This is a genomic window from Enterococcus sp. DIV0176, from assembly GCF_050528535.1.
In the GTDB taxonomy this organism is placed as follows: domain Bacteria; phylum Bacillota; class Bacilli; order Lactobacillales; family Enterococcaceae; genus Enterococcus_B; species Enterococcus_B thailandicus.
Map to the genome: position 1 here is coordinate 748838 of NZ_CP172879.1, position 57671 is coordinate 806508.

Below are 57671 nucleotides of genomic sequence, written 5' to 3' on the forward strand. Positions count from 1 at the left end.
AAATGTGGAACGCTACGATAAACAAGTTGCGTAATGAAAAGTTCGACCATTACATCAGATAAAAAAGAGGCTGGGACTCATCAAGTTCCAGTCTCTTTCTAATTTCTAAAACAAGTGAAAGCCACTTGTCTTTTAGTAGCATGAAAATTTAGTTTCGTTTAGAAAAGAAATGAAGTGATTTACTGATTGTTTTAATAATAGTCAGATAAGTTTCTTTATCAAAATGCATCGCTTGATTTTGTCCATAAATAGTTTCTTCATAGTTTTTGGTTAGCTTGATTAAATGTTGGTACATTGAAATCGCCTTTTCGACACGATAACTGTAGTCCTGTAAGCTTTCTGCACGTTGTCTTGGAAATAGCTTTTCTACATGTGCTAGCAATTGTTGATAGGTTCTTTGACTATCCGAAGCGAAAAAAGCCACTTGGTAATAAAAAATGTGCCAACGAACTTTTTGACGAAAGGAAGGAATGAGTAATGGGACGAGCAAAAATATGAATAGAAAGAAAACGACGAATTTCCATAAAGACCTATCTGCGATTGTTGTATCAGAAAAAATAGGGTTATCTTCTGTTGAAGTTATTGCCTCTGAACCAGTTGTTGAGGAAACTGCTGTCGTTTCGGCTGCTGACGATTGTGACTGACTTTCTGGAACGGCTGTGGGAGTCGTTTCCTGCTCACTTTGTGCAGTTGCTGGGTTTGCAAATGCTGGTGTGGGTTCAAAAGGTAACCAGCCAAAGCCAGGAAAATAAACTTCTGGCCAAGAGTGAGCATTGCTATTTAAAATACTGTATTCCTTGAGCCCATTACTGTGGCTACCTGTTTGATAACCCATAGTAAAACCTTTTGTCCAGCGTGCAGGGATACCAAGTGTACGCAGTAAAACTACCATAGCCGAAGAAAAATTATCACAATAACCAACTTTAGAATCAAATAAAAAGTGATCGACATAGTCATGATTTGCAGGTGTGTGTGGTGTATCGACTTTTGAATAACGGAATTCGCCACTACTTTTCAAGTAATCTTGGATTGCAAGAACTTGATCGAGTAAGGTTGTTTTGGTAGTTGTTATTTCTTCAGCAAGAGAAGTTATTCGTTTTGGTAAATTTTCTGGTAGCTGAAGCTCTGTTTGATGTTCTGCTTGATCTGCACCAGTTAAAACACTATCGACTAACATCTCATAAGTATAAGAAAGATTGGCAATAGTGAATGTCGCTGTGAATGATGATGATTTATCTAAGACAAAACGTTGAGTATCTGGTAAGAAAAATAACGCACTATCCTGCATTAATGGAAATGCCGTAAGACTAGAATTTCCATAAGAGTAGGGAAGAAAAGTCTGTTCTTCTGTTGTCAACTGAAGGGTAGTTGGTTCAGCAACGATTGTTTCTGGATAATTGAGTAATTGGTGTGGCAACTCGTTTATTTTAAAAGAATCTCGACTATTTTCTGTCCAACCAGTACCAGTATAGACTCCTTTATTCTGGATTTTATAATAATGACCAGATTCTTGAACTGCCGTAAAAACGATGTCCGTTTGATCGTAGATTGGTCCCCCAAGAGTTTCATCATTTTCACTGAATCCAGTTCTTGAACGTCCTGCTTCTTGAAATGTACGAATTCTGGCATACAGTCCTTGTTTGTTGAAGAATTCTCTGACAGGAGCGCTCTTTGCTTCAATTATTTGTGTAACTTCAGGTAATCGTGTAGGAATCCAAGCACTAATGCTCAGCGAGCCAAGCAAAATAACCGTAGCAAAGAAGACGAAGAGCCATCGGTTACTCTTTTTTGGAAGTAATGATAACTGACGAATGAAAAGATAACTGAATAAAATGATAACAATAAAAATACACTCAGTTAACAAATCAAATTCGCGGAAAATACTTAACATCATGAAATAAAGCACCAGTGCTAGAAAGGGAAGCGCCCATAAGTCATAATCAATGGTTAGAGTAGCTAATAAATAAACAAGACATAACATGAGAATGAATGCTGGCAATTCAGGAAAGTAATGGAACTGATTGGTGACTAATTCGTTAAATTCGGATTGGATTTGGCTTGTCAGCTCAAAAAACCAATTACTTCTGACTGTTGCTGGAGGAAAATAAACAAACAAGCTAACCAAGATAGCAAAAAAAGCTAAAACTACTCGAATAATTTTAGAAGAAATCAGTCGGATAATCAGACAGAAGATACCAATAGTAGCAATCAACGGTAAACTTGTGGTGAGATCATTCGCAGTTAAAAAAGTTGGAGCGCCTGCACTTAATAGAAAGAAGGCGTAAAAGCTCCGCCACCATTTTTTCGCCGAAAGATTCAACTTGAGCACCTCCTAACTAAGTTTTTTTAATGGAAACTTTCGTTGACTCCCATCTTGTATAAATAGTTGATTATTTTCAAAATAAATGACGATAACGTTGATGGCTTGCTTTCTCCAAGTTGAAAGTTGTTCATGGACTGCTAGAGAGAGTTCTGGAACAAACAGAAGTATCTCCTTGAAATCACGGACACTAAGGTCTGGTTGTTGTAGGTAATCATCTAAAGCACGTAACTGCGCAAAGAAAGCAGGAGAAGGTTGTGTACCTTGGTACTTCTGTTTAGCAAAAATCAGTTGATTTGGATAAGTTTTCTGGTCATAAGAAGCTAAAAAGGAAAAATATAAATCAAGCATTTTTTCAAAATTTGTTGCCGTTCCCCAAAAGAAACAGATTAAGTCAGTTTGTTGAACAGCAGGCTCATACTCACGAGAAAGCCATTGTTGATAGTAAGCGGAACGCTTCCAATCAATTTGTTTTAACGAATCGCCTTGACGATGCTCTCGAATCCCAGCAAGATTTTGAGAAGGTAAGAAGTTGTTTTTTTGTTGTTTACGTGTCAAAAAGCGCGCTAATTTTTGTGCTTCAGGTAATGTGTTATTTGGTAAGACTAGGGGGGTGAATATTATCTGTTTTGTTTTACTTTTTCGAAATAAACCTAAATAATCATAAGCGATGAATTGGACTGAAATTGTTTCAAAAATTCCTCTTTGTTGTGGCGTCCAAATGACTGATTGTTGTTGTTCTTTTTTTGAAATCATCAAAAAAGTCTGTGCTTCTGGTATAAATTCTTCTGGAAAATGTAATGTTAGGCGTGGTAAAAAAAGTGTTGGGACTTGTGACTTAGCAATGCGAACATTGACTGTTATTGAATTGTCTCGATAAACAAGTGTAGGAACGGTGAGAACCAGCTCGATTTTTGATAGTCGTCTGCTTAAGGAAAGCCAACTGAAAGTAATGTATAAGGTAAAGAGAATGACTAAAAACCAGCCAAATTGTTGATTAAATAAAAGCGTGAAGAGTAAAAATAAAAAATATATTAAAAAAATACTGCTATTAATGAGGTAATTCCAGTACTTTTTCATAACTATTTTACCGGAATTGGGATTTGTTTGAGCATTTCTGTTAAGAGTAACTCGATTTCTTCATCGGTCAACGAACGATCATGAAATAATAGACGATGTTTAAAAACAAATGGCAAGAGAACTTGAAAATCTATTGGTGCAACATATGTCCGCCCCTTGATGACTGCGTGGGATTTAGCCGCTTGAATAAAGGCTAAACTACCACGTGGACTGATACCCAATTTAATTGCTGGATGATTGCGTGTAGCAGTGACTAATTCTAGCGCGTATCGTGCGACTGAAGGGTCAAGATACGTTGTTGAGACAATTTGCTTGATAGAAGTGAGGGTCTCTTTGGTGAAAATGACTTTTAATGTCGCTAAAGACTGTTCTTGTGTTTCCAATAATAAAGACAGTTCTTCTTCAAAAGAAGGATAACCAATGTGTAAACGGAATAAAAATCGATCAAGCTGTGCTTCTGGTAACGGATAAGTTCCTTCATATTCAATTGAGTTTTGCGTTGCTAAAACGAAAAAATGATTATCTAAAGGATAAGTTTGATTATCAATAGTAATATGTTTTTCTGCCATGGCTTCGAGTAATGCTGCTTGAGTTCGTGGAGTTGTTCGATTAATTTCATCTGCTAATAAAATAGTAGTGAAAATCGGTCCAGGACGGAATTCGAACTCCTTTGTTTTTGTATTATAAAAAGAAAAACCCAAAATATCCCCCGGTAAAAGGTCTGGCGTAAATTGAACGCGACTAAACTCACCTTGTATTGTTTTAGCCAAAGCTTTTACAAGTAATGTTTTTCCGACACCAGGAACATCTTCAAATAAAAGATGTCCACCAGAAAACAGAGCAACGAGCATTAATTCGATGATTTGTTGTTTTCCCACGATGACTTTTTGAACCTCGGCTATTAAATGATCGACTTTTTCTTTTACTTCATGTATTGTATTTTCGTTATTTTTATTCATTTTTCACATCACCTTCTCATAAAAAACTTGTTTCTTTCATTGTAAAGGAAGCCGTACATTCCTACAAGCAAAGCAGTTTTGCTTAAAATAGTATGTTTTATCGATCTAAATTAAAAAATAAATGAGTTTTTAATGAAATAAATAGAAAATAAAAAATTGTTGAAGCTTTTTGCGTAGTTTATTACGACAGGTTTCTCTTCTCAGTGATCTAATGATGTGTGCAAAAAAGGAGGCAACTGTTTTAGCCAAAAAATGATTTTCCACAAAATTTTGTGATATCCCTGCGAAAAAAGCATACAGAGAAGTAGAGGATCGTAGCTTGGCTGGACCAAAACATATGAAATGGCAAAAATTGTTATCAAAAAATTCACAAAATTTATTTTTGCTGATGAATCAAATGAAAGATCTGACTTGGAAAAAAGCAGATCTTGCAGAAAAATTAGGTGTCGATGTCAAGACAATTGATCGACATTTAAGGCGTTTAGAGGTAATTGATTTTCCTGTACAACTGATTTACCAGAAAAAGTCGGTACGGCTGATTTATAGTTTAGGATACAGTGAACCTTATCTGCTATTTGATTTTTTGATTCATTCTGCATCATTTCGATTGTTGAAAGATTTAATTTTGGAAGAAAAGTATCAAGAAAATTATGATCGACCAACACAAGAACGTTTGCGAAAATGGTTGGGAGAGTATCACCTTTCTTTCTCTTATAAAAAAGGACAGATTTTTGGTTCAGAGAGGAAAGTTCGTTACTTACTCTTTAGTTTTTTGAAAGATTTTCCACATTTTTTTGTTGATGATGGAGAAGAATCTTTTTCGGAAATTTTTATTCGTTTGTTAAAGCAACGAAAACGATTGTCTTCAGTGGAAATTTTAGGAGATAACCAAACGATGTTTTTTGAATTGTTTCCAGAACTACTTTTTCGAGAAGAACAAAAGCTATCCGTAAAAGAAAAAAACTATCTGTGTATTGTGAGATTAAGTTGTAATGTGATTACCAAAAAGCGTTGGGAACGACTAGAACAAACGAAAGACTATCGAAAGCTGACAATTGTTACCGAAAAATTAGATTCATTTTTTTGGTTAAATAGTGATTTTGAAACGTTCAACAAGCAAAGAATCACGCAAGTTCTTTATCAAGAGTGGTTGCGTTATTCAATTGGAATCCAGGAACGTTTATCGGACGAAGAAGTTCAGGAGTATCAACAAACATTGAATACTTTTCCTAATGCAAAAGAAAAACTTCATCAATTTCGATTAGCAATTCAACAAGCCTTGACGCATCCATCTGTTAGTTGGGGCCTAAATTTATTAAAAACAATGCAAGAACGCGGATACTTAGAAGTGCATCCACCCTCTGTAAAAATTGTTTTACTCTTTCGTTTTGACCATGAAGAAGCAAGACGGTTAGCTAGAATTTTGGATACCGCGCTTCGTCATCGTAAACGGACGTCTATTCATGTGTGTACGAGAAGTAAACCACCACATTATGCAGATTTGATTATTACCGATCATTTTTCACCGTTAGCTTATTCTAAAGAACAGAAAACTTATTTTTACCATTCTTCTCTTGGCGTGGAACAACTGTTAAAGGATCTTGACGAATGGATTTCGCTAAAATTATAGAATCTTCGATGAATAAAACCAAAATTTACTGTGCTATGCTATAATAACCTTGATAAAAAAGGAGGGAACTTCGTTGGAATTAAAGAAATTAGAGGTCCCAACATCTTCAATTACAGAAGTCAAACGATCCCCCATGGATGTATTTGCTCAAGCAAGAGAAGCCGGGACTGGTGTATATATTTTTAACCGAGAAAAAGTGGCAGGTGTTATGCTGACTCAAGAACAATATGAAGCATTAGTTCAAGAATTAGATGACCTACGCGAACAAAAAGTAGCAAACAAACAGCAAATGTCAGAGATGATTGCCGAGGTAAAACCATCATTTGAAACAACTGCAGCAACAACCAATGAACCACCTGTGACATCAACGGTAGCCGGAATGGAAGAGTTGGTAGAAACACTTCAAAAAGTACTCATCACAGGAATGCCAATCGTAGCAAAAAATTTAGATGAACGAATGGTTTCACTTGGCTTTATCACGAAGAAAACAGGATTTGGCGGTGTCGTTGCCATGTTGGATGAACTAAATGAAACTGGAAAAATCAGTTATCAATTACGAAAAAGACAACAGGACCAATCCGTTATTGCAGAAATTATTGGGGAACAAGAAGCAAATTCTCCTGTTTTTGATAAATTGCTAATCAAGAAAATTTATATTCATGAAGGATAAAAAATAAGAGAGTCGCAACTAATTAGTTGCAGCTCTCTTGTTTTTTTGCGGATTAAAAAGGGTGAAGATGAAAGACTATTTTTGTGAATTCTTTCTAATTGTCGAAAGTGAAATTTTCTGGTTACGACTTTGTTTCGAATATGTAAAGAGAGTTGCCCAAAAAGCGCCAAATGCTTGAGGAACTAAATAAAGAAGCCCGAAAATAAGTACAAGCTGTGTCGGTTCAAAAGGTTGATAGAAAAGTTGCCAGTCAGAAAATTTTAAAGAATATATGTAAGAAACAATAGTGGAAATGATATTTCCAACAAGTAGCAGTCGCATTTGTCCTTTGATCCTCATCAGAAATCCACCAAGGATCGCGAGAAAGATCAGAAAAATGAAGCCGGAAACCGAGTGATAATGAAAATCAAGCAATAACACAAGATACAAGTATGGAATCAGGAACAGCAGCAAAAAAATTTTTGACAGGTATTTTGTTAACATAACTAAAAACCTCCTTATACTTGTTTAAAAACCTTTAGTATAGTTATATTTTAAAAAGAAAAAAAACATTAAGCAAACCTTATCACACAATTTGTAGGTTAAATGAATAAACTCTCATTCCCTTATCTCTAAAAAAAAAGTTTTTCCCCCTAATTTTTTTAGAGAGAACATTGTATAGTGATAGGCAAGAAATTTTTATTTTGGGGAGGAAGTAAATGAGACAGAAAATCATGGGTAGACGTAGTTATTTATTTTTTTGGTTTTTTCCACTTCTTTTGCTTCCGTTTACTTGGGTGAATGCAATCGTTCAAGGAGCCGAGGTGTTAGGTTTGATTCAGGGAAGCGGATTTTTAGTAGCACGTAATTTTCCAACATTAACTATTTTTTATTTGCTAGTGAGTGTTAGTTTGTTGATACCAAGGTCTCTGATTAATAATTATAATTGGAAGCTGATTTACTTTTCTTGTATGTTGATTTTTACGTCGATGTTTGCATTATTACCAAGAATGATTATTGGGCCAACAGGACTTAGTCAAAGTGGCTTGAAAGACTTATCCGACTATTCCGCTATGTATTTTTTGACAATCCGTCCATTATTTTATTTGGCGGCTGCGTCATTTATTGTTTCAGTAATCATGTATTTGTTCGTTGAACTGAGAAGACAAGACCGCCAGAAATAGTTTCTTCTATTTAAAAAAGTATTGAAAACTGTTCTAAAAATTGGCTTTCTTTTGATCAAATAACAGTATAAATAAAGTTTAAAAGGCAATTAAAAAAGAGATGTGAGCTTTGTAGTGAACCCAAAAAGTCTAAGTTTTTGGGCGTACATTTGCTCACATCTCTTTTAACGTTGGTGACAACAAAGGATAAGTTTTATTGATTTAGCCAATATGTTTTTCCATCAGTTGTACGTTGCATAAATCCATATTCAATTAAGTAGCGGCGAGTCGAAACGAAATCTTCGACGTGTTGTTTCAAAATATCATTGATTGCACGCTCGGAATAATTTTTTTTCGGATCAAATTTTTGTGTTAAATAATTTAAGAGAATGATTTTTCTTTTTTCTTTACTTGGAAAAGTTTGAATAAAGTCATTATCATCTAAATAAGTTTGTAAGATTTTTTCCTGTTCAGCGGGCGTGATGTTGTATCGTTCATCTAGCATTCGCGCACCTGTGTGAGGTGAAATGAATGTTTGACCACTTGCTGGTAAAAGCTTCATAAGAGCAGTCAGTCGTTTGGCTTGGCGCTCTTTTTCTTTTAATTTGAATCGATGATTTCTTACCGTTGATGGGGAGATTCCTAGGCGCTGAGCGATTACAGGGTCGCTTAAATTTTTTTCAAACAGTTGGATGATTTCGTATTGACTTTCGGATAACCCTAACGATTCTCTAGATAATTGAAGTAGGGCATGCAAGGGGCCACCATGTGCCAATCGAAGATGTTGTGTGATCGCTCCTTTTGCGGTTTGAAGTGCGCTAGGCGTAGTCAAATCTGGATAAATTTTTTCAAATTGAAAAGTTACGTCACAATAAAGGCACTGATAAGTTTCATGTTCAATTGTCCAGCCATTTAGATAATCTTGTTGTTCATAAAGTAATTCAGTTTCCATATAAAAACCTCCTTGTTTGCGTTTATATTAACATTTTATCGTTTTGTTTGTAAAATAATAAACATAATTATTTTTAGTTTATTTTATACTTTGAACTTTACAGGAAATTTACAGAAGTTCACGAATTGTTTACAACATCCATATCTGAGCTTTACAGTAGCTTGTTACACTTTACTTGTAACTAAGAGAGGAGTATTTGAATGAAAAAATTATGGTATTCTTTAGGCATCATTGGTTTCCTATTAGCAGGTTGTGGTTCGTCAGGTACAAGTACCGACTCAACTGCGCAATCAGATAAAGCAGGTTCAGAACAAGTAAAAATTGTAGCAGTTGGTTCAACTGCATTGCAGCCATTAGTTGATGCTGCACAAGATAGCTTTACCCAAGAAAACTCAAATTATCAAATTTCTGTTCAAGGTGGCGGAAGTGGCACAGGGCTAAGCCAAGTGTCAGACGGCGCCGTGACAATTGGAAACTCAGATGTTTTTGCAGAAGAAAAAGATGGAATCGACGCAACTAAATTGGTTGACCATAAAGTGGCTGTTGTCGGAATGGCACCAATCGTCAATAAAGATACTGGCGTCACAAATGTTTCTCAACAGGAATTGATTGATTTATTTACAGGAAAAATCACAAACTGGAAAGAACTTGGCGGAAAAGATCAAAAAGTCACAGTGATTAACCGTGCAAATGGTAGTGGAACTCGTGCTACTTTTGAAAAATGGGGATTGAATGACGAAACACCTGTGCAATCACAAGAGCAGGATTCGTCAGGAACGGTTCGCCAAATCGTTGCACAAACACCAGGAGCAATCAGTTATCTTGCCTTTTCTTACTTGGATGAAACAACTCAAGCTTTGAGCGTGGATGATGTGAAACCAGAGGAAAAAAATGTGGCAGACAATAGCTGGAAAATCTGGGCATATGAGCATATGTATACAAAAGGAAAACCAGACGCAGCTGTTCAAAAATTTTTGGATTACATGACAAGTGAAGATGTCCAAGAAGGACCAGTTAAAGATCTAGGTTATCTACCAATCACATCAATGAAAGTTGAACGTGATGTTAACGGAGAAATCAAATAAGAATATGAAAAAAAGCAGCGGCGAAAATCGTATCGATTCTCGTCGCTGTTTTTTTCATGTTAGTCACTTCATAAAGTAACTTCGAAAGTGGAGCCCACACCGGGATGACTTTCCACAGTAATCGTGCCGTGTAATAATTTGACATAGTCTTTGACGATTGCTAGACCTAAACCTGTTCCTCCAGAGTGTCGGCTGCGTGCTTTATCAACGCGATAAAAACGTTCAAAAATTCGTTCCTGGTCTTCTTGATCAATCCCAATTCCAAAATCTTGGACAGAAAACCATAAGTGATCATCTACACGATAACGAATAATAATTTGGCCACCTTCTTTTGAATATTGGATGGCATTTTCAATCAAGTTTTTGATAATTGGGTATAAAATTTCTGACTGAATGGTAAATGCGCCATTATTCCCCAGCAGTTTAACACTTAATTTTTTCTGTTTGATAAAGGGTTGGTAGCTTTGAATAATTTGTTCAAAGTAAGATTCTAGATAAATCGTTTGTGATTCATATAAATTTTCACCATCTTTAGATAACTGAATGATTTCGCGAATCAACTGATCTAAACGACGAGCATCTTTTTGCATGATTTCTAAAAAAGTAGTTAATGTTTCTGGATCATCTTTGGCACCATCAAGAAGTGTTTCCGTGAAGCCCATCAATGAAGTAACCGGCGTTTTTAATTCATGAGAAACATTTCCAACAAAATCTTTCTGGACTTTTTCGAGCCGACGAACTTTGGTTAAATCATAAGCTACGCCAAGAATTTGTCCAGTTCCATCTGCATTGATAAAGTAACGTAAACTGATGTCCAACGTTTGATTGCCTTCACTTAATTTGATTTCTTGCTGAACTAACGGATTCGTAGCAGAAACCTGATGAATCAAATGGATTAGCTGAGGTTCTTGAATGACCTCAGCATAAGGTTGCGAGGTCAGATAAGTCGTAACCCCAAGATGCATCTGCATTTTAGGATTTAGTAAACGTAAATGCGATTCGGAATCAATTAGAAAGACGCCAATCATTAATTCGTTCAGCAACGTGTACAACTGTTCTTCAGTGGTTGCGTAAGCACGATACATATTACTCATTTGTTCGCTTAGTGCGTTGATTGTTTGATAAAGTTCTTCCCATTGATCTGAAGTTTGCATAATGACTTCTGTTTCTTCGGGGTCGTTGACCATTTTTTTCAACACAGGTAGTACGGTATGCAAAGGTTCATTTCGCTGATAAGCAAAATAGGCGATCATTCCTGAAAGGATGCAAAAGAAAAGAAGAAAGAACAAGAATACCCAACGACGAAAATTTTCTGTGCGTGGTAAAAATCCGCTTGTTGGCTCGGCAATTCGGATCATGGCTTTTAATTGACCATTTTCTTTAATCGGTAAAGCGACATAGAGAAGCTGTTCATTTAAAGTCACACTTTGACGTAAGGAACTTCCCAATCGCCCACCGTCAAGGACAGCTTTGATTTCGGGACGAGTGTTACGGCTACCTGTCAGGTCATCATCACTGGTATCATACAAAACATTGCCATTAGCATCTAGTAGCGTGATTCGTTCAGAAGATTGATGAACAAATTCTGTCAAGGTTTCTTTGTTTTCCATTGAGTCAGGATTTGCCCAAGTAAGTTGTCGCGTTAATAGTTGTGCTTTCTTGGTCAAGTATTCTTCTTGTTGTTCAATAATTTGCTGTTGAAAATAATTTGAAATCAGTTGCCAACTACCAATAAAAACTGTTAGGAAAACGACCAAGAATAGGATACGTCTTGAGAAAATTTTCCAATTTTTCATAGTCGAGGCTCCTGAAATTTGTACCCAAATCCACGGACAGTTACTAAATATTTAGGATGTTTTGGATCACGTTCGATCTTTTCTCTCAGGTGACTGACATGAACATCGACGATTCGACTTTGACCAGCAAAATCAAAATTCCAGATACGTTCGAGCAAGGTGTCTCGATCAATTACGCGATCTTTTCGTTTCATAAAGTAAACTAACAATTCAAATTCTTTGGGAGTCAGTTCAATCAAACGACCGTCAACAGTGACTTGAAAATTAGTTAAGTTAGCGATGATTTGACCAACTGTTAAATATTCTGGCTCTTCTTCCTCAGTAGGCTTGCTTCGAGGTTCCATTCGACGAAAGATGGCTTTCATTCGAGCTAATACTTCGCGTGGGCTAAATGGTTTAATTAGGTAATCATCGGCACCAATTTCTAAGCCTAAAATTCGATCAATCTGATCATCTTTAGCGGTTAGCATCAAAATGGGTGTATCATTTTTTTCTTGGCGAAGCTTCTGTGTAATTTCCATGCCATCCATTGAAGGAAGCATCACATCTAAAATAATAAAATCAAAGGCTTGATCTAAAGCAAGTTCTAATCCCTCGCGTCCATCCGTTGCACTGGTAACTTGATAGCCTTCTTTTTCTAGGTTAAAGGTTAATAAAGTGACGATGGAAGGTTCATCATCAACAACTAAGATTTTTTTCATAAGCGCTCCTTTAAAACATATTCATGCTTTCCTATTTTAGCATAGAATCAAGGGGAGGGGCTATGTAACCAACTCAATAAATGGTATAATAATTAGGCACTTTGTTGGAAGGAAAGGAAGCGATTCAAATGATTGGTATCAGTGCTTGCTTAGGCGGTGTGTTATGTCGTTATGATGGGCAGCCAAAAGCTGTTTCGCAACTTGTCGCATTGGTTGAAAAACACGAAGCCATCATGGTTTGCCCAGAAGTTTTGGGTGGCTTACCGATTCCCCGAGATCCAGCAGAAATTGTCGGCGGAGATGGGTTTGACGTTTGGAATGGGAAAGCAAGAGTCATAACTTTCAAAGGTGTCGATGTGACAAAAGAATATCAGGCAGGTGCAATTCTTGCTTGGCAAAAATTAAAAGAACAACAGATTGATCAACTCATTTTGAAGGCAAAAAGTCCTTCTTGTGGTAGTAGTCAAATATATGACGGTACATTTTCTGGTACATTAACAGAGGGTGTAGGCGTAGCAACTGCCTATTTTTTACAACAGAAGATGAGCGTTCTATCTGATGAAGATTGGTTAGCACAACAGCAAGAAATTACGAAGATAAATGAGGTGAGTTGAATGGAAATTGAAAAAACAAATCGAATGAACGCACTTTTTGAATTTTACTCGACCTTATTGACTGAAAAACAAATGAATTATATGGAACTGTATTATGCTGATGATTTTTCACTTGGAGAAATTGCAGAAGAATATCAAGTCAGTCGACAAGCAGTTTATGATAACATTAAGAGAACTGGAAAAATTTTAGAAGACTACGAGAAAAAACTGCATCTTTTTTCAAATTACATCGTGCGTGAACAAGCCTTGGAACAACTGATGACTTATGTCACCGAGCACTATCCAAAAGATAATGAACTGATTGGTTCTATCCAGCAAATTCAAGACATCGAAGAGTAACAAACTAGAAACTAATTAAAGGAATGAAGAAAAATGGCATTTGAAAGCTTAACAGAACGTCTGCAACAGGCGATGGGAAAATTAAGAAAAAAAGGAAAAGTATCAGAAGCTGACGTCAAGGAAATGATGCGGGAAATCCGCTTGGCTTTATTGGAAGCCGATGTCAATTTACAAGTAGTCAAAGACTTCACGAAACGTGTGCGGGAGCGTGCTGTTGGAGTAGAAGTTCTTGAAAGCTTGTCACCAGCACAACAAATCGTCAAAATTGTTGATGAGGAATTAACGATTACCTTGGGTTCCGAAACAGCAGAACTAATCAAGTCACCAAAAGTCCCAACTGTTATTATGATGGTCGGGTTACAGGGGGCTGGTAAAACGACCTTTGCTGGGAAATTAGCGAACTTTTTGAAGAAAAATGAAAAAGCACGACCATTGATGATTGCAGGAGACGTGTACCGACCTGCAGCGATTGACCAATTAAAAGTCTTGGGACAACAATTAGATGTGCCTGTCTTTGATATGGGAACAGATGTCAGTCCAGTTGAAATCGTTCGTCAAGGAATGGAAGTTGCCAAAGAAAAGAAAAATGACTATGTCTTGATTGATACGGCTGGTCGTTTACACATTGATGAACTCTTAATGGATGAGTTGAAGCAAATCAAAGAAATTGCACAACCAAATGAAATTCTCTTGGTTGTTGATGCAATGACTGGACAAGATGCGGTCAACGTAGCTGACAGTTTTAATCAACAACTAGGTATTACTGGGGTTGTTATTACAAAACTTGATGGAGATACCAGAGGTGGGGCAGCGTTATCTATTCGTTCAGTAACTGGTGCACCAATCAAATTTATTGGGTCAGGTGAAAAATTAACAGATCTTGAAGTCTTCCATCCAGATCGTATGGCCAGCCGAATCTTGGGTATGGGTGACATGCTGACGCTGATCGAAAAAGCGCAACAAGATTATGACGAGAAAAAAGCGGAAGAACTTGCCCAAAAAATGCGGGAAAATTCTTTTGACTTCAATGATTTTATTGAACAACTGGATCAAGTAATGGGAATGGGGCCATTAGAAGATCTAATTAAAATGATTCCAGGAATGAATCAAGTACCAGGGATTGAAAACGTAAAAGTTGATCCAAAAGATGTAGAACGGAAAAAAGCAATGGTCTACTCAATGACACCTGCTGAGCGAGAAAATCCTGATTTGTTGAACCCTAGCCGTCGTCGTCGTATCGCTGCTGGCTCAGGAAATAGTGTAGTAGAAGTAAACCGCATGATTAAACAATTCAAGGAATCCCGTAAAATGATGCAACAAATGTCGAAAGGTGACATGAATATTCCGGGAATGGACCAAATGTTTGGTACAGGAGTCAAAGGAAAACTTGGAAAAATGGCGATGAATCGCATGGTTAAGAAAAACAAGAAGAAAAAGAAAAAACGTAAATAAGCAATTGCTGAATTGAATGAATTTGAGCTATGACAAACGATTGATTGAAATGTTGTCATAGCTTTTTTGTTAATGAAGAAAAGTGGAGGTAAGGAAAATGAAACGATGTTCTTGGGCAGAAAACACGACATCAATGAAAGAGTATCATGATACGATTTGGGGTGTTCCGGAATATGATGATCAACGACTTTATCGCAAGCTAATGCTGGATATTAACCAAGCAGGATTAAGTTGGCAAACGATTTTAAATAAAACTGAAGCTTTTGATTCTGCGTATGATCATTTTTCTTTAGAAAAAGTGGCGGCATATGACGAAAATAAAATAGAATCTTTGCTTCAAGATAAAGGAATTATTCGTAATCGAAGAAAAGTTGAAGCTGCTATTCATAATGCTAAGGCCGTTCAAAAAATCCAACAAGAATTCGGAAGCTTTGCTACTTTTTTATGGTCGTTTTCTGATGGTGAAGTGGTGAATCATATGTATCAAACACAAGAAGAAATTCCGACAACGAGTGAACTATCTGATAAAATCACTAAAGAACTGAAGAAACAGGGATTTAAATTTGTCGGTAGTACCACGATTTATGCATTTTTAGAAGCAGTTGGAATCATTAATGATCATGTCATTGATTGCTTTAGACATTCAGAAGTAAAGCAATCAACGATTCAAGAAGACGAATCAATTGATTGATAAAAATCCGAAGTGAAGGAGAGACATATGCGAAAAATCGTTTTTTACGGAGCTATTAGTTTGGACGGTTATCTGGCAACAAAAGAAGATGATTTACAATGGCTATTTGATACGCCGGCAGGTGAGGAAACAACTTATGAAGCATTTTATGAAACAATTGATACAACGATTATGGGGCGGAAAACGTATGAGGAAGCTAAGAAATCTTTAGGTACAGAATTGTTATACCCGGAAAAGAAAAATTATGTATTTTCGAGAAATCGATCATTGATTCTGCCAGACGCGACAGTAATCAATGATGATCCTGCCTCGTTTGTAGAAAACCTTCGACAAGAATCTGGCTCGGACATCTGGATTGTTGGTGGAGGCTCGTTGCTTAAACCTTTGTTAGAAAAACAGTTGATTGATGAATGGTGGATTCAAATCACACCAGTCTTACTCGGTGAGGGAATTCGCTTGTTTGAACCCGGTGACTATGAAGAAAGACTAGAATATGTTGGTGCACAACAATTTGGTCAGTTTCTTGAATTACATTATCGAAAAAAATAAAAAAGTTGTATGCCAAATTTTTATTTGGCATACAACTTTTTTTGCTGAATTGCTTGAAGCTGAACGCTTTGCGCGACAACCTTTATCCACGGTGCTCCCAAAGCAACTCCTAGATATAGCTTGCATCCACTTCAAAATATGAAGAGCTATTTTGAGTGACTGCTCGCTATCTTGTCGGAGCTAAGCGCTTTGAGCCACAACCTTTATCCACGGTGTTCAAGAAGTAACTCCTTCAAAATAAGAATAAATTTCACAAAAATTTGAGAAGCAATTTCTGAAAATTTATTCTTATTTATTGGAGCTGTACACTTCTTTCACAACCTTTGTTTTACTTCGTCAATTTTTCCAAGAAGTCAATATACGCATTCACAATTGTTTCAAAGAATTTCATCGTACCATCAATGATTTTTCCATCTTCACCAACTAAGTTTGCAATATTACCAATGTAAGCTTCTGGTTGTTGAAGTGTTGGCACATTTAAGAAGACTAAAGATTGACGGATAATATGGTTAGCACCAAATCCACCGATTCCACCAGGAGAAGCAGTAACAACTAAACCAGGTTTTGTATCCCAAACGCTTTGACCATAAGGACGAGAACCAACGTCTAGTGCGTTTTTCAAGACTGCCGGAATTGAACGATTGTATTCAGGTGAAACAAAAATAACACCATCTAAATCTTTTACTTCGTTACGGAAACGAGTCCAAGCTTCCGGTGCATTTTCTGGTGTTTCAAGATCTTCATTATAAAAAGGAAGATCATCAATTTTAACAAAGACACTTTCATAGCCTTCAGGTAGTAAGCTTGCGAAAGCTTCAGCAACCTTTTTGTTATAAGAATCTTCTCTTAAACTTCCAATAAAAAAGCCAATTTTTTTTGTCATAAATAGAACCTCCTAATAATTATCTTTCATAACCATCTTACAAAAAATAAGTAAAACGAGCAAATAAAAACACTTGCTATTTAAAGATCCAATAAAATAATCGAAAAAAATGTCTATAATCAATAAAAAAAGGAATTTATGAGACTGTAAAGAAAAAAAGCTTTACAGGGTAAAAAAAAACTGTTACACTACATCTTGTGAATAAATCAATGGAGGTGGAAATAAATAATGGCAGTTAAAATTCGTTTAAAACGTATGGGTTCTAAAAAGAGTCCTTTTTACCGTATTGTAGTAGCTGATTCACGTTCTCCTCGTGACGGACGTTTCATCGAAACTGTAGGTACTTACAATCCTTTGAAAGACCCTGCAGAAGTAGTTTTAAAAGAAGACTTAGTTCTTAACTGGTTATCAAAAGGTGCACAACCTTCAGATACAGTTCGTAACATCCTTTCAAAAGAAGGCGTTATGCAAAAACACCACGAAGCTAAATTTTCAAAGAAATAAGGTGAGCGGATATGAAAGATTTAAGTGAGCTAGTCTTAACAATCGTTCGTCCGTTAGTCACTCATCCTGATCAAGTTCGGTTAGAGGTCGTTGAATCGAAAGATTTTTATGAATACAATCTAACTGTAGCACCAGAAGATATTGGTCGTATCATTGGAAAACAAGGACGAGTTGCCAAAGCAATTCGGACTATCGTTTACGGTGTACGAATTAACGCGCCTAAAAAGGTTCGTTTAAATATCGTTGATGATAAGGAATAATCAAAAACTGTTTCGAATTTTTTCGAAACAGTTTTTTTTTTTGCTTTCTACGAAAGAATGATGGCCTTAAAAAGTTTCTATCGCAAAGATTACCTTATTCAACCGTAAACGTAAAACGTGGGTAGAACACAAAATGAGTTCAATCTATGTCCCGTATTTTTCTATTTTTTGACATAAAAGTAAAAAAGAATTCATTTTGAAAAACAAAACTAGAATTGACTAAACGCCCATGCTAAAATGAAGCAGAGAAAAAAGAAATGAGGAAAAATTGTGACTGAATATCTAAATGTTGGAAAAATTGTCAATACTCAAGGTTTAAAGGGTGAAGTTCGTGTTATTTCAACGACTGACTTTCCTGAAGAACGTTACCAAAAGGGTGCACAGCTAACTTTGTTCCAAGATGGAAAAGCACCGGTTGAATTGACTATCAAAAGTCATCGTAAACACAAAAATTTTGATTTGTTGAGTTTTGAAGGACACCCATCAATCAATGATGTCGAAAAATATCGTGACGGCATTTTAAAGGTGTCAAAAGAAGAAATTTCAGCGCTGGAAGAAAATGAATTTTATTACCATGAGATCATCGGCTTAGAGGTCTTGGATGAGGCTGGCGAAAAACTTGGAAAAGTGAAAGAAATCCTTTCTCCTGGAGCAAATGATGTTTGGGTAGTTCAACGTGAAAAGAAAAAAGATTTGTTGCTTCCCTATATTGCATCAGTCGTAAAGGAAGTGGATGTAGCTAATGGAGTAGTCCATGTGGAAATTCCAGAAGGGTTGATTGATGATGAAAATTGATGTATTGACCCTATTTCCTAAAATGTTTGAAGGTCCTATGGGTGAATCAATTATTGGGAAAGCTGTTGATAAAGGATTGCTAGACATCAATGTGTCTAATTTTCGTGAGTATTCTGATAACAAACACCAAACAGTCGATGACTACCCTTATGGTGGTGGAGCTGGAATGTTATTGAAAGTTCAACCAATCTATGACAATTTAAAAGCAATTGATGAAGCAAATCCAACTGTCAAGAAGCGAGTGATTTTGTTAGACCCAGCTGGTAAACAATTTAATCAAGCGATGGCAGAAGAATTTTCGCAAGAAGAGCAGTTAGTATTTATTTGTGGTCATTATGAAGGATATGATGAACGAATCCGAACTTTGGTAACAGACGAAGTTTCGTTGGGTGATTACGTTTTGACTGGGGGAGAACTTGGAGCGATGGTTATGATTGATGCCACTGTTCGCTTACTTCCCGATGTGTTAGGAAATCAAACTTCTGCGCAAACAGATTCATATTCTACTGGCTTACTTGAGCATCCGCAGTACACGAGACCTGCTGAATTTAAAGGAATGAAAGTCCCTGATGTATTAACGAATGGTAATCATAAGCTGATTGAAGAGTGGCAATTAAAAGAATCGTTACGTCGAACCGTTCAACGACGCCCGGATCTACTAGCTGACTTAGAACTAACACCGCAGATGGCGAAATTTTTAGCTGAAATCCAGCAAGAAGAGGCAGAACAGTAAAATACTGTTTGTCATGAAAATTTACTTTACACTCATTTGATAGTGTGATAATATTCTATGGTGAGTGCAAAGCACTTAACTATTACGATGTTCCGCTGTGAGTTCACTCATAAGAATGTTTGGAATAAGGAGAAGAAAACATGAATCCATTAATCGAAGAATTAACAAAAGAACAACTACGTTCTGACATCCCAGCTTTCCGCCCTGGTGACACTGTACGTGTTCACGCGAAAGTTGTCGAAGGTTCACGCGAACGTATCCAGTTATTTGAAGGTGTTGTAATCAAACGCCGTGGTGCTGGAATCAGCGAAACTTACACAGTTCGTAAAATTTCTAACGGAGTGGGCGTTGAACGTACATTCCCAGTACACACACCACGTGTTGCTCAAATCGAAGTAGTTCGTTATGGTAAAGTACGTCGTGCAAAATTGTACTACTTACGTGCATTACACGGAAAAGCTGCTCGTATCAAAGAAATCCGTCGTTAATTTATTATTCGACAAATCTGAGTCCTTGCTTAAGCAAGGACTCTTTTTTTGTATTAAATTGGACACTGCTTTTACAAAGAGTATCTTTAGGCTGGAAAAAGTAGCCAAAATAGAAAAAACGCCTAAAATTCATTTTGAAAACGTTGATTTTGGACGTTTTTTAAATTGAAAAATGTGCTGAGAACGACCGGTTTTCCAGTTTTATCTCACTCTCAAGAGACTTGGGCTCTAAAGTAAAAGTTCATAAGGGGAGATTTCTTTTGCTTTGGTAATAATAGTCGCGATTTGTTCTGGTGTTTCTTCTCCACCTTTTTTGATCCATAAATTGACAACGCCGACAATACTGGATAATAAAATTTCTTTCGCGTAATCGTCGGGTAAATTTTTACGAGAAAATTGAAGACTTTTGGACTTATCTAATTTTGAAAGAACCAGTTCATTTAAAATATCTTTGACCATCTGCATAAAATGTGGATCGCCACCTTCACTAGCTAAAGCCTGAATAAACTCAAAATCATTTTTTATATAGATAAGTGCGTGCAAAATAGATTCATAAGGAATCAATTGGATAGGATCTTCCAAATTTTTAGGGTTTGTATCTAATAACAAAATTTGTTTGAGGTCATAAATAGCCTCCATTTCTAATTTTTCCATTAGATCATATTTATCGACGTAATGAAGATAAAAAGTTCCTCTGTTGATCTGAGACTGCTTTGCAATGTCACTTACTGTCATTGATTCAAAACCTTTTTCGTTAATGAGCTGGATAAACGATTTTTTGATTTTTTCTTTTGTTTGCGTATTTCTTTTCATTTAGATACACGACCTTTTTCCTTAAATGAACAGATAAAAAAATGTGTTCATTGTATTTCTTTTGCTTTGATTATATACTCAACCTGTAATTAAATCAACACGATGTTTATTTAGAGTAATAAGAAGGAGTGAGTTTATGAGTTATATAGAAGTCATGAATAGCTATAAACGTTACCATATGGGAAATACGGAAATTATAGCAAATAACGATGTATCTTTTGAAGTCGAAAAAGGTGAATTAGCGATTATTTTGGGTGCTTCTGGTGCTGGAAAATCAACGATGTTGAATATTTTAGGTGGAATGGATACCAACGATGAAGGGAAGATCATTATTGATGGAAAAGATATTTCTGATTATACCGCGAAGCAACTAACGAAATATCGTCGAGAAGATGTTGGTTTTGTTTTTCAATTCTATAATTTGGTTCCTAATTTAACAGCAAAAGAAAATGTTGAATTAGCTTCAGAAATCGTTAAAGATGCTTCTGATCCAGTTCAAGTTTTGCAAGAAGTTGGTTTGGGTGAACGAATTGATAATTTTCCTGCACAACTATCAGGTGGTGAGCAACAACGGGTAGCCATTGCCAGAGCGGTTGCTAAAAATCCCAAAATTTTGTTGTGTGATGAACCTACAGGGGCACTTGACTATCAAACAGGAAAACAAGTGTTACAGATTTTGCAAGATATGAGTCGTGTGAATGGCGCAACAGTTATCATCGTGACGCATAACGCAGCGATCGCACCGATTGCTGACCGAGTGATTCGAATGAGAGATGCAACGGTAAAAAGTGTTGATATTAATCCTCGTCCAAGCAAAATTGCAGATATCGAGTGGTAGGTGAATCGAATGAAAAAAATGTTATGGAAAGATATTTTTAAATCAATTTCTAAATCCAAAGCTCGCTTTTTATCAATTATGGGTCTGATGCTGATTGGTTCATTTGCATTGGTCGGGCTAAAAGTTACTGGACCTAATATGCGATCAACGGGAGAAAATTACTTTAATGAACTAAATGTTTCTGATCTTACTGTGATTGGAACATTGGGGATTGATGACAATGACGTCAAAGCAATCGATCAAACAACTGGTGTTCGCTCGATTGAATATGGGTATTTAAAAGATGTGGTCATTAAGGATACAAAAACAAGTATTCGAATTTTTTCAAAGGGAGAAAAAATTTCTGATTATGAACGGGTAAGTGGCAAACTACCTGAGAAAGCTAATGAAATCGCGTTAGACAATAGTTATGCAGATCAATATAAACTTGGTGATACGATCGAATTTACCGAAAAAGAAGATGTATCTGGTCAAACGATTTTAAAAGAGCATAAATTCAAGATTGTCGGGTTTATTTATTCCGGCGAAATCGTTTCAAGTATTAATCAAGGCGTATCAACAGCAGGAACAGGTTCCTTAAATGGGTACGCGATTGTTCCTAAGAAAACGTTTGATTCTGAAATTTATATGTTAGCACGAATGACTTTTCGTAATTTAGAAAAAGTGGATCCTTATTCTGACAATTATACAGACAAGCTTCAAAAGCATAAGGATGATTTAAGCGAACGTTTAAAAGATCAACCAGAAATCCGCTTAGCAACAATCAAAAAGGAATACCAAGGCCAAATTGATGATGGTCAGAAACAAATCAATCAAGCGAAACAACAGTTGAAAGATACCGAGCAACAATTAAAAGATGCAAAAGGTGAGTTAGCCAATGGCACGCAACAAATTCAAGATGCACAAACAGAACTAACAACTAAAGTGAACGATGCTAATGAACAAATTACAAATGGCGAGTCACAAATCACGACAGCGCAAGCATCAATTGAAGCAGGAGAAAAACAGTTAGCAACAGCACAAACACAGCTTGCTGATGGTTCTGGAACATTGAATGAAAAATGGACACAGCTTCAAAATGGAAAACAACAGCTGAGCCAAGCACGTTCAACTTTGACGAGTGCTAATGACCAATTGACCATTGCTGCGAATGCTTTAGCAAGCGGGAAAGAACAACTTGTTGCTGGCTACAATCAAGTCAATGAAAATCAAGCAAAATTGGCTGTGGCAGAAGCTCAAATTACGCAAGCTGAACAAACACTAGCTACTAAACAACAAGAATATGACACAAAAAATAATGAGTATCAAACGGCATTGAACAAATTTAATCAGCAAAAACAAGAATATACAGCAGGTGTCCAACAACTTCAAACAGCACAAACAGACTTGGACACAAAGAAACAGGAGTTAGAAGCAGGGAAGCAACAATATGTTACAACAATGAATCAATTGACGGATTCAAAAAATGAACTAGAACAAGCTTTAAAAAATCCTGATTTAACAGAAGAAGAACAAGCTGAATTACAAAGCAAACTTGATAATGTCAATGCAAACTTGTCACAAGCACAAGTAGCATACAATCATTTCATAGAAACAGTTTACACGCCAGGTATGCAACAAATTGAAACGACGCAACAAGCTTTAAATACAAAAAAAGCGGAGTTAGACAAAGCCAATCAAAAATTAACTGAGGCTGAACAACAATTAGCAACTTCAAAACAGCAATTAGATGCTGGAGCAGCAGAACTTTCAGCAGCAAATGCTGAAATAGAACAGCAAAAAGCGGCTTTAGCAAATGCAAAAGGACAGTTACAGGCAGCACAAGAAACATTGAGTCAAAAAGAAGCATATTTGAATGAAAAAGAAGTCGAATATCAAAGTGGTTTGCAACAATACAATGCAGGTATCGCTTCTTACAACCAAAATCTAGGAACCTATTATGCTGGGTTAAATGAATGGTACGAAGGTGCGGCTATGTTAGATAAAAAGTCTGCAGAGTACCAAGAAAATGTTGATCGACTAGTACAAGCAAAGCATGAATTAGCAACGAAACAAACAGAATTAACGACAGCAAAAGATACATTAGCCACAGAACAAAAGGAAGGCGAACAACAGCTGGCTGATGCGAAAAGTGAACTAGCAAAAAAACAAAAGGAATATGAAGAAAAAAATCAAACATTCCAATCTAAAAAAGAAGAAGCAGAAAAAGAAATTGCCAAAAATCAAGAAAAACTTGATAAAGCGCAAGAGATGGTTGACCATCTGTCTTTACCTACTTATTCGTTAAACAGCCGTCGGGAAATCCCTGGTGGCGAAGGGTATCGAATTTATGGTAGTATTTCAAAAATTGTTGATTCTTTAGCCAATGTGTTTCCAATTTTCCTTTATTTTGTAGCCGCCTTAGTCACTTTGACGACGATGGCACGTTTCGTCGATGAAGAGCGGATCAAGTCAGGGACATTAAAAGCGTTAGGGTATGAAAATAAGGATGTTATTAGAAAGTTCACTTTCTATGGTTTGACTTCCAGCCTTTCTGGTACCATTTTAGGGATTATTTTAGGGCACACATTATTGCCATTGATTGTTTATAATGCGTATCATTCTGGCTTTACACTTCCAAAAATCGAGTTACATTTTCATTGGGGTATCTCATTCGTAGCAATCCTACTTGCTTTGATTAGTTCGGTCGTTCCAGCTTTTGTCGTAGCTTCCAGAGAACTAAAAGAAAATCCTGCACAACTTTTATTACCTAAACCACCTTCCGCAGGATCAAAAATCTTATTGGAAAGAATCAAGCCTTTATGGAATCGAATGAGTTTTACTCACAAAGTAACAGCTCGAAATATTTTCCGTTACAAGCAACGAATGATGATGACCATTTTTGGTGTTGCTGGTGCGGTTGCTCTCTTATTTGCCGGATTTAGCGTCCAACATTCGATTGGTGGAATCAATGATCGCCAATTTGGCAGCCTTATTCATTATGATATGATTGTGGCACAAAATGAGTTTGTTCCAGAGGATCAAGAACAAGCGCTTGATGAACAATTAAGTACTTCTGAAATCAAGCAGAATAAAGCAATCCATTATGAAGAATTGACAAAGGTTGCGGGTTCAAATAAAGATACGCAAGAAATTAAATTAATTGTCCCAGAAAGTACAAATGATTTTTCAGATTATATTAGTTTAGTTGATCGAAAAAGCGGCGATAAATTATCTTTACCTGATGATGGGGTGATTATTTCCGAGCGACTTGCCAAACTCCTAGATGTCAAAACTGGTGACACAGTTACTTTTAAAGATAGTAATCAAAAGGATAAAAAAATGAAAGTTGCTGGGGTTACAGAAATGTACATGGGACACTTTGCTTTTACAAGTAAAGCTGGCTATGAAAATCTATTTGGTACAGATTTCGCAACGAATGCTTATTTGGTGAATTTGAAGAATCCTTCAACTAAAAATACTAAAGAACAAGCAGCTAAATTTATTAACTTAGATAGTGTCGCAGGTGTGGTTCAAAATACGACTTTGATGAACCAAATTGATACGATTGTTCATTCACTAGATAAAATCATGAAAGTTTTGATCGTTGTCGCTGCATTGTTAGGGATTGTTATTCTTTACAACTTGACTAACATCAATGTTTCCGAAAGAATGCGGGAACTTTCAACAATTAAAGTACTAGGGTTCTATGATAAAGAAGTAACACTGTATATTTATCGTGAAACGATTTTACTTACGATTTTAGGAATCATCACAGGTTTTGGAATTGGGGAACTCCTCCACCAATACATTATCAATGTCGTACCACCTGATGATGTGATGTTTAATCCAGCGTTATCTTCAATCAGTTTTATTATCCCAACAATAATTATCGCAGTAGTAACAACAATATTGGCATTTGTAATTAATAGTCGTTTGAAACGGGTAGATATGTTAGAAGCACTGAAATCAGTAGACTAAGGTTGCAAATAGAAGAAGAGGCACGCAGATTTTGTTATCTGTGTGCCTTTTATTTATGGACGAAGTTCATAAAATTTTTAATCATGCTCTAGTTTACTCGTGATACCTACTTATGAATAGAAAATAGACCAAAATAATAGGTAGTTATTATTTGTTTCTGCTGCTTGAGAGTCTGCTAAACAAATTAATTTAGAAAACTCCTTTGATTAAGGTTGTGAACAAAGTACAATCAAAAAGACTAGGAAAAATTAAGTGTCCTGGTCTTTTTTGTGAAGAAAACCAGATATACGTTCATTTTCAATGAGTGAAAGAAGCATCCTCTTACTTTATGTTAGTCGTTTTAAGGCTGTTTTTGAAACGTTTTGCTAATAAAACTCTCACGTTTTTAAAAAAAACGAAAAAAATCTGATAAAAATTTACAGAGAAAATAAATATACTAAGCATATAGAATAAAACAATGTTCTGTGTGCTTAATTCGTTTATGCACAAAATCAAAACAGTAAAATGAGCAGAAGGGAGGAGAAAAAGTGAAAAAGTTTACGAAAATGTTGGTCTTACAAGCAACAGTTTCACTATTCATTGCACCGACAATGTTGGCTTCGCCAGAAATCGTTCAGGCTGTGGCAACAGAGAGTGCGCAAGAAAATCAGAACCAAGTTGGCAATGTTTCGCTCCAAAAAGTTGAACAAGTCGAATCTGGTAATCTTGTTTGGACGGTATTGATTGAAAAATCATCGTCTGAAATGAATCGACAAATGACTTTCACTGTTACTGAACCTACTGATGTGCTTAGTGTTTACCAACCAGATAAAGAGCAACAAGTACAACCAGATAAAAATGGTATTTATCAAATTGGTGAAAATAATCAGCAAGCTCAAACAATGCAACTCGAGATCCAAACGAAAAAAATTCCCCAGCAATTCGATTACACGTTGAAAATTTCCCCAGTGATAAATGAGGGGGAAGAACAAGTTTTATTGAACCAGAAAGAAACGTATGATTTTTCTTTTACGGCAACAGAAGAAACAAGCAGCGAGGAAACGAACACAACAGAAGAAGCGACAACAGCTACTGAAAGCTCGACAAGCGAAGCAGAAGAAACTGCCAGTGAAACGACTGAAACGACAAGTTCTGCTGAATCAGCCATGAGTTCATCGACTACGAAAACATCTGAAAGTACGAAAAGCACTTCTAGTTCAGCAACGCAGCGTGCTGTAGCACCGGCAGTTGCGGCGAGAAGTGGTTTGGTACGTGCGTCGTTGGGGACAGGAAATCCAATTGTGCCAAAAGGAGCAATCAAGTTAGACGGTATTTTTTCTACGATTGCGAAAAGTAGACCTAATGGTACCAATATTTCTGCTGGAGAAGTGATTTTACCCGGTTCATCTGATCAGAACAACGGAATGCCATATGATGAAATCTCTCTTTCAGGAAGTAATCGTGCTGTCGGTGTTTGGTCTAACGATAAATATCGTTTAGATTTTAATCAAGACTTTCACGGAAGAACGTATGTGAACTTCGGGACTGAGCAAGCCGATGGATTTGCTTTTGTTATGCAAAATGATCCTGCAAAAAGTCAAGCTTTAACCACTGCCAATTCGAAGAGTGATGGACAAAACTTAGGTGTTTATGGTGGAACAAATTCATGGGGAAAAGAAGATAGTAAAAGACCCAATGTTTTTGCTATTAAAAATTCTGTCGCAGTTGAGTTCGATCTTTATGGTAATACTGATGCGAACGAAAGTGACGGCACAAATTATGATGGTCAATCGGCTGACACAAAAATCATCCCACATATGGCGTATGCTTATCCTGGTGATTTAGCGAATGGTTATATCTCTATGGGGGGAAGTTCTTGGTGGAACACTGGTTTTTTAGGAATTGGTGCTCATGGATACACAGCGATGATTAATCATCGAGGTCTTACAACATTAGATGGTGTTCGAAATACCACGTGGTATGAATTTCGTTATGATTTCGATAAAGCGTCACAAAAGTTTTCTTATTATCTAGAAAATCCGGTAACAGGTGTCAAAACAAATGCGACAACGATTCCTTATGCAGATCTTGAAGCACAGCTGAAATTAAGCGCAAATGAAGGAAAAGCCTATTGGGGATTCACCGCAGCAAATGGGGCATCTAGTGGTCAAACAAAATTTGTCTTTACTCAAGTTCCAGTCGATATGGATGCAGAGGTGACTAATGATGTTGAATCAGAAGGTGCCAGCGTAGTCGATCAAAACGATAGTGAAAGCTATTCAAAAGATTTACCCGCAGCTAACTACGGCAATGAAGTAACCTTGAAATCAACCTTCACTTTAAAAGCTGATACTGAGGCAGGCTATTTCATTAAAACTTGGAGTTCTTTCATTGATCCGACTTTATATAACATTAGTCAGGGCGTTTCAAATGTAAAAGCTGAGTTCAATGGTGTAACAACTAATGGAACAGCAACTGTTGATGAGAATGGAAATGTTGTTGTTACATTTGCAGATAAAGGACTGAATGTACCAAAGCCACTCACATCTATTGAACAAAAATTAAACTTATCTTATACAGCAAAATTGAAGAACAAAGGTGAACCTACAAAAACATATCATGATAGTCAGATTTCTGGAACAGAAATTGGGAACAATACAGCTACTAACTTTAGTAGTGATGAAGTAGCCTACTGGGTTGTACCACAACCGGAACACCCAACAGTTTTATCTTGGGAAACACCTAATGTAGTGACTGAAAAAACAGAAACAAAAGATCGCTCAGAAGTAGCGGATGGTTATGATTTAACTTTCTATTGGAAAGATGAAGATGATGGTGATATTTTAAATTTCACAATCAATCGAAATGATCCTGATGCAACAAATGAGTTCGCTCAAATTGTCACAACAGGTTCAACCGAGTTTAATAGCCATAGCTGGCATATTCCTGCAGATAAAATTGTTCCAGGGGTGAACGATTATACGATTACCATGAAACGTGGCGACGAAGTTCAAACGTTGAAATTGAAATTAGATATTACTGGAAAGCTTTCCTTTGAGACTGCACCAGACATGTTGAGTTGGACGGGAAGAAAAGCGAGTGAATCAAAAGGAACCTTGGCTAGGGATAGCGGGAACCCAATGACGCTCAGTGTCTTTGACAGTCGCGAAGATACCTCAACTTGGTCATTATATGTACAGGCTGAGTTGACAGATGCTACTGCACCATTTGATTTCGTCTTTAAAAAGGATGCCTCAAGTGCCGAACAAACAATCATGTCAGACCCTGTGCTTGTTATGCGCAAAGGGGACGTGACACCAACGGACTTTATGACGACTAAAACATGGAATGAATCAGAAGGTGTCTTACTTCAAAGTGATAATTATATGCGTGTCGGCGATTACAGTGGTAAAGCTGTCGTGAAGTGGAACCTTTACGACACAGAAGTACCAGAGTAGGGGGGCGAAGGAATGAAAAAAAGAATCATTCAGAGCTTGATGATCGTATTTGGACTTTTTCTATTTAGCAGTCTGGATACTTTTGCCAGTGAGCAACCTAACTTTGATATGGATGAACAGCAAGTCACTTTTCGGATCGTCAATGAAAAAAATGAACAACCTGGAGTAATAGGTGGAAATAATAATCATTCATTACTGCCTAAGACCAACGAAACTAGCGTATTTATTCTTTCGTTTATTGGCACATTATTCATCGGAGTGGTGTTCTTGGTTTTCTGGTTGAGAAGGAGGCGAGACGAAGATGAAGAAACGAATTGAGTTTCTTTTCATCGGATTACTACTTTGTCTTTTGCTCCCAACTCCAGCTTTTGCTCAAGAAATTTTAGGAGAAGAAGATCAGACACCGATGAATGTCACGATTGTGGAAAGCCCAATCAAGTTAGAAAAAGTGACTGCGCCAACTTTTGGAACCTATCAAAAGTCCGCTCACGAACAAGAGATTCAAGCAACCAGTGACCTATTGATTGCTGTCAGGGACCAACGGGAAAATAAAAAAAGCCCTTGGCAATTGACCTATCAGCTTTCAACATTTACAAACGGTCAAGAATACCAAGTGAAAGTATTACTCGGACGAGGAAAATTAAGCACGAATCAATCCGGTGAAGTCGTTCAGGCTACACCGCAGAAAATCGCTGCCGATCCAAATGAGGCTGGGACAATCTTAGAAGCTTATTCTTCTCAATCAACTGAGTACTATTATCAAATTGATAAACAAAAGATTCATTTGGAACTGCCAGCGGATTTACCTACTGGGGAGTTTGTTGGCAAACAATTAGTTACTTTGTTAAATACACCGGAAATAGATTAGTTTTTATAACTAATTTTTTATAACAATCAAATTTAAAGGAGATTATTAAAATGAAAAACACAAAAATCGTAAGTATGACATTAAGCGCAATGGTATTAGCAACTTTAGGAGCAACAAGTGTTCAAGCACAAGAAGTAGTCGATCAAAAAGGTGAAACACCTACAGAAGTTGTCATCACTGATAACGACGATCCAACAGATCCTCTTGACCCAACAGATCCAGATCAAAAAATGTTAACTTTGGAAAAAGTACCAGCTGCCTATAACTTCGAATCAAAACTACAAAATGCAACATATAACTTGACTGCTGATTTAACAGATGAAACAATCGAAGTCTTCAATGACCGTATCGATCGTGAATGGTCTGTTAAAGCCAACGTTGCTTCTAATAAATTAACTCGTTCTTCTGATTCAAAAGAATTTACCGTTGATTCATTCCAAATTAATGGAACAGAAGTTGCTGCAACAGGTGCTGAAGGAATCGTAGCGAAAGCTGAAGCTACTAAAACAGCTGCAAACAACACTGGTTTGATTGAAACAGCTGTTGACAATGTGTCAATCGGTTTTACTGATGCAGATCGTGTATTAGTTGCAGGTGATACATTAGCTGGAAGCATCCAATACCAACTATACAACACAGCAGACGCAAAATAATTAGTAACAACAAGTAATAAATGAACGAATGACGAGGAGCTGCGCATTTGCGCGGCTTCTTTATTCAATGTTTAAAATAAGGAGAAATCAAGAATGTTCAAACAAATAAAGAAGTCGCGAAAGATAGTAAGTAGTTTCCTTTTGTTGTTGAGTTTGCTTTTGACAGCACCATTGCCAACATTTGCACAAGAAGATGCTGGTGAAGTCGGCTATGATATCCAAGCAGTCATTCCAGAGAACCAAATCGACAAAGAAAAAAGCTTTTTTGATTTACGAATGGAACCAGCACAAGAACAAACGATTCACGTGAAGATCAACAATACTTCCAACGCGGATTCAACGTATAAAATCAACATCAATCAAGCATACACAAATAGCCAAGGATTTATTGATTACAATGAGAAAAAAGAATCAGAGAAAAATGATTATCCTTACGCAATTGATTCGATTGCCAAAGTAGCAGATACAGTAACTGTTCCTAAAAAGAGTAGCAAAGAAGTACCGATTACTTTGACAATGCCAAAAGACCAATTTGATGGTCAAATTTTAGCAGCAATTCAAGTAGTGAAAGAAACAGCTAAAGACCAAAAAGGGATTGTCAATAGTTATGGTTATATTTTAGGTTTAAAATTAACGGAAACAGATACAGAAGTACCACGAAAGTTAACGTTAAAAAAAGTGGAACCTGCTATTTCATTTGGAAAAACGAGTGTTGTAGCTATTTTAGACAATCCAACTATGGATGCTTATGGTCACTTAAAATATGAAGCAACTGTAAAAAATCGTAAAACGAACAAAGAAGTGCGTCATGTTACTTACGACAATGATATGCAATTAGCACCAAACTCAACCTATCGTTTTGCAATTGACTGGGAAAAAGAACCATTAACAGCGGGTGAATACAGCTTGCATCTGCGTGTGACAGATGCGAAAGACAATGAATGGATTTTTGATGAAAACTTCACAATTTCAGATAAACAAGCGAAAGAAATCAACGAAGCAACGATTGATGCCGGTAAGAAAGCAACTATTCCAATGTGGATTTATCTAGTCTTTGGAATTCTCCTTGCAGTAATCCTGCTAGGAATTTTCTGGATTATTCTTCTTAAGAGAAGGAAAAAAGAGGAAGAATCGGAAACAGAAACTAAATAAGATTCTATACAAAAAACTGCAAACGAAGTTGGACAGTCAGATGTCTGAACTTTGTTGGCAGTTTTTTTAGTATTTTATTTTTTATTAGAAGGTTTGATATTCATTTAATTACGTATTATTTGGAGGTTTTACCTTGTCAAAAAAGCAGCAACCCCAAACAAAATGATTAGGGTTACTGCTTTTTTTACTTGAGTAAAGATTCTAAACCTAGATCAGCCAAAAAATTAGTTGAAGGCGACAGCTTTGGATTGTAATAAAGTTCAGAAAACACAAGGTCGTCCACCTTGGTTTGATCGACAATCATTTGCGTCAAAACATTGAGTAGGTCCAACATATCTTTTTGATTACTTATCAGTTGAGCGCCGAATAACTGTTTCGTTTTCGTATCATACAGCACTTTGAAGGTTACAAAGAAATCTTTGACTGGATGATAGTTCGAAAAGTGTGTATAAGTTTTGGTAATCGACGAAGTTTCTAATCCATAAAAATCAGCCTCGTCTTGAGTGATTCCAGAACTACCCAGAAAGACGCCGAAAATTTCTGTTCCAATCGATCGCTGTGAGGCTGGAATTGGTTTAGGATCTGCTAAAGTAATATGACTAGCAGCTACAAGTGCTGTTTTTCGCGCATTACCAATCAGTGGGAGATAGGCTGGTTCACCATGGAAGCCAAAAGGCAGTTTGATTAAATCACCAATGGCATAGACATCCGGATCAGAAGTTTGCATAAAGTCATTCACTAAAATGGTTTGATCGAAATCAAGATCCACCAGACCCTCAACTAAGGCAACTTCTGGTTTGGGATTAACGGCAAAGACACAAGCATCAACCAGCTTGGTTTGTCCTGAGAAGAATTGAACTTCTAATTGCTGACGTTCATCAATCTTGACAGTTTGACATTGATTAAAACTTTCTGATAATCGTAAATCGATGGATTCAGGAATGTGTTGTAGCAAAATATCAGTGATTTCTTCATCAAAATAACGAAATACTGGGCGATTCATTTGCTCGATGATTGTAATTTTTTTAGTCGATTTTGTAGCTAGACTGCTAGCTAGTTCCAGGCCAATTAAGCCAGCACCAACGATTGCTATTTGATTGCTGTCGTTGATTTTTTGATAAGCTTCAATGGTTTTTGCGCGACTTTTGTAGGTGATGATGCTTGAATGGACCGCCTCTGATTCTGGAATCAATGGCGCAAAGCGATCGGAACCCATGGCTAAAATCAGTTTGTCAAATGTTTCTGTAGTAATTTGCTTAGTTGCATTATCTTGATAAAAAACTTCTTTCTTTTTCAAATCAATGTTTGTAACGGTTGTTTCAAGTAATAACTGGACTCCTAAGTTTTCAAGGGTTTCTTGGTCACCAACTTCCCCTTTTTCCATTTCGTCGGCTGAAAACAACCCTTTAAAAATTAAATTGATACTGCTTGGTATAAAGCCAAGTACGTTTGATTTTTCGATTAGGCATACTGTAGTTGTTGGGTCTAATTTTTTTAAAAATTTACTAGCGGCAATCCCAGCGTGTGAGCCGCCGATAACGATGACCTTCAATTATATTCCTTCTTTCTTTGAATAGTCTTTTAATAAACGAGTTAAAGCTTGGATATCCGCTTGGGTTTTAAAGTCATTGATGATATATAAATCTTTAAATGAAAATTGTTGTATTCCAAAAGCGGAGTCTGAAATCAATAAGTCGTAGTCTTTCTTAACTTCAGCTTCTTCACAATGGATGTAAAATTTTGTATCAAACTCGTTCTTGATACTTTCCATCATGATATTTGTTTGTAAGTTGTCTCGACTACAAAAGACACCGATTTGAATCGTCAACTTAGAAAAGCGTCGCATTTGATTGATAAAATAAAGGTGAATTCGGGTAACTAATTGCTTTGTCGTTTCCAACAGAGAAAAACCGAGAATGTCTTCGGTTTCTTGAATAATTTGCTGAACCAGTTCAAAATTTGGCGTAAAAATTGATTGATTAACTAGTCGATCAAATAGCATTTGTTCTTCAAAAAAGGTGATATTTCCTTTGAAATAAACAATTGTACTGTGTAACTGGGTTAAGAAATACTTCCACTCTTGGATAAATCGTGAATCAATTTCAGCCGAGTCAATTTGATAAGCTGTTTTTACGTGCTGAACGACCATTTTGTTCAACTCGATAACTTTTGTATTAAATGTTGGCCAGTCATCAGACTGAAGCAAGAAACGATTACTGCGTTCTATAACGAATAGAGAAGAAATAAACAAGTAGAGATAAGTCGCTTTGTACTCAAACTGAAACTCAGCTGACGGACTAACAGATAAAAAATAAGATTCACGAACTAATTGGTAGACAGGATCATCAAGATAATCATCACTCAGCATGGTCATTGACTCAACTGAAGGAGGATTATTTAATTTTTTTGTTCGTTTCTTTAAGATTCGAATCCAAAGATATAATTTCAGCCGAGTTGTGCTACCAAAAGGCTGTTTTAATTTTTTCTCTAAAAAAGAGACAAACAACAGACTATTATGGTCGTTTTCTTTTCCTTGTATCTCTTCTAAAGGGACAGAGTTCCAAAACAACTGAAAGAAAAAGTAGCAAATTTGTAATTCATCGCCAGTTATTCTCCCTCGACGAATTTTAAGATTAAATTCGTCCAACAACTGATTTAGTCCCGTGATGTGACGGTAAACAGCGGCCTCGCTAATCAAAAACTTTTGAGATAGTTCATAGATAGAATAGGACGAATGATAATAGAGATGCCTTAGAATCTGATACTTGATTGATTCTTGCAAGTAATAATAGTAAAGTTTATCCAAGCTTGTTTGATTGCTTTTTTTTAAAGTGACTTGATTTTGTTCGTGATCGACTTCAAGACTTAAATCAAGTTCTAAGTCGTTCAGGATAAAAGTCAACTCTTCAACATTGTTATTAAAAAGAAAAGAAGTAATGGTTAAATCATTCAGTAACTTAGGAATGTCTGCCGTTAAATTTTTATCTAACAAATAATGAATGATCGAAATTTGGATTTTACCATTTTTTTCTAGCAAATTAAATAGTTCCATTGTCTGTTTCACCACTCTTCTATGCGTTCTACATTACTGCTTAATTGTAATTGTTTCCGTGAAAATAGACAAGCTTTGGGTGACGAAATGACTAAGTTAATAGTAGCTGTTTCCAAGGTGTTTTTTTGTCAACAATTTAAAAAATAAATTAAATAAATGATAAAAACAATTCAGTAAAACAGCTATACTAAAGTAGTAAAAGATGGAGGTTAACATCGTTCATCTTTTTCATTAAGCTAATACGTTGAGTAAAGATAAGACATAATTTTGTTCATATCCAGCACCTTTAGTGTTTCATAGTTATTGAATAGGATGAAGTGCAGAGAGCGGTTGTAAAAAAGTAGTACTGAATAATCTAGTAATTACAAACATAGCTGAAGTTACACGTTGAAAAAAAGAATTCTTTGATGACTTCCCCGTTACTCTGAAAGAGTGGTAGATCTATCTTCAGTAGATAAAAAAGTGCTTAATAACCCTATACATATGAAAAGTAAAAGAATTCAATTCAATTGATTTCTAGCTGGTGAAAAAATAGGTCCATCCTTTTCATTGAATAAAAAAATGGAGAGAATAAAATGTGGGTGAGTGGCCTTATCGGTATAGCTTCACAAATCTATTTGATTACTTGTGTAGTGATTGACAAATACAGGTCCAAATAGATTAACAAAAAAAGAGCGAACAGTGAAAAACTGTTCGCTCTTTTTGGTAACCATAATGTGTATTCTATTTTACAGTAAATGTCATTAAAGACTTAAGTGTATTAGAGTTTTCACCTGGAACGCCACTACTCAATCTTACTTCAAGCACATCCCCAGATTTCAAATCTGATTTTTTAATTTTGATTTGAATAGTATCTTCGGTTTCTTTAGAGATAGAGCTATAATAAGCTTTATTTTCAAAAGTTTCTGCTAGATATTTATAATTTTGGCAAACGACGAAACGATTACTTCCTTTATATGCTTCTTTGTCAAAATCAATATAAATATTTTTCCCGTCATAACTGATTTTTTTAACAGCATCATTCATTTTTTCGATGCCTAAATCAACATCTTTATCTAAAACAAGTGTTTCCAACAACTTTTTGTTTTCAGTGCTTTGACCAGGTTTTCCTGGAGCGCTGTATACTTCAATTTTTTGACCTTTCCAACCAGCGAAGATTTTAGCAACACCAGTCTTCTCGCCATAGTTTGTTGAATTGCTGTAATAACTTTTTCCTTTATAAGTTTCAAATGAATATTTACCATCCAAGTAAACAACGAAACGTTCTTCACTATTAAATTGTTCAGTCGTTAGATTTAAGTTGATATATGTCTTTCGTGTTCGTTCATTGACACCAACAGCAAGTAATTTATTTTCTTCAACAGGAGGATCAGTCGGGTCAGTCGGGTCAGTTGGTTCAGAAGTTAATACATTGTCCACGATAGAACCTAATTCCGCATCTGTTGTATCATAACCAAGTTCCCAAACGATTGCGCCACCGTATTCGTTTTCAATTGTCCAGTTCACTTTTTCTTCAATAGATTGAACATTATCATAAGAATAAAATTCTTTTGTGTCCGCATTGTAAATGTAAGGAGCTTTTGCTTGATCATCCCACTTAGCAACTAAGTTGTCATTCGGATCTTCGTTAGCTTTTGCTTGTAATTCTTTTAATTGGAACCAAGGCATCAATCCTGCAGGTGCGTCTGGATCATCCCATGTTCCGCCGATTGGAGCACCCTCACTTGGAGCACCAAGTTCACCAGTTTCAACATTGTCGAACCCACGAGAATAGTAACTCATCCCAACCATTAATTTATTTTTAGGTATATTGTATGTTTCGCTGTATTCTTTCATTGCTGAAGATACATTGAACTTTTTGTCTTTGTCTGTTTCTGTTGCGTACAACGCAGAGTGATGCCCTGTTTGTGTATCAAATCCACCGCGGAAGTCATAAGTCATAACATTGAAATTATCAACGTATTGATTAACTGTTTCAGGTGCAATAAATTCCATTTTTTCATGTGAAGCGGTTACGGCAATACTTAATTGATAATATGTATCATTTGTTTTACCTGCTACCGTTAATTTTTCACGTAATTGCTTCATCAAAGCGATAAATTTTGTTTTGCGGTCTTCATTGTCTGGGTACTCCCAATCAATATCAACGCCATCAAAGCCATGTTTTAACACGAAGTTAACGATATCAGTTGTAAATTCATCCATCTTTTCCGGTGTTTTGGTTACGATATCAAATGCTAAATCTTCTACTGAGTTATTCCAACCACCAATTGAAACCATTGAAGTTACATCATTCTCATCCGCTAAATCATTGATTTGACCGATATAATTTCTACCGCCACCATCTGCATAATCAGCCCAAGGATCTTTTGAGGTCAGTTTTCCAGTAGTAGGGTCAATAATCATAAAACCGTAGTTCACATGCGTAATCTTATCAAATGGCACATCAACTGGATCATATCCCTTACCATCTACTGTCGTAGGGCTATAATCTGGGTTATTTGGCTCGTAGTCTGTTTTATACCCTTGCCAGTTCGCAAAATAGCCAATAACTTTTTTCTGTTTCTGAACAGTTTCTGCTTGTGCTTTTTGGTAATCATCAGCAGCAGAACCAGTGAAGATATTAAAGTCAAAAGTTCCGACTTTAGTGATATCTTTTACTTTCTTCCACATAGGTGCAGATCCTGGAGCTTGAGTAGCTTCTGCCCAATAAGAGTTAGTCCACAGTGCATTATTATAAATGACATAAGCACCACCTGCATATGCTTGTGCAGTCCAATAGGCAGTGTTAAGAATTTGTTCATCATAGTTTGCAACAACAACCTTTTGCTTTCCTTTGAAAAGATGTCCACTTTCCCCACGGGTCCATGTCTTGCCATTGTCATTTGACCACATGTGTGCATTTGTTAATCCATTGATCACGTTTGCTGTGTCATCCATCACTAAACCAGCAGCAGTTCCCTGTGTTTCCGTTGCAAATGCTTGAAGTGGTGCAGAAGATAATAGTGTAAATCCTGCCATCGAAGCTGCTAGCAACGTTTTCCATTTTGTTGTCTTCATTTTTTCTTTTCTCCCCTTGATAAAATATTTTTGCAGCAGTCGAGGTAACTCCCCGACAACCACATCTAAAGTTAAAGCCTATGATGTTTAAAGTAAATTTCTAAAATTACCGCGTGATAGGAAGAGAACGTTGTTATTTAATATAAAAGCAGTCTTGAAAGCAAATTGAGCTTTTTTTAGGGGGGAATATTTTTTTACGTGAATGTTTTTTAGCTAAAAATAATTAAAAGAAAAAAGAAACGGGGGCTTGTAAAAAGCTGGTAAAGAAAATCTGCCACTTTATCAGCCTTTTTCTTCTAGATAGTAGATGAATATACATTGAGTGAGCTGTTACTATTTTTTTGAAATTTATTTAGCTTATTACTAAACAAATCTTGCAAGGCATGCTATACTATTTTTTGTAACAGATATATAAACTGTATTACTTTATGTTGCTTGTTTATTATCTGAGTAGAAAGAAAATAAGCTGTTAAAGGAAGTTGTATGATGGAAAAAGAAATGAAACAAGGTTCTAGAGCTGTAGTAGAAAGCTTGATTAATCATCACGTAGATTATATCTTTGGTATTCCTGGAGCAAAAATCGATGGGGTATTCAATGAATTAGAAGACCAAGGCCCAGAGTTAATCGTGACACGTCATGAACAAAATGCGGCATTTATGGCACAAGCAATTGGCCGAATTACTGGTGAACCTGGAGTGGTTATTGCAACAAGTGGTCCTGGTGCAAGTAATCTAGCAACTGGATTAGTAACAGCAACTGCTGAAGGTGATCCAGTTTTAGCAATTGGTGGACAAGTAAAGCGAAGTGACTTATTAAAACTGACGCATCAAAGTATGGATAATGCAGCATTATTTAAACCAATTACGAAGTACAGTGCTGAAATCCAAGATCCAGAAACGATTTCAGAAGTGATTGCCAATGCATATCGTATGGCAAAAAGTTCAAAGAAAGGTGCAAGCTTTATCAGTATCCCACAGGACGTCGTTGATGCGCCGGTGAAAAGTGATGTAATCCAACCCTTAAATGACCCACAACTAGGATCTGCGTCTGCAAATGATATCAACTACTTGGCTGACCGTATTCGCGAAGCCAAGCTTCCTGTTTTATTGGTAGGAATGCGCGGATCAAGTGAAAAAGAAACTACAGCTATTCGCAAATTAGTAGAAAAGACTTCGTTACCAGTTGTTGAAACATTCCAAGCTGCTGGGGTCATCTCACGTCAGTTAGAATCACATTTCTTTGGAAGAGTGGGGTTATTTAGAAATCAACCTGGTGATATGTTATTAAAACGAAGTGATTTAGTAATCGCCATTGGTTACGATCCGATTGAATATGAAGCACGTAACTGGAATGCAGAAAAAGATGCAAGAATCATCGTCATCGATGAAACACCAGCTGAAATCGACTCATTTATGCAACCAGAAAGAGAATTGATTGGTGACATTGCAGCAACACTTGATCTACTTAGTGATTCTTTAGAAGCACAACAAGTATCAGTGGATGCTAACGAATATCTTGACTCGTTACAAGAAAAATTAACCGCTCGTGATGTTGTAGAACAGACAGAAGATGAAGGAATTTTACATCCATTAGAAGTCATCAATACACTGCAATCAGCAGTTACGGATGATATGACAGTTACTGTTGATGTAGGTAGTCACTATATCTGGATGGCACGCCACTTTAGAAGCTATGAACCACGTCACTTACTATTTAGTAATGGAATGCAAACATTAGGTGTGGCTTTACCATGGGCGATTTCTGCGGCATTAGTTCGTCCAAATACACAAATTGTTTCAGTTTCTGGTGATGGTGGCTTCCTGTTTTCTGCACAAGACTTAGAAACAGCTGTACGCAAAAAGTTAAATATCGTTCACTTGGTTTGGAATGACGGTCACTATAACATGGTTGAATTCCAAGAAAAAATGAAATATCAACGATCATCAGGTGTTGACTTTGGTCCAGTTGACTTTGTCAAATATGCAGAAGCTTTTGGCGCAAAAGGAATTCGTGCAACAAATGTTCGTGAACTAGAACAAGCCTTAACTGACGGATTTGCTACTGAAGGGCCTGTAATCATTGATATTCCAATTGATTATCGTGATAATGAAAAACTCGGAGAAACGATTTTACCAGATCAATTCTATTAAGAAAAAGGACGTGTATAAGATGACAGAGTCAAGTTTATATCAACACGGAACGTTAGGTGCCTTGATGGCTGGGTTGATGGATGGAACAGAAAAGATGGCTGAGATCTTGAAACATGGTACGTTAGGACTAGGAACACTTCATGGGTTAGACGGGGAAGTCATCGTTGTTGATGGGATTGCTTATCAAGGTCGATCAGATGGTTCGGTTGTACGTTTGAATGGTGAGGAAAAAACACCTTATGCAGCTGTAACAGATTTTACAGCGGATAAAAGTGTTGAAATCACAACGCCTCATACAGGAGATGTGTTAAAAGAAACAATTTTGGCAGAAGAAGCAGGAAAAAATTTATTTATTGCAGTGAAAATTACTGGATTATTTAAAAATGTGCATATCCGTATCATGCCAAAGCAAGAAAAACCTTACAAACGGCTTGTCGAAGTTTCGCAAAATCAACCAGAATTTCGCCAAGAAGAAGTTGAAGGGACATTAGTTGGCTTCTTTACTCCTGAACTATTTCAAGGCGTAGCAGCTGCCGGCTTTCACTTACATTTTATTGACAAAAGTAAGACATTCGGCGGACATGTGATTGATTTTGAATTGGCAAATGGCATCGTGGAAAGTAGTCGGATTGAATCACTCGTTCAACATTTTCCAGTCAATGATTCAACATTTGTTGACACAGAAATTGATTATGCTAACTTGGCAGAAGAAATTCAAACAGCAGAATAACCAGTTTTCATTTCCAACATACAAAAAAAGCGTGAGACACAAGTTATCATTTTTCAAAAAATAGCGTAATAGCTAATTCTTTTGAAAAATGCGAACGTCGTCTCGCGCTTTTTCTAAATTTAAATACCTAATAGTGGAGCCGGATCAACAAAATTAGACCATAAACTTGTTGAGATACCGAAGTGAAGGTGAACACCAGTTGAATTTCCTGTTGTTCCCATACCGCCTAAAAGTGTTCCGGCATTAACGGAGGCACCAACAGTTGTAGAGAAGCTGCTTAAATGCATATAATAAGAATAATAGCCATCGGCATGTTGGATAATCACGTGATTTCCCGCAGACCAGTGATAGCCAGCTTCAACAACTTTTCCAGCTTTTGCTGCAAAAACAGGTGTTCCAGAAGCTCCAGCTAAATCAATTCCGTCATGAGATGTACCAGATGCACCTGTTGGATCAACACGATTACCAAAAGGACTTGTAATCACAAGTGAACTTAATGGCGCACTCCATCCAGAAGTATTTTCTTCTGGTTTTGTTACGTTGTCTGCTTCAGGCACTTCAGGAACAGAACTGACGGGTGAGCTGTCTTCTGTGTTGGTTTCTGTTTTCATTTCGTTTGAAGAATCAGACTTTTGCTCTTGTTCTTTTTGGACCGCTAGTGCTTGGGCTTGCTCTTCATTAGCAATGCGCTCCTTTTCAGCAGCTGCAGCTAGTTCTTTTTGTTTTTGCTCTTGGACTTTGCGCGCGTCTTCTTCTGCTTTTTTGCGAGCAGCTTCTTCAGCAGCACGTTGTTTTGCCAAAGCTTTTAATTGCTCTTGACGCTTTTTCTCTGCTTCAACTTTTTGTTTTTCAAATTTTTCTTTTTGTTTTTTCTCAGTAGCTAAACTAGCGGAGAGTTCATTGATTTTAACTTCTTGATCTAATTTTGCCTTTGTTAACTCGTCTTGTTTAGCTTGCAATTCATTGGTTGTTTCAGTCAAAGAGTGTAACTTTTCTTCTGATTTCTTTTGAAGCGTTTCTAATTCAGCTTGATCTTTTTGTTGTTCAGACATGATTTCTTTGTTTGCACTGATTAATTTTGTTACAGCATAAGCTTTTGTGATTGCTTCATTAATCGAATCAGATTCGGCCATCACTGACAAAATGTCGCTGGCATTTTGATTCGTTTGAACATTCCGCGCTTGTTTTTGAATTTGTTCTTCACGTTTAGCGATTTTCTCTTTCAAATCAGCAATTTTTTGAATCAAGTCAGTTAACGTTTGTTCTTCAGTATTTTTTTGTTGAAGAATCTTATAACTTTCTTTTTCAATTTGGCTGACATTTTCTTTAATGATTGCCAATTCTTGTTCAGAAGCTGTTTGATTTTTTTGTAGTTGTTCAATTTTTTGATCTTGTTCATTGATTTTGTCGTCTAAAGTGTCTGCTTGCGCGGCAATTGGTGCACAAAGTAAACTTAGCGCGAATGAAAATGTGACCATTTTTTTTAGCTTAATCATAGTTTCCCCACTAACATCTTTTTTATCAATTTCAATTTTTACATTTTGTATTGTAAGGCAGAGTTGTGTGGAAGTTGTGAAGATTCATCCGTTGAGCGAAAAAAAGAAAAACTTAATATAACTGAAACAATTACAAAATAATTGATACAAACTCAATCGAATTGATAAGTGATCGTGAGTGAAAGAGAGGTATGATTGAGTAAACTGCGTAAAATAGTGAAGAGAAAGGAGCGAATTAGATGCATATAAAAGTATTTACCAAAAATAAAAAAACAGTATTTCCTATAATGAAACGATTGCAAAAAGAGCAGTTAGAGCTAAAGGTGAGTTATCAATCTGCTCTGGCAAAGCTACATAATGAACCAGCAGATATTTTACTTATTACGGATGATCGCTTGACAGAGCTTTCGGAAACAGTTACGAATCGTTTTCCATTAGTTGTCGCTTGTACTCAGCCACTTTCAGAGAAAGAAAAAATTGTCTTATTCCAAAAAGGTGTGAACATTTTGTGGTCTTGGCCTGTTAGTTTTGAATTAATGAAGGCAAAAGTAGAATCTCTACGTTCAGCATTGCTGAAGCAAAAACAATTAAAAAATAATACGCAGCCTGTTTACCAGAAATTTCAAGTGTTGGAAGAAAAGCAAGTGATCTTGTTACATGAAAAAGAACTTTCTTTAACCAAATCAGAATATCGTTTGTTTGGCTTGTTACTGAATCATCCATTACGAATTTTTTCTCGTGAAGAGTTGTTGATTTTGCTAGGAAACGAAGAAGGTTCGGGAAGAGTGATCGACACACACATCAAGAATATTCGTAAGAAAATTGAAGAAGTTGCAGGAAGTGTCAACTATATCCAAACGGTTCATGGTCGTGGATATCGCTTTACCAATGCTACTCATTAAAATTACAGCTGGTATTGGAGGGATAAGTGAGCTATAATTTCTGAATAAAAGGAGTGTGTTGTTACGATGTGGTCAGAAAAACAAAAAAGAGATGCGTATGAGCTTTTACTGTTACAACAAAAAGGATTACTTGAAGCTGAAAGTAATTGGTTAGCTAATCTTGCGAATTCTTCTGCACTCTTAGCAGATGCGTTACCAGAAACTGTCTTTGCTGGATACTATCTATTTGATGGAGAAGAACTAATTCTTGGGCCGTTTCAAGGAAGAGTTTCTTGTACAAGAATTAAACTAGGTAAGGGCGTTTGTGGGGAGTCAGCAGCAAAAAGAAAAACATTAATTGTCACAGATGTAAAAAAACATGAAAATTATATTTCTTGTGATTCAGCTGCACGTTCAGAAATCGTTGTTCCTTTAGTTAAAGACGGAAAATTAGTAGGTGTTTTGGATATTGATTGCGGAAAAGTCGCGGGTTATGATGAAATCGACAAACAATTTTTAGAACAATACGTGGCATTATTGGAACAAACATTGCCGGCTAAAACAGTTCTACTTGCTAATTAAGTTTATATTAAGTACAAAAACAGTTCGACTGATTAAAATGGTTGCTAAAATTCAGCAATTAATTTAATCAGTTTTTTTATTATAAAAATACTTAAGTTATCATTTTTCTTCATTTGGTTTTAATGTTAATATAATTTCAATGGAATTATAAAATAATTAGAAGGTGATTAACTATGAAGAAAGAAGAAATCATTTTGGGACAAATTTATGAATGTCATGCGATTGGATTGAAAAAGAAAGTGACCGGCGAAATTATTAAAAAATTAGAGAACTCAGTGATTCTTTGTGTAGAAGAATATGATCGTATCGATCATGCAGAAGTTCAAGATAAAGCTGGAAAAGTAATGGCTAAGTATTCTGAAATTTGTAGTCAAGAAGTATCAGAATATGGTCTAATTGAAATTGCCTAATCCAGTAAGCAAAACCATTAAGCACTTGGCGGAGGTGTTTAATGGTTTTTTTTTTGAAAAAATGATTGAGATGTTTATTTGCTCTTTAAAAGTTACTGAAGAATGGCTATACTGGAAACTAGTTTTAATGATTATTTGAAAGGAATGAAGAAAATGGATATCCAAAAAATTGAGTACGACTCAGAAAAATATCAACAAACGTTAAACTTGCGAAATAAAGTCATGCGCGTTCCGTTGGGGTTAACGATTGAAGAAGAGGATTTTTCACACGAGGCGGAGCAATATATTCTTGGAGCATTTGATGATGAGTTCCTTTTAGGTGTTGGTGTGCTTAGTCAGAAGTTAGATGAATCAAAAATGAAAGTTGAGTATCTATGTGTTGATTCGCAAAGGCAAAGTGCAGGTGTGGGAAAACAATTACTCAGTCATCTTGAACTTTATGCGAAAAAAGAGCATGCGAAAACAATCGAATTAGAAGCGCGCGTAAGTGCCCTGTCATTTTACGAAAAAATGGGTTACGTTGCGTATGGGGATACGTATTTGATGGCGATTGCGCCGGTTGAGCATATTCGAATGGAAAAATTTTTATAGATTAATTGAATAAAAAGGAAAAGCGTGAGAAGAAAGTATAACTATTTTCTGTTACAAAATAAAAAGAGCAGGTCAAATTGTTGATTTCATACAATATTAAATTGAAGAATAGGAGCCTAATTTAGCTACTATGAGTATTCTAAAAAATGTAATTTTTGACAATCTTGATTACTCTATTATTAGAGCCTATTGATTCTTTTAGAATGTAGAACGTTTCAGACTTTAATAAAGCATGAAACGATTCTATCGGTGCGTTATCTGGAGATGTTCCTTTATGGAACGCCTTCAGATAACGTTTTTTTGTTGAGATATAGATTCATTTACTTTAAGCAAGAAAAGGACTCATTTTTTGATGATGTAGAATTTTCTCATTTTAAAGTGGTATATTTATCACTTCGTTTATGATTTGAATACAAAAAGTTTGTGTTTTGCTACTTCTCTCTATTTGACCAAAATAAAAAAACGTTGATTGAACAACGTTTTTTCGGATTATTGTTTGTCTCAACAATATAAATATGGAGACGGCGGGAGTCGAACCCGCGTCCAAACACATCGCCACTTAAAAATCTACGTTCATAGTCAACTCATTTAAGGTTTCGCTTTACAACTTGCCGAGTGACAGGCATTTTGTATTGCTAGTCTGATGAGCTCTTTTTCAACTTACAGACGGAAAGTTGAAACGTATCCCACTAAAGTTAGGACCCTTACTCGAGCACATGGGCGATACCGAGAGGATCTACGCTAACTGTTTTTAGGCAGCTAAAGCGTAAGAATAGTTTTCGTTTTTAGCAGTTATATTTAACTGTAACGTTTTAACGTAGACGTAACCTACGAAACGCAATTCAAGCTCAAACTGTGCCTGTCGAATCCGTAACGTCCCCGTAAAGTAACAAGGGTTACAGATGCATTATGCACAAAGATAGTATACCACATTTTTATTCATTTTCAATAAAAAAGTATTGGCACTAAAATGCGAGAAGAGTTAATGAAAGGTTCAATCAATTTTATTCGCTGAATCATTTTTAGTTTCATGAAAAAATCTCGAAGCTGTACTACTTGCTTCGAGATTTAGTAACATTTTCTTGAATAAAATGGTCACTTTTTTTCTGATGTTAAACGGAATAGGAGAAGCGGAATAGCAATAGTCAAAACAATACACAAAGCCATTACCCAAGTAATCCCAACATTCATTGATGAAGGAGTTGTCACGATGCTGATCATGATCGTAATTCCGATAGATGCAAACATTTGACGAAGTGTGTTATTCAAAGCCGTTGCTTGGCTGATTTGTGAAGGTTCAATTTCTTTAAAAGCTTCGGTTAGTGACGGTGAAAAAATTAATCCAATTCCTAAGAGACAAAGCGCATAAGTCACGGACAACAAAGCTAAATTGATTTCTACTCGTGAAAGAAAGAAGGGAATAAAGGATACGAGCATCAAAAAGCTGCCAGTTATGATTAATTTCTTTGGTCCATGCTTGTCGTAAATTCGTCCAACAACAATCGAAGAAAAAGCGTTCAAAATGGCTCCTGGTAATAAGATAAGACCAGCAGTTAAGCTATCGACTGAAAGCTGCATTTGGGCAAAGATGGAGACCAGCTGTCCTAACCCAACCAAAATGATGTATGCCAGGATACTAATGCCAGTCATTTTTACAAAAGTGGGTTGTTTCAGTAAATAGATATTGATTAAAGGTTTTTTCATACGTAATTGTCGTTTCAACAAAAGACAGCCAATCAAAAAGCCAAGAATAAAAAGAAAAATCCCTAGAATCAGTCGGCCTTTCATCATGGTGATGCTTAGCATAATAAGAGAGATGGATAAGAAAGATTCGATGACTGAAATAAAATCAATCTTGACTGGTTTTGGTTGAGAATAATTAGGAAATCGCCAAAAACTGATGAGAAGGATTAAGAGCATGATTGGTAAGATACTAATAAATAAGTAACGCCAATTTAAATAATTTAAAATGATCCCCGCAACTGTCGGACCTACAGCAGGGCCAAAAGCAATGACAAAAGTAGATAAGCCCATAATCATGCCACGCTGGCTGGGTGGGTAGATTGTCATCATAGTAGTCATTTGAAAAGCCATCAAAAAACCACCGGCTGCAGCTTGTAATAGTCTACCTAATAATAAAAACCAAAAATTGGGTGCGATTGCTCCAATTGACGTCCCCACAGAAAAGACAAGTAACAAAGATAAAAAGACTGTACGACTTGAGTATTTTTCATAAACATTAGAAGTTAGTGGGGTAACAACGCCAACCATTAAGGTGTAGCCTGTGGTTAACCATTGAACAGTAGTTAATGATTCTTTCATGATGTCTTTGAGTAAAGGCAACGCTGTAACCATCATTGTTTGACTCATCATACTGATAAATGCTGCTGATAAGATAATGATAGTGATCAATTTTCGGTTTTTTACTAAAAGTTGTTTTTCCATTTTCGATTCAGGTCTCCTTGCGTTTCACTATTCATTAGCATTAAATGCTTCATAAACGAGTTTCAATTGTTCAGTAAACTGTGCTTGATTGATTTCTGGGTGGGCGTGAAAGAACGAAATCCACCATTCTTCCATTTCATTACCAAGTTGTTCTGCAATTTTTTTCCCTTTATCAGTTAAATCAACATGATAGGCACGTGATTCATTGCTTAGTGAGCGGGTAATAATTCCTTCTTTTTCTAAAAACTTCAAGTCTTTTGTTAATAAGCTTGGATCAATTGCCATCCGACGTGCAATATCTTTTTGGATTTGATGAGGATTTTTTAGAGCAAACATAATAATATCTGTTTGTGTTGCCCTTAAAAAGTCAAAACTATTTTGATGGTTCCATGATTTTTTCGTTTGGCGATAAATCGCAGCCAAATATTTACTTAAATTTATTTCATTCATAAAGATCACCTCATAAAATTTTAATAGACATCTCCATAAGTGGATATGTCCATTAAAAGATTTTTCCTTTTTTTTGTCAATTTTTTTGATTTTTATATTGATAGGCACCGACTGATTGAATTAGTTGGTGAGAACTCTTACTGCTGTTGTTTTTTCTTAAGAGAAAAAGAAAAAAATCTCAAAACAGTAGTATCTGCTTTGAGATTCGTTACGGATTTTTTATTTTAAAAAAATTAAATTAAGTCAAAATGTTTCAATGCGTGGACGATGCCACCTTCAGTATTTTTCTTAGTTACGAAAGTCGCCAACTCTTTTAGTCCATCGTAGGCATTGCCCATTGCAATTTTATTGTCGCAAGCTTCTAGCAGAGCGAAGTCATTCGGACCATCACCAAATCCAAAAGTTGGGACATTGGTCAATCCTAATTCTTCTTTTAATCGTTTGACGCCAGCACCCTTAGAAATTCCTTTTTTCACGGTATCAATTGAATAAGGACCGTTTCGATAAAAAGTTAGTTCAGGAAACTGTTCATGATAATATTCATCGCCACTTTGTGAAAGAATCAAAAGCATGTTGATTGGATTTTGACGAAAGGCAAAAGGATCAATCGGTGGCACTTCAGAATGAATAAAATTATAGGCATCAATCATTAGTTGATTGTGGCCAGTACACCAAATATTTTGGTGATTGTAGTACGAAAGTTCGTGGCCTTGTAACCGCACATGTTCATACATTCTTTGACATTCTTGTTCTGAAAAAAGCTCGGAATGGATTTCTTTTCCATCCACACGAATATAAGAGCCATTCATGGTAACAGCTGAAGTGATTCCAGCATCGTGCATAATCTTTTGGATTTCAATTTCTGTTCTACCTGTGGCAATGACAGGTAAGACATGATTTTCTTTTAAGGCATTCATGGCAGATGCAACTTCTGAGGTGATTGTTGAATGCGCATCCAGCAGTGTTCCATCTAGGTCAAAAAAAGTAATTGCTTGATAGTTTGACACAAAAAAAACTCCTTTATCTTTTCAATAAACCTATCTTAACAAAGAATGAACAAAAGACAAACCTTTCATGAAGAATTATTGAATATATTGGTTCGCAAGACTATTTGGAGTATACTAGAAAGAGAACTTTTTAGGAGGAAATCAATGATTTTTTTAGTTGTAGGAGTTGCTTTAACGACTATTGGTATTTTCTTTCGCTTATTTCCTTCCAAGGGAAATTTGCCATTGTATGGATACCACTCACCGTTAGCTGCTAAAACAGATGAACTCTGGCAGTTAGCCCAGAAAGTTAGTGGAAAATACTTTATTATTTTCGGCTTGATAATGGCTGCGATTGGCTATTTATTAAAAGTAACAGGAAACACGAATTACTTTTTAATTGAAATGCTGGTATTAGTTTTTCCAATTATGCCGATTTTTATTTTAACGGAAAAAAAATTACAGAAATTTGACCAGAAATCCGGAGGGGATGACTATGAACATTTTAATGATTGAAGATAACCAATCTGTTTCTGAAATGATGCAGATGTTTTTTTTGAATGAAGGCTGGGAGGCAACGTTCAAGTATGATGGGAAAGACGGGCTAGACGCCTTCTTAGAAAATCCTGCACACTGGGACATGATTACACTTGATTTGAATTTACCAACAATGGATGGCATGGTTGTTGGGCGTGAGATTCGGAAAATCTCAAGCACAGTACCTATCATTATGTTGACTGCACGCGATTCAGAGAGCGACCAAGTTATTGGTCTGGAAATGGGGGCAGACGACTACGTAACGAAACCGTTTAGTCCACTGACCTTGATTGCACGAATGAAAGCCTTGCACCGTCGAAGCGAACTTGTCGATGCAAAAGAAGAAACCAGTGAATCAGATAGTCATTTCGACATTCAAACAGAACATTTCAAAATGAATACCAAAACTCGTGAAGCTTATCTAGATGGTCAATTGATTGAAGGTTTGACACCAAAAGAATTTGATCTTTTATTTACTTTAGCGAAAAAACCACGTCAAGTTTTTTCAAGAGAACAGCTATTGGAATTAGTTTGGGATTATCAATATTTTGGTGATGAGCGAACAGTTGATGCACATATCAAAAAACTTCGTCAAAAAATTGAGAAAGTCGGTCCACAAGTAATTCAAACGGTTTGGGGCGTCGGCTATAAGTTTGATGATTCTGGTGTTGCCTAATGCGCTATCTTTATCAACAATTACTTGCTTTTTGTAGTATGATTGCCATGATTATTTTGATTGTCGGGGTTTCATTTACACAATTAACGAAGCAAACGATTGAAGAAAATAATTACCAACAGTTGTTTGGTTATGCTGAATCTGTTGAAAAAACGACACAAACATATGCTGCGAATTTTCCGCAACTGAGTCAAGATCAGGCGTTCCAAAATGCATTGCTTTTGACTGAACAAGTGCTAACGGAGCAGAATGTTAACTTTATTTTTATTGACAAAAATGAGCGGCTTATTTATCCAACAGACGATTCAATGCTGGATTTCACGATTAGTCCGGAGCAATGGAAAAACTTGCGTAACGGAAAGCAACAAAAGTTTACCGATCATAAAAATATTTTAGGCCAACAGCAAGCAACTTCTTATGCATTAGTTCCGTTTAATTTGAATCATGAATTTTACGGTGCTTTGGTTGTGAGCCAACCAGCACGAAATATTGATAATAGCGTGCGTTCAGTTACCTTGAATCTTTTCAAGGGGTTTATTTTTTCAAGTATTGTTGCAGTTATTGCTAGTTATGTGTTTGCTGCTTTTCAGGTGAAGCGAATCAATCGTTTACGCAATGCAACAAAAGAAGTGACTAACGGGAATTTTGATGTCCAACTGCCTGTTCATGACAAAGATGAATTTGACGAACTTGCAGATGATTTCAATAAGATGACGAATTCACTTAAAGAGTCGCAAGCAGAAATCGAAGAGCAAGAGAATCGGCGACGCCAATTTATGGCAGATGCTGCACATGAGATGCGCACGCCTTTGACGACAATCAATGGATTGCTAGAGGGGCTTGCCTATGATGCGATTCCAGAAAATCAACGAGAGAATGCAATCAAGTTAATGAAAAATGAAACGGAGCGCCTTATTCGATTAGTCAATGAGAATCTGGACTATGAGAAAATTCGGACCGACCAAATTACGATGGTCATCAAGAAATTCAATGGAACAGAAACCTTGAGAAATCTTGTGACACAGCTTGAAGCAAAAGCAGAAGCAGCAGGAGATACACTGATTTTGGAAGCTCAGGAAGAAATTGATGTTTATGCTGACTATGATCGTTTCGTACAGATTATGGTAAATATCATTCAAAATGCGATTCAGTTTACTGAAAATGGTCAAATTACTATCAGTATTGAAAAAGGTTATCTTGAAACGATTATTAAAATCAAAGATACAGGAATCGGTATCTCAGAACAGCAGATGAAAAATATTTGGGAACGCTACTATAAGGTTGATCCATCAAGAAAAAATACTAAGTATGGTGAATCTGGTCTCGGCTTACCCATCGTGCAACAACTAGTTCGTCTGCATAAAGGGAAAATTGAGGTCGAAAGTGAAGAAGGAAAAGGAACAACATTTACTGTCCGACTTCCGGATGTAGAAATCAAAGAAGTGTCTCAAGAAAACTAAACCAAAAGCCAGATGTGGAAATTTCCGCATCTGGCTTTTTTAGTGATCATCAATTAGTAAGCATAGTGGAGTAAAATATGTGAGAAAAATACTTTAGGAAGCATCTTCTAAATGATCGATGTAAGGACTATGGGCAATAGTCGTATTGTTGGTGAACAGCAGAATTGTTTGATTTTTTTGACGAGCTAGTAAGCAAAGAATGTCTAACAATTCTTGTGTTTCTGCAATAGTTAAGTCGTCAAATGCGTCTTCTACAATGATTTGTGTGCGTTTAGCAAGTAAAGAATGTAAGAGTTGCAGTTTGATTTTTTCTAATAAAGAGAGGTCATCTGCTGACTGCTTTTCCCAAGAGGAATCCAGCTTTAATTGTGATTGATAAGTGGAACTGGTTGACTTGATATCTTTACTTGAAATGTCTAGGTAGACATGATCCTTTAACTTTAAATAAGGAAAGACAGGCCAATTTTTTTGAACAATTGTGTAGTTTGGCGAGTCATCTAGCAACAAGTTTTCTTTCCATTCATTAAGTAGTTGTTGTTGCTTTTCTTTAGAACTAAGAATAACAGTTAGACAATTGAAATGAGTCGTATTATTTGGTTGCTCCATGGTGGGTGAACCTCCCTTTTTGCAGTCTTCGAGAAAAATAGATAAATGACAAAATACTTATAAATAAGCTAACGAAAGTCAAAGTGAATAGTGTTTGAACAATTCCTTTAAATGTATCAACAAGTAAAAAATCACTCGTAAAATCAATCTGAAAAAATGCTTCTTGATTGATAGGAATGGTTAATCCACTAATTGAAGAAGGAACAGAAAAGTCAGGAAACTTAAATAAGGTAAGAACAGTTAGGTTGATTCTTTGTAACAGTGTTTCGTAAAGATGCTGGAAACTGATACTCCATAATAGTAAACCTAAGCAAGCAACAGTAATTGGTACAAACATTTGAGTGTAAACAAAGAAGAATAATTTTTTTTGTGAAAATCCGGTTAAACGCCAGTTCATCAATTCTTGTCGATTTTGTTTCAAAATATGGATAAAAAAGAAGAAAAAACAAATCGCAAAGCAGAGCACAAAGACAAGAATAGCTGATGAATAGAAGTGACTAACGCTATCTAATTGTGGAATCTTTTCTTCTTGACTAGTTGAACTAAAGATAGCTAAACGGTTTTGGATTTGTTTGTGTAAAGTAGTTTGTAAATTATATAAATTAAAAGAGATAAGTAACAAAAAAGCAAAGAAGCTTGAAAATAAAATATATACAATTGTTTGCTTTTTATAATATGCTAAACGCGCAATAGCATAACGGATTATTTTCATACTTTTCACCTCTATTAGAGTATAAAAAATGAATATGAATAAAGTATGAAATTCTTTTTGATAAATTGCGAGTTATTCTGCAAAGAGGTGAGAAGCTGTTATTTGAGAGTACAAAAAAGCGTGAGAAGTTAGCTTCTCACGCTTTTTAATCGTTTATTCCTCTGAAGAAGAAGTATCAGTCGTTGGTGTACCATTTATTTCTTGGTACGTTTTTGTTTCATAAAGATTAGTTGTTGATTTATTACCGTTTTGACTAAATACGCTGGTTGATTTATCACCTAATTTTTTCTCAATAGCAGTCATTTTTTCTAAACCATTTTTGTAATCATAGTTGGCAGAGTCAATTGGATCAAGATTGCTATTCGTGTAGAAACGGAGTAAATCACCGTTATTGATTTGATCAGAAACAGCTAATTGTTTTGAAACCTCAACTTTCCATGCATCAATTTTTGCTTGAACTTCAGGGGAAGGATCGGTAATGGCTTCACCTGTTGCGTTATCATAAATCGTACCACTGTAGTAAGTGTAAGTTGGTGTAACGAAATCGCCATCACGGAAGCTTACCACTTGGTCATGGTCTTTAGAGAATAAATCTTGTCCAAGTTGGATATAATCTTTGGTGTCAACACCTAGTAAGTGAAGTAACGTTGGTAACGCGTCAACTTGACCTCCATAAGTATGATTAATCCCGCCATTTGTTTGACCAGGTACATGAATCATGTAAGGGACACGTTGCATTTGTGCGTTATCAAAGTTTGACCAAGTATCACTTGATTTTCCAAGTAGTTCTGCTAAGGTCTTGTTTCTTGAATTGGAAACACCATAGTGGTCACCATATAAAACAATAACAGAATTATCATATAGTCCACTTGACTTCAAATAGTTAAAGAATTCTTCGACTGCTGTATCCAGATAATTCGCAGTTGCGAAGTAGCCGTTAATTGTTTCATCACTGGTTGCTGCCATCGGGAATCCTGCTTCTTCATTAGTAAATTTTGAATAAGGATAGTGGTTTGATACAGCAATGAATTTTGAATAAAATGGCTGTTGCAAATGTTCTAAATACTGAACGGACTGGTCAAAGAATGGCTTATCATGCAACCCGTATTGGAATGAGTTTTCATCGGTTACATCGTAATAAGATGAATCAAAGAAATAATCATAACCAAGATTTTTATACGTCTCATTTCTGTTCCAGAAGGTACCAGAATTTCCGTGGAAAACAGCACTAGTATAATCTTGTGTTTGGCTCAAGATGTCAGGTGCAGCTTGGAAAGTATTTTTTCCACCCAATTGAGTAAAGAGTGATCCTTGGTTTAATCCGAAGAGAGAGTTTTCCATTAATGTTTCAGCATCACTGGTTTTTCCAGCTTTGACTTGATGGAAAAAGTTATCGAAACTATACGTACTATTACTGTGAAACAGGCTATTAAGGAAAGGAGTTACTTCGTGTTCAACGCCTGCTTCATCTTTTAGTTTGTAATCAATCAGGAATTGTTGGAAGCTTTCTAGATGGATATAGATAACGTTTCTACCTTTTGCCACACCAAACATCTCGTCGTTTGGTTCAGCATAGTGTTCCTTAACGTAGCTTTCAACTTCTTTCATATCGTTAGGACTTGCTTCCGCACGAACTTGGTTGGTTTGATAAGTCTGGAAACCATCGTAAGCCATAAAAGCATTAAGACCAAGATATTTAACTAAATAATCACGAGAGAATGTTCTAGTTAATAGTTCTGGGCGATCAGCTTCAGCCAAGAAAAGATTTCCAGAAAAAATCATAACTGCTAATGTTGAAATCGCAAATGCCATACGGGCCCGGACAGGACGTTCATCCATTTTGATTTTTTTAGTGACTAATAAAACCGTTAAGATAATAAAATCAATCCAGTACAATAAATCGTAAGGGCGGAACAAGCGAATGGCACTTTCGCCCAAACCACTAGCAACTTTTCCAGCGCCTAAAATAGTATTGATGGTAATAAAGTCTGTAAATTCACGATAGTAAGTGACATTTGAAAACACCCACAAAGTGAGTAAGAAAAAAATCACCATCATCGTGATATACGAAGCTCTTGCCCGTCTCACATACAAAGCAATCCCAAGTAATAACAAAGTAGTCGCAATTGGATTGATAAATAAGATAAAGTATTGCACTCCGCTTTCAATCCCTAAATTGAAATCAATCAAATAGGCGAAAATTGTTTTTAGCCAGACTAAAACAGCTAACAAAGAAAAAAATCCGAGCCGCTTATTTAAAAAAGCGGGCGTTTTTATACGTTTCAAAGTAATCTTCCTTTCTACACTCAAAAAAATAAGAATAAGAGTGTCATAAAACCCATAGTACACAACTTATATATTCTAATCTATTTTACTAGTCGAAGATTTTAGTGTCAATTCTAAGCGATGATTTATGGCAGTTGGTTAAGGGATTCTTTAAGCTTTCTTAGAGGTTTGTGGCTTAAGACAAGCTGTTTGATTTTTGTTATACTGAAGGATGAGAAAGTAAAAGCAGGTGAATGAATGAAAATAAAAGTAAAAAAACGAGCGAGCACTCAATTTAGAAAAGGTTATCCGCTCATTCAAAAAGAAGATTTAGTCGATACGCAAGTGGAAACGACGGAATGGATCGATTTAGTAGATCAACAAAATCAATTTGTGGCAAAAGGCTACTTAGGAAAGCAAAACAAAGGAATTGGTTGGGTATTAAGCCGAGACAACGAAGTATTTGATACAACTTTTTTTGAGAAAAAATTTGTGGTAGCAAAAGCAAAACGCACAACTTATTTTAGTGATGACTTAACAAATGCTTTTCGCTTGTTCAATGGTGAAGGTGATGGCATGGGTGGTTTGATTATTGATTATTATGACCAGTTTGCTGTCTTTTCTTGGTATAACCAAACACTGTACCTTCATCGAGAAAAATTAGTTGAAGCATTTAAAAAAGCATATCCGGAAATTTTAGGTGCGTATGAAAAAATTCGTTTTGATACGCAGGGTCTGCCAGAAAGTCAGTTTATTTATGGAAAAGAAGCACCAGAGCCATTGATTGTAAAAGAAAATGGTGTTCAGTTTGCAACCTATTTAAATGAAGGCTTGATGACAGGAATCTTTTTAGACCAAAAGGAAGTTCGCGGAGCGTTGGTTGATGGATTAGCGTTAGGAAAATCGGTACTAAACATGTTTAGCTATACAGGTGCTTTCTCAGTTGCGGCTGCGATGGGTGGTGCTGTTGAGACAACCAGCGTGGATCTTGCAAAACGGAGCCTGAAAAAAACGCAGGAACAGTTTGAAGTCAATGGTTTAGATCTTGAACAACAAAAAATTATCGTTATGGATGTTTTTGAGTACTTTAAATATGCGAGTCGTAAACAATTGACTTATGATGTCATTGTTTTGGACCCACCTAGTTTTGCCCGCAACAAAAAGAAAGTTTTCCGCGTGGCAAAAAACTATGGCGAATTGGTCAAAGACAGTCTGGAAATTTTAGCAGATGAAGGGGTGCTGATTGCTTCAACAAATGCGGCGAATGTCACGATTCAGCAATTTCAAAAGATGATTGAAGAAGAGTTCATTGCCAAAGGTGTCTCCTATCAACAAATCGGACTTTATCGCTTACCAAATGATTTTCAAACGACAAACGCTTTTCCAGAAGGAGATTACTTAAAGGTATTTGTTTATAAAATCAATCAAATGTAAGAAGGGAGTCGTTACGGATGATCCAAGTGAAAAATTTGCAAATCGGTACTGGTCGACCAAAAGTTTGTGCACCATTAACTGGTGTGACCCAAGAAAAAATCTTAAGTGAAGCACGTCTCGCGCGCGAGGCAGGCGCGGATTTAGTGGAATGGCGTGTCGATTTTTATCAAGAAATCTTGCAATTAGAAAAGGTTCTAGAAACACTAGTCCTTCTTCGACATGAGCTTCAAGGATTACCGTTGCTTTTTACATTTCGCACGCTAGCTGAGGGCGGAAAACAAGATCTATCGATTAGAGAATATCATGATTTGTATGAAACAGTTGTGACTGAACAGTTGGTTGATATGGTAGACATTGAATTGTTTCAGATTGAAAGCTTGGGACGCGGAATGATTGAGCGCATCAAAGATCATCAAATTCCAATCATTATCAGCAATCATGAATTTAAAGAAACACCATCAGATCCTGTTCTGCTTTACCGGCTAAATATGATGGAACATTTTGGAGCTAGCATTGGAAAATTAGCAATGATGCCACAAACAGAACAAGATGTTTTTCGCTTGCTTGAATTGACTAAACGAGCAAGTGCGTTTGTTTCAATCCCGTTGATTACTGTTTCAATGGGAGAAATGGGTAAGTTATCAAGAGTAGCAGGATGCTTAACAGGTTCGGCAGTTACTTTTGGGGCAATTTCAAAAGCGTCTGCTTCGGCCCCAGGACAATTACCTGTGAAAGAACTGCAACAAATAATTAAGAGTTTAGCATGAGTAATCGTATCAACCAACGATGAATGGTATTTGAATTTATCATGCTTGTTGCAATGAGGTGGAAATATGGCAAAGAAAAAACAAGTCAAAACAAATGCAATTCGACTCGTAGAGCAAAAAAAAATTGCGTATACAGAACACGAATATGAATGGGATGAAAATCATTTAGGTGCAACTACGATTTTTGAACAGATTCCTGGGAGTGAGCAACGAATTTTTAAAACATTGGTGGCTGTAGGAAACGTAACTGGTCCACTAGTTGCTGTCATTCCGGGAGAAAATGAAGTAGATTTAAAGAAATTGGCAAAAGTTTCTGGAAATAAAAAAGTAGAAATGCTCCATTTACGTGAGTTAGAAGCAACTACTGGTTATATTCGTGGTGGCTGTTCACCAATCGGAATGAAAAAACTATTTCCAACTTATCTTGATCAAATTGCGGAAAATTATGAACAAATCATTATTTCCGCTGGCAAAAGAGGACTGCAGATGGAGTTAGCTCCACAAGCAATCTGCCAACTGACAAATGGAAAATTTGTCGATATCAGAGCATAAAAACATCCCCTTCAAGTTAGTATCCAGTTTAACTTGAAGGGGATTTTTTTTATAAGTAACCAATGAATAATTTAATTGGACTAGTAATATTTTAAATGGCCTGGGCTTGTTGACCGGCATTCATACCAGAAACATGACCCGTAGCAAAAGCCGCAGTGATATTGAAGCCACCAGTATAGCCGTTGACATCGAGTAATTCACCCGCAAAATATAATCCAGCTACCAGTTTACTTTCTAAGGTCTTGGGATTAATTTCTTTTAAGGAAACACCACCGCCAGTTACAAAAGATTTTTCTATCGGGAAAGTTTTGTTTATCAAGAGATGAAATTCTTTACATAATTGGACAAAGTCTTGAATTTGTTTCTCCGATGTTTGTTGACCCGTTTGTTGTTCCAAATTCAGACGACTTAAATAAAAAGTTAGTAGTCGTTCAGGTAAAAAGCCGTGCCAAGTATTGACCAAC

54 protein-coding genes, 1 other RNA gene and 1 pseudogene (2 of these 56 running past the window's edge) are annotated in these 57671 nt (G+C 36.3%); 34 read left to right on the forward strand and 22 right to left on the reverse strand.

From position 1 onward, the window contains the following. Nucleotides 1-34: the 3' portion of a mannitol-1-phosphate 5-dehydrogenase gene (locus IGJ66_RS03615; RefSeq protein ID WP_430616829.1), read on the forward strand. Its footprint begins 1118 nt before the window's first position; 34 of the gene's 1152 nt are visible here — the last part of the coding sequence; its start codon lies beyond the left edge, outside the window; its stop codon occupies nucleotides 32-34. Between the two features lie 114 nt (nucleotides 35-148). Here the strand turns inward: IGJ66_RS03615 and IGJ66_RS03620 are convergent, their stop codons facing one another. From IGJ66_RS03620 to IGJ66_RS03630, 3 genes are read right to left on the reverse strand one after another with little or no spacing between them, the layout of a single operon-like run. Then, the gene (locus tag IGJ66_RS03620; protein ID WP_430616830.1) at nucleotides 149-2320 is read right to left on the reverse strand and encodes a transglutaminase-like domain-containing protein; all 2172 of its coding nucleotides are present in this window, start codon (nucleotides 2318-2320) and stop codon (nucleotides 149-151) included. Between the two features lie 12 nt (nucleotides 2321-2332). After that, nucleotides 2333-3400: a DUF58 domain-containing protein gene (locus tag IGJ66_RS03625; protein WP_430616831.1), complete on the reverse strand. Its 1068-nt coding sequence runs from the start codon at nucleotides 3398-3400 to the stop codon at nucleotides 2333-2335. 2 nt (nucleotides 3401-3402) lie between these two features. Continuing rightward, the gene (locus tag IGJ66_RS03630; protein ID WP_219854422.1) at nucleotides 3403-4359 is read right to left on the reverse strand and encodes an AAA family ATPase; all 957 of its coding nucleotides are present in this window, start codon (nucleotides 4357-4359) and stop codon (nucleotides 3403-3405) included. A gap of 337 nt (nucleotides 4360-4696) precedes the next feature. On the opposite strand from IGJ66_RS03630, the gene IGJ66_RS03635 reads away from it, so the two are divergent. After that, nucleotides 4697-5989, forward strand: coding sequence for a hypothetical protein (locus IGJ66_RS03635; protein ID WP_071869155.1), 1293 nt, complete (start codon nucleotides 4697-4699; stop codon nucleotides 5987-5989). A gap of 73 nt (nucleotides 5990-6062) precedes the next feature. Beyond that, on the forward strand, nucleotides 6063-6659 hold the full coding sequence (locus IGJ66_RS03640; RefSeq protein WP_095803478.1) for a prevent-host-death protein: 597 nt from the start codon (nucleotides 6063-6065) through the stop codon (nucleotides 6657-6659). Nucleotides 6660-6734: 75 nt separating this feature from the next. Here the strand turns inward: IGJ66_RS03640 and IGJ66_RS03645 are convergent, their stop codons facing one another. After that, nucleotides 6735-7142 carry a hypothetical protein gene (locus IGJ66_RS03645; RefSeq protein ID WP_071869135.1) on the reverse strand — a complete coding sequence of 136 codons (408 nt, stop codon included), beginning with the start codon at nucleotides 7140-7142 and terminating at the stop codon, nucleotides 6735-6737. Between the two features lie 215 nt (nucleotides 7143-7357). On the opposite strand from IGJ66_RS03645, the gene IGJ66_RS03650 reads away from it, so the two are divergent. Next, nucleotides 7358-7822 (forward strand): hypothetical protein, encoded by a 465-nt coding sequence (locus IGJ66_RS03650; RefSeq protein ID WP_067483970.1) that lies wholly within the window; start codon nucleotides 7358-7360, stop codon nucleotides 7820-7822. Between the two features lie 193 nt (nucleotides 7823-8015). On the opposite strand, the gene IGJ66_RS03655 is transcribed toward IGJ66_RS03650, so the two are convergent. Further along, entirely contained in the window at nucleotides 8016-8753 is a 738-nt protein-coding gene (locus tag IGJ66_RS03655) for a DUF2087 domain-containing protein (protein WP_430616832.1), read from the reverse strand. Between the two features lie 200 nt (nucleotides 8754-8953). Here IGJ66_RS03655 and IGJ66_RS03660 point away from each other — a divergent pair, with 200 nt between their 5' ends. After that, the gene (locus IGJ66_RS03660; protein ID WP_071869133.1) at nucleotides 8954-9838 is read left to right on the forward strand and encodes a phosphate ABC transporter substrate-binding protein PstS family protein; all 885 of its coding nucleotides are present in this window, start codon (nucleotides 8954-8956) and stop codon (nucleotides 9836-9838) included. Nucleotides 9839-9906: 68 nt separating this feature from the next. Here the strand turns inward: IGJ66_RS03660 and IGJ66_RS03665 are convergent, their stop codons facing one another. Together IGJ66_RS03665 and IGJ66_RS03670 are read right to left on the reverse strand one after the other, a co-directional pair. Further along, nucleotides 9907-11634 (reverse strand): sensor histidine kinase, encoded by a 1728-nt coding sequence (locus tag IGJ66_RS03665; protein ID WP_067483976.1) that lies wholly within the window; start codon nucleotides 11632-11634, stop codon nucleotides 9907-9909. After that, complete coding sequence (locus IGJ66_RS03670) at nucleotides 11631-12335, reverse strand: response regulator transcription factor (protein ID WP_430616833.1); 705 nt, start codon at nucleotides 12333-12335, stop codon at nucleotides 11631-11633. Before IGJ66_RS03670 ends, IGJ66_RS03665 begins: the two co-directional genes overlap by 4 nt. Before the next feature lie 128 nt (nucleotides 12336-12463). On the opposite strand from IGJ66_RS03670, the gene IGJ66_RS03675 reads away from it, so the two are divergent. The 5 genes from IGJ66_RS03675 to IGJ66_RS03695 all read left to right on the forward strand — a co-directional run bounded on the left by IGJ66_RS03675 (nucleotide 12464) and on the right by IGJ66_RS03695 (nucleotide 15980). Continuing rightward, nucleotides 12464-12949, forward strand: a complete 486-nt coding sequence (locus tag IGJ66_RS03675; protein ID WP_430616834.1) for a DUF523 domain-containing protein — start codon at nucleotides 12464-12466, stop codon at nucleotides 12947-12949. Continuing rightward, nucleotides 12950-13288 (forward strand): putative DNA-binding protein, encoded by a 339-nt coding sequence (locus IGJ66_RS03680; RefSeq protein WP_071869132.1) that lies wholly within the window; start codon nucleotides 12950-12952, stop codon nucleotides 13286-13288. It abuts the gene before it with no gap. Between the two features lie 33 nt (nucleotides 13289-13321). Beyond that, nucleotides 13322-14740, forward strand: coding sequence for a signal recognition particle protein (ffh, locus tag IGJ66_RS03685; RefSeq protein WP_067483982.1), 1419 nt, complete (start codon nucleotides 13322-13324; stop codon nucleotides 14738-14740). Between the two features lie 97 nt (nucleotides 14741-14837). Next, nucleotides 14838-15431, forward strand: coding sequence for a DNA-3-methyladenine glycosylase I (locus tag IGJ66_RS03690; protein WP_430616835.1), 594 nt, complete (start codon nucleotides 14838-14840; stop codon nucleotides 15429-15431). Nucleotides 15432-15458: 27 nt separating this feature from the next. Further along, entirely contained in the window at nucleotides 15459-15980 is a 522-nt protein-coding gene (locus IGJ66_RS03695; protein ID WP_067483987.1) for a dihydrofolate reductase family protein, read from the forward strand. 328 nt (nucleotides 15981-16308) lie between these two features. On the opposite strand, the gene IGJ66_RS03700 is transcribed toward IGJ66_RS03695, so the two are convergent. Next, nucleotides 16309-16863 (reverse strand): NADPH-dependent FMN reductase, encoded by a 555-nt coding sequence (locus tag IGJ66_RS03700; protein WP_067483989.1) that lies wholly within the window; start codon nucleotides 16861-16863, stop codon nucleotides 16309-16311. A gap of 228 nt (nucleotides 16864-17091) precedes the next feature. Here IGJ66_RS03700 and rpsP point away from each other — a divergent pair, with 228 nt between their 5' ends. The 5 genes from rpsP (at nucleotide 17092) to rplS (ending at nucleotide 19643) form a co-directional block, all read left to right on the forward strand. Continuing rightward, nucleotides 17092-17367, forward strand: coding sequence for a 30S ribosomal protein S16 (rpsP, locus tag IGJ66_RS03705; protein WP_005875628.1), 276 nt, complete (start codon nucleotides 17092-17094; stop codon nucleotides 17365-17367). Nucleotides 17368-17378: 11 nt separating this feature from the next. Continuing rightward, nucleotides 17379-17627, forward strand: a complete 249-nt coding sequence (locus IGJ66_RS03710; protein WP_067483991.1) for a KH domain-containing protein — start codon at nucleotides 17379-17381, stop codon at nucleotides 17625-17627. 270 nt (nucleotides 17628-17897) lie between these two features. Further along, entirely contained in the window at nucleotides 17898-18422 is a 525-nt protein-coding gene (rimM, locus tag IGJ66_RS03715) for a ribosome maturation factor RimM (RefSeq protein WP_067483993.1), read from the forward strand. Next, nucleotides 18412-19155, forward strand: coding sequence for a tRNA (guanosine(37)-N1)-methyltransferase TrmD (gene trmD, locus IGJ66_RS03720; protein WP_067484148.1), 744 nt, complete (start codon nucleotides 18412-18414; stop codon nucleotides 19153-19155). Before rimM ends, trmD begins: the two co-directional genes overlap by 11 nt. Nucleotides 19156-19295: 140 nt before the next feature. Beyond that, nucleotides 19296-19643 carry a 50S ribosomal protein L19 gene (rplS, locus tag IGJ66_RS03725; protein WP_067483995.1) on the forward strand — a complete coding sequence of 116 codons (348 nt, stop codon included), beginning with the start codon at nucleotides 19296-19298 and terminating at the stop codon, nucleotides 19641-19643. 228 nt (nucleotides 19644-19871) lie between these two features. On the opposite strand, the gene IGJ66_RS03730 is transcribed toward rplS, so the two are convergent. Further along, nucleotides 19872-20456 (reverse strand): TetR/AcrR family transcriptional regulator, encoded by a 585-nt coding sequence (locus IGJ66_RS03730; RefSeq protein ID WP_067483996.1) that lies wholly within the window; start codon nucleotides 20454-20456, stop codon nucleotides 19872-19874. Between the two features lie 136 nt (nucleotides 20457-20592). On the opposite strand from IGJ66_RS03730, the gene IGJ66_RS03735 reads away from it, so the two are divergent. The 7 genes from IGJ66_RS03735 (at nucleotide 20593) to IGJ66_RS03765 (ending at nucleotide 31364) form a co-directional block, all read left to right on the forward strand. Continuing rightward, entirely contained in the window at nucleotides 20593-21294 is a 702-nt protein-coding gene (locus tag IGJ66_RS03735; protein ID WP_270344842.1) for an ABC transporter ATP-binding protein, read from the forward strand. A gap of 9 nt (nucleotides 21295-21303) precedes the next feature. After that, nucleotides 21304-25254, forward strand: coding sequence for an FtsX-like permease family protein (locus tag IGJ66_RS03740; RefSeq protein ID WP_430616836.1), 3951 nt, complete (start codon nucleotides 21304-21306; stop codon nucleotides 25252-25254). Between the two features lie 527 nt (nucleotides 25255-25781). After that, complete coding sequence (locus IGJ66_RS03745; protein ID WP_430616837.1) at nucleotides 25782-28691, forward strand: lectin-like domain-containing protein; 2910 nt, start codon at nucleotides 25782-25784, stop codon at nucleotides 28689-28691. Nucleotides 28692-28703: 12 nt separating this feature from the next. Next, nucleotides 28704-29009, forward strand: a complete 306-nt coding sequence (locus IGJ66_RS03750) for an LPXTG cell wall anchor domain-containing protein (protein ID WP_430616838.1) — start codon at nucleotides 28704-28706, stop codon at nucleotides 29007-29009. Beyond that, nucleotides 28993-29559, forward strand: a complete 567-nt coding sequence (locus tag IGJ66_RS03755) for a hypothetical protein (RefSeq protein ID WP_218658131.1) — start codon at nucleotides 28993-28995, stop codon at nucleotides 29557-29559. The genes IGJ66_RS03750 and IGJ66_RS03755 overlap by 17 nt, the downstream gene beginning before the upstream one ends. Nucleotides 29560-29609: 50 nt before the next feature. Further along, nucleotides 29610-30212, forward strand: coding sequence for a hypothetical protein (locus IGJ66_RS03760; RefSeq protein ID WP_071869128.1), 603 nt, complete (start codon nucleotides 29610-29612; stop codon nucleotides 30210-30212). Between the two features lie 93 nt (nucleotides 30213-30305). Next, on the forward strand, nucleotides 30306-31364 hold the full coding sequence (locus IGJ66_RS03765) for a DUF916 and DUF3324 domain-containing protein (protein WP_430616839.1): 1059 nt from the start codon (nucleotides 30306-30308) through the stop codon (nucleotides 31362-31364). Between the two features lie 184 nt (nucleotides 31365-31548). On the opposite strand, the gene IGJ66_RS03770 is transcribed toward IGJ66_RS03765, so the two are convergent. The 3 genes from IGJ66_RS03770 to IGJ66_RS03780 form a co-directional block, all read right to left on the reverse strand. Then, entirely contained in the window at nucleotides 31549-32916 is a 1368-nt protein-coding gene (locus IGJ66_RS03770) for an FAD-dependent oxidoreductase (RefSeq protein ID WP_430616840.1), read from the reverse strand. Beyond that, nucleotides 32917-34416, reverse strand: a complete 1500-nt coding sequence (locus IGJ66_RS03775; RefSeq protein WP_430616841.1) for a helix-turn-helix domain-containing protein — start codon at nucleotides 34414-34416, stop codon at nucleotides 32917-32919. Between the two features lie 723 nt (nucleotides 34417-35139). Further along, nucleotides 35140-37476 carry a glycoside hydrolase family 18 protein gene (locus IGJ66_RS03780; protein WP_430616842.1) on the reverse strand — a complete coding sequence of 779 codons (2337 nt, stop codon included), beginning with the start codon at nucleotides 37474-37476 and terminating at the stop codon, nucleotides 35140-35142. A gap of 486 nt (nucleotides 37477-37962) precedes the next feature. Between IGJ66_RS03780 and alsS the strand changes: the two genes are divergently transcribed. Together alsS and budA are read left to right on the forward strand one after the other, a co-directional pair. Continuing rightward, entirely contained in the window at nucleotides 37963-39627 is a 1665-nt protein-coding gene (gene alsS / locus IGJ66_RS03785) for an acetolactate synthase AlsS (RefSeq protein ID WP_430616843.1), read from the forward strand. Nucleotides 39628-39646: 19 nt separating this feature from the next. Further along, on the forward strand, nucleotides 39647-40357 hold the full coding sequence (gene budA / locus IGJ66_RS03790; RefSeq protein WP_067484021.1) for an acetolactate decarboxylase: 711 nt from the start codon (nucleotides 39647-39649) through the stop codon (nucleotides 40355-40357). A 119-nt stretch (nucleotides 40358-40476) separates the two neighbouring features. Here budA and IGJ66_RS03795 read toward each other — a convergent pair whose 3' ends face one another. Further along, nucleotides 40477-41853 (reverse strand): M23 family metallopeptidase, encoded by a 1377-nt coding sequence (locus tag IGJ66_RS03795; RefSeq protein ID WP_075491372.1) that lies wholly within the window; start codon nucleotides 41851-41853, stop codon nucleotides 40477-40479. A gap of 239 nt (nucleotides 41854-42092) precedes the next feature. Between IGJ66_RS03795 and IGJ66_RS03800 the strand changes: the two genes are divergently transcribed. From IGJ66_RS03800 to IGJ66_RS03815, 4 genes are all read left to right on the forward strand, one after another. Further along, on the forward strand, nucleotides 42093-42755 hold the full coding sequence (locus tag IGJ66_RS03800; protein ID WP_067484025.1) for a winged helix-turn-helix transcriptional regulator: 663 nt from the start codon (nucleotides 42093-42095) through the stop codon (nucleotides 42753-42755). Between the two features lie 66 nt (nucleotides 42756-42821). Then, the gene (locus tag IGJ66_RS03805) at nucleotides 42822-43316 is read left to right on the forward strand and encodes a GAF domain-containing protein (RefSeq protein WP_067484027.1); all 495 of its coding nucleotides are present in this window, start codon (nucleotides 42822-42824) and stop codon (nucleotides 43314-43316) included. 173 nt (nucleotides 43317-43489) lie between these two features. Further along, on the forward strand, nucleotides 43490-43726 hold the full coding sequence (locus IGJ66_RS03810) for a hypothetical protein (protein ID WP_067484028.1): 237 nt from the start codon (nucleotides 43490-43492) through the stop codon (nucleotides 43724-43726). Between the two features lie 153 nt (nucleotides 43727-43879). Continuing rightward, nucleotides 43880-44317: a GNAT family N-acetyltransferase gene (locus tag IGJ66_RS03815; protein WP_430616844.1), complete on the forward strand. Its 438-nt coding sequence runs from the start codon at nucleotides 43880-43882 to the stop codon at nucleotides 44315-44317. A gap of 145 nt (nucleotides 44318-44462) precedes the next feature. On the opposite strand, the pseudogene IGJ66_RS03820 reads toward IGJ66_RS03815, so the two are convergent. The 5 genes and pseudogenes from IGJ66_RS03820 to IGJ66_RS03840 all read right to left on the reverse strand — a co-directional run. After that, nucleotides 44463-44591 (reverse strand): annotated as a pseudogene (locus IGJ66_RS03820) (IS3 family transposase); the annotation flags it as partial. Nucleotides 44592-44830: 239 nt separating this feature from the next. Beyond that, nucleotides 44831-45198: a transfer-messenger RNA gene (ssrA, locus tag IGJ66_RS03825) on the reverse strand. 214 nt (nucleotides 45199-45412) lie between these two features. Next, nucleotides 45413-46762, reverse strand: coding sequence for an MFS transporter (locus IGJ66_RS03830; protein WP_430616845.1), 1350 nt, complete (start codon nucleotides 46760-46762; stop codon nucleotides 45413-45415). A 27-nt stretch (nucleotides 46763-46789) separates the two neighbouring features. Continuing rightward, nucleotides 46790-47212, reverse strand: coding sequence for a MarR family winged helix-turn-helix transcriptional regulator (locus tag IGJ66_RS03835; RefSeq protein WP_430616846.1), 423 nt, complete (start codon nucleotides 47210-47212; stop codon nucleotides 46790-46792). Nucleotides 47213-47445: 233 nt separating this feature from the next. Further along, nucleotides 47446-48219, reverse strand: coding sequence for a Cof-type HAD-IIB family hydrolase (locus tag IGJ66_RS03840; RefSeq protein ID WP_067484039.1), 774 nt, complete (start codon nucleotides 48217-48219; stop codon nucleotides 47446-47448). 144 nt (nucleotides 48220-48363) lie between these two features. Here IGJ66_RS03840 and IGJ66_RS03845 point away from each other — a divergent pair, with 144 nt between their 5' ends. Genes IGJ66_RS03845 through IGJ66_RS03855 form a run of 3 tightly spaced genes read left to right on the forward strand, consistent with a single transcriptional unit; the run spans nucleotide 48364 to nucleotide 50871 of the window. Beyond that, nucleotides 48364-48714, forward strand: a complete 351-nt coding sequence (locus IGJ66_RS03845; RefSeq protein ID WP_067484041.1) for an SdpI family protein — start codon at nucleotides 48364-48366, stop codon at nucleotides 48712-48714. Then, nucleotides 48695-49411 (forward strand): response regulator transcription factor, encoded by a 717-nt coding sequence (locus IGJ66_RS03850; protein ID WP_067484043.1) that lies wholly within the window; start codon nucleotides 48695-48697, stop codon nucleotides 49409-49411. The genes IGJ66_RS03845 and IGJ66_RS03850 overlap by 20 nt, the downstream gene beginning before the upstream one ends. Further along, on the forward strand, nucleotides 49411-50871 hold the full coding sequence (locus tag IGJ66_RS03855) for a sensor histidine kinase (RefSeq protein ID WP_067484045.1): 1461 nt from the start codon (nucleotides 49411-49413) through the stop codon (nucleotides 50869-50871). The genes IGJ66_RS03850 and IGJ66_RS03855 overlap by 1 nt, the downstream gene beginning before the upstream one ends. 93 nt (nucleotides 50872-50964) lie before the next feature. On the opposite strand, the gene IGJ66_RS03860 is transcribed toward IGJ66_RS03855, so the two are convergent. The 3 genes from IGJ66_RS03860 to IGJ66_RS03870 form a co-directional block, all read right to left on the reverse strand. Beyond that, entirely contained in the window at nucleotides 50965-51477 is a 513-nt protein-coding gene (locus IGJ66_RS03860; protein ID WP_067484047.1) for a hypothetical protein, read from the reverse strand. Next, on the reverse strand, nucleotides 51461-52189 hold the full coding sequence (locus IGJ66_RS03865; RefSeq protein WP_067484049.1) for a hypothetical protein: 729 nt from the start codon (nucleotides 52187-52189) through the stop codon (nucleotides 51461-51463). The genes IGJ66_RS03860 and IGJ66_RS03865 overlap by 17 nt, the downstream gene beginning before the upstream one ends. A gap of 153 nt (nucleotides 52190-52342) precedes the next feature. Further along, nucleotides 52343-54475 carry an LTA synthase family protein gene (locus tag IGJ66_RS03870; RefSeq protein WP_270607420.1) on the reverse strand — a complete coding sequence of 711 codons (2133 nt, stop codon included), beginning with the start codon at nucleotides 54473-54475 and terminating at the stop codon, nucleotides 52343-52345. 237 nt (nucleotides 54476-54712) lie between these two features. On the opposite strand from IGJ66_RS03870, the gene IGJ66_RS03875 reads away from it, so the two are divergent. The 3 genes from IGJ66_RS03875 to ybaK all read left to right on the forward strand — a co-directional run bounded on the left by IGJ66_RS03875 (nucleotide 54713) and on the right by ybaK (nucleotide 57207). Then, entirely contained in the window at nucleotides 54713-55888 is a 1176-nt protein-coding gene (locus IGJ66_RS03875; protein WP_071869299.1) for a class I SAM-dependent rRNA methyltransferase, read from the forward strand. A 17-nt stretch (nucleotides 55889-55905) separates the two neighbouring features. Beyond that, complete coding sequence (gene aroD / locus IGJ66_RS03880; RefSeq protein WP_067484056.1) at nucleotides 55906-56655, forward strand: type I 3-dehydroquinate dehydratase; 750 nt, start codon at nucleotides 55906-55908, stop codon at nucleotides 56653-56655. 66 nt (nucleotides 56656-56721) lie between these two features. Continuing rightward, nucleotides 56722-57207 (forward strand): Cys-tRNA(Pro) deacylase, encoded by a 486-nt coding sequence (gene ybaK, locus IGJ66_RS03885; protein WP_067484057.1) that lies wholly within the window; start codon nucleotides 56722-56724, stop codon nucleotides 57205-57207. Nucleotides 57208-57298: 91 nt separating this feature from the next. Here ybaK and IGJ66_RS03890 read toward each other — a convergent pair whose 3' ends face one another. Further along, nucleotides 57299-57671 carry the 3' end of an NAD(P)/FAD-dependent oxidoreductase gene (locus IGJ66_RS03890; protein WP_368027383.1) on the reverse strand. It continues 944 nt past the right edge of the window, so only the last 373 of its 1317 coding nucleotides appear in the window; its start codon lies off the right edge, out of view; it ends in the stop codon at nucleotides 57299-57301.

What these genes read in the sequence shown, in the direction of transcription:
- IGJ66_RS03625 (WP_430616831.1), bottom strand. Translation starts at nt 3,400, where the DNA reads ATGAAAAAGTACTGGAATTACCTCATTAATAGCAGTATTTTTTTAATA.
- IGJ66_RS03630 (WP_219854422.1), bottom strand. Translation starts at nt 4,359, where the DNA reads ATGAATAAAAATAACGAAAATACAATACATGAAGTAAAAGAAAAAGTC.
- IGJ66_RS03635 (WP_071869155.1), top strand. Translation starts at nt 4,697, where the DNA reads ATGAAATGGCAAAAATTGTTATCAAAAAATTCACAAAATTTATTTTTG.
- IGJ66_RS03645 (WP_071869135.1), bottom strand. Translation starts at nt 7,142, where the DNA reads ATGTTAACAAAATACCTGTCAAAAATTTTTTTGCTGCTGTTCCTGATT.
- IGJ66_RS03650 (WP_067483970.1), top strand. Translation starts at nt 7,358, where the DNA reads ATGAGACAGAAAATCATGGGTAGACGTAGTTATTTATTTTTTTGGTTT.
- IGJ66_RS03655 (WP_430616832.1), bottom strand. Translation starts at nt 8,753, where the DNA reads ATGGAAACTGAATTACTTTATGAACAACAAGATTATCTAAATGGCTGG.
- IGJ66_RS03660 (WP_071869133.1), top strand. Translation starts at nt 8,954, where the DNA reads ATGAAAAAATTATGGTATTCTTTAGGCATCATTGGTTTCCTATTAGCA.
- IGJ66_RS03665 (WP_067483976.1), bottom strand. Translation starts at nt 11,634, where the DNA reads ATGAAAAATTGGAAAATTTTCTCAAGACGTATCCTATTCTTGGTCGTT.
- IGJ66_RS03670 (WP_430616833.1), bottom strand. Translation starts at nt 12,335, where the DNA reads ATGAAAAAAATCTTAGTTGTTGATGATGAACCTTCCATCGTCACTTTA.
- IGJ66_RS03675 (WP_430616834.1), top strand. Translation starts at nt 12,464, where the DNA reads ATGATTGGTATCAGTGCTTGCTTAGGCGGTGTGTTATGTCGTTATGAT.
- IGJ66_RS03680 (WP_071869132.1), top strand. Translation starts at nt 12,950, where the DNA reads ATGGAAATTGAAAAAACAAATCGAATGAACGCACTTTTTGAATTTTAC.
- ffh (WP_067483982.1), top strand. Translation starts at nt 13,322, where the DNA reads ATGGCATTTGAAAGCTTAACAGAACGTCTGCAACAGGCGATGGGAAAA.
- IGJ66_RS03690 (WP_430616835.1), top strand. Translation starts at nt 14,838, where the DNA reads ATGAAACGATGTTCTTGGGCAGAAAACACGACATCAATGAAAGAGTAT.
- IGJ66_RS03695 (WP_067483987.1), top strand. Translation starts at nt 15,459, where the DNA reads ATGCGAAAAATCGTTTTTTACGGAGCTATTAGTTTGGACGGTTATCTG.
- IGJ66_RS03700 (WP_067483989.1), bottom strand. Translation starts at nt 16,863, where the DNA reads ATGACAAAAAAAATTGGCTTTTTTATTGGAAGTTTAAGAGAAGATTCT.
- rpsP (WP_005875628.1), top strand. Translation starts at nt 17,092, where the DNA reads ATGGCAGTTAAAATTCGTTTAAAACGTATGGGTTCTAAAAAGAGTCCT.
- IGJ66_RS03710 (WP_067483991.1), top strand. Translation starts at nt 17,379, where the DNA reads ATGAAAGATTTAAGTGAGCTAGTCTTAACAATCGTTCGTCCGTTAGTC.
- trmD (WP_067484148.1), top strand. Translation starts at nt 18,412, where the DNA reads ATGAAAATTGATGTATTGACCCTATTTCCTAAAATGTTTGAAGGTCCT.
- rplS (WP_067483995.1), top strand. Translation starts at nt 19,296, where the DNA reads ATGAATCCATTAATCGAAGAATTAACAAAAGAACAACTACGTTCTGAC.
- IGJ66_RS03730 (WP_067483996.1), bottom strand. Translation starts at nt 20,456, where the DNA reads ATGAAAAGAAATACGCAAACAAAAGAAAAAATCAAAAAATCGTTTATC.
- IGJ66_RS03735 (WP_270344842.1), top strand. Translation starts at nt 20,593, where the DNA reads ATGAGTTATATAGAAGTCATGAATAGCTATAAACGTTACCATATGGGA.
- IGJ66_RS03740 (WP_430616836.1), top strand. Translation starts at nt 21,304, where the DNA reads ATGAAAAAAATGTTATGGAAAGATATTTTTAAATCAATTTCTAAATCC.
- IGJ66_RS03750 (WP_430616838.1), top strand. Translation starts at nt 28,704, where the DNA reads ATGAAAAAAAGAATCATTCAGAGCTTGATGATCGTATTTGGACTTTTT.
- IGJ66_RS03755 (WP_218658131.1), top strand. Translation starts at nt 28,993, where the DNA reads ATGAAGAAACGAATTGAGTTTCTTTTCATCGGATTACTACTTTGTCTT.
- IGJ66_RS03760 (WP_071869128.1), top strand. Translation starts at nt 29,610, where the DNA reads ATGAAAAACACAAAAATCGTAAGTATGACATTAAGCGCAATGGTATTA.
- IGJ66_RS03765 (WP_430616839.1), top strand. Translation starts at nt 30,306, where the DNA reads ATGTTCAAACAAATAAAGAAGTCGCGAAAGATAGTAAGTAGTTTCCTT.
- IGJ66_RS03775 (WP_430616841.1), bottom strand. Translation starts at nt 34,416, where the DNA reads ATGGAACTATTTAATTTGCTAGAAAAAAATGGTAAAATCCAAATTTCG.
- IGJ66_RS03780 (WP_430616842.1), bottom strand. Translation starts at nt 37,476, where the DNA reads ATGAAGACAACAAAATGGAAAACGTTGCTAGCAGCTTCGATGGCAGGA.
- alsS (WP_430616843.1), top strand. Translation starts at nt 37,963, where the DNA reads ATGGAAAAAGAAATGAAACAAGGTTCTAGAGCTGTAGTAGAAAGCTTG.
- budA (WP_067484021.1), top strand. Translation starts at nt 39,647, where the DNA reads ATGACAGAGTCAAGTTTATATCAACACGGAACGTTAGGTGCCTTGATG.
- IGJ66_RS03795 (WP_075491372.1), bottom strand. Translation starts at nt 41,853, where the DNA reads ATGATTAAGCTAAAAAAAATGGTCACATTTTCATTCGCGCTAAGTTTA.
- IGJ66_RS03800 (WP_067484025.1), top strand. Translation starts at nt 42,093, where the DNA reads ATGCATATAAAAGTATTTACCAAAAATAAAAAAACAGTATTTCCTATA.
- IGJ66_RS03805 (WP_067484027.1), top strand. Translation starts at nt 42,822, where the DNA reads ATGTGGTCAGAAAAACAAAAAAGAGATGCGTATGAGCTTTTACTGTTA.
- IGJ66_RS03810 (WP_067484028.1), top strand. Translation starts at nt 43,490, where the DNA reads ATGAAGAAAGAAGAAATCATTTTGGGACAAATTTATGAATGTCATGCG.
- IGJ66_RS03815 (WP_430616844.1), top strand. Translation starts at nt 43,880, where the DNA reads ATGGATATCCAAAAAATTGAGTACGACTCAGAAAAATATCAACAAACG.
- IGJ66_RS03830 (WP_430616845.1), bottom strand. Translation starts at nt 46,762, where the DNA reads ATGGAAAAACAACTTTTAGTAAAAAACCGAAAATTGATCACTATCATT.
- IGJ66_RS03835 (WP_430616846.1), bottom strand. Translation starts at nt 47,212, where the DNA reads ATGAATGAAATAAATTTAAGTAAATATTTGGCTGCGATTTATCGCCAA.
- IGJ66_RS03845 (WP_067484041.1), top strand. Translation starts at nt 48,364, where the DNA reads ATGATTTTTTTAGTTGTAGGAGTTGCTTTAACGACTATTGGTATTTTC.
- IGJ66_RS03850 (WP_067484043.1), top strand. Translation starts at nt 48,695, where the DNA reads ATGAACATTTTAATGATTGAAGATAACCAATCTGTTTCTGAAATGATG.
- IGJ66_RS03855 (WP_067484045.1), top strand. Translation starts at nt 49,411, where the DNA reads ATGCGCTATCTTTATCAACAATTACTTGCTTTTTGTAGTATGATTGCC.
- IGJ66_RS03860 (WP_067484047.1), bottom strand. Translation starts at nt 51,477, where the DNA reads ATGGAGCAACCAAATAATACGACTCATTTCAATTGTCTAACTGTTATT.
- IGJ66_RS03865 (WP_067484049.1), bottom strand. Translation starts at nt 52,189, where the DNA reads ATGAAAATAATCCGTTATGCTATTGCGCGTTTAGCATATTATAAAAAG.
- IGJ66_RS03875 (WP_071869299.1), top strand. Translation starts at nt 54,713, where the DNA reads ATGAAAATAAAAGTAAAAAAACGAGCGAGCACTCAATTTAGAAAAGGT.
- aroD (WP_067484056.1), top strand. Translation starts at nt 55,906, where the DNA reads ATGATCCAAGTGAAAAATTTGCAAATCGGTACTGGTCGACCAAAAGTT.
- ybaK (WP_067484057.1), top strand. Translation starts at nt 56,722, where the DNA reads ATGGCAAAGAAAAAACAAGTCAAAACAAATGCAATTCGACTCGTAGAG.